Source organism: Actinospineispora eucalypti (assembly GCF_039543365.1).
Lineage (GTDB): Bacteria > Actinomycetota > Actinomycetes > Mycobacteriales > Pseudonocardiaceae > Pseudonocardia > Pseudonocardia eucalypti.
In genome coordinates, this window is record NZ_BAABJP010000008.1 from 54,769 (window position 1) to 110,873 (window position 56,105).

51 protein-coding genes (2 of these 51 only partly in view) are annotated in these 56,105 nt (G+C 71.1%); 25 read left to right on the forward strand and 26 right to left on the reverse strand.

Annotated features, from left to right (window positions below; all coding sequences use genetic code 11):
- Positions 1-86, forward strand: the final stretch of a protein-coding gene (locus tag ABEB12_RS11205) for a hypothetical protein (protein ID WP_185061975.1). It extends 124 nt beyond the left edge of the window; the window shows 86 of its 210 coding nt (coding positions 125-210); its start codon lies off the left edge, out of view; its stop codon occupies positions 84-86.
- A 123-nt stretch (positions 87-209) separates the two neighbouring features.
- Here the strand turns inward: ABEB12_RS11205 and ABEB12_RS11210 are convergent, their stop codons facing one another.
- The 5 genes from ABEB12_RS11210 to ald form a co-directional block, all read right to left on the reverse strand.
- On the reverse strand, positions 210-2,606 hold the full coding sequence (locus tag ABEB12_RS11210) for an ATP-binding cassette domain-containing protein (RefSeq protein ID WP_185061974.1): 2,397 nt from the start codon (positions 2,604-2,606) through the stop codon (positions 210-212).
- 33 nt (positions 2,607-2,639) lie between these two features.
- On the reverse strand, positions 2,640-3,047 hold the full coding sequence (locus ABEB12_RS11215; protein WP_185061972.1) for a VOC family protein: 408 nt from the start codon (positions 3,045-3,047) through the stop codon (positions 2,640-2,642).
- A 5-nt stretch (positions 3,048-3,052) separates the two neighbouring features.
- The gene (locus ABEB12_RS11220) at positions 3,053-3,502 is read right to left on the reverse strand and encodes a helix-turn-helix domain-containing protein (protein ID WP_185061970.1); all 450 of its coding nucleotides are present in this window, start codon (positions 3,500-3,502) and stop codon (positions 3,053-3,055) included.
- Between the two features lie 132 nt (positions 3,503-3,634).
- Complete coding sequence (locus ABEB12_RS11225) at positions 3,635-4,444, reverse strand: hypothetical protein (RefSeq protein WP_185061969.1); 810 nt, start codon at positions 4,442-4,444, stop codon at positions 3,635-3,637.
- Between the two features lie 223 nt (positions 4,445-4,667).
- Entirely contained in the window at positions 4,668-5,783 is a 1,116-nt protein-coding gene (gene ald / locus ABEB12_RS11230; RefSeq protein ID WP_185061967.1) for an alanine dehydrogenase, read from the reverse strand.
- 125 nt (positions 5,784-5,908) lie between these two features.
- On the opposite strand from ald, the gene ABEB12_RS11235 reads away from it, so the two are divergent.
- The 3 genes from ABEB12_RS11235 (at position 5,909) to ABEB12_RS11245 (ending at position 8,916) form a co-directional block, all read left to right on the forward strand.
- Positions 5,909-6,388, forward strand: a complete 480-nt coding sequence (locus ABEB12_RS11235; RefSeq protein ID WP_345702744.1) for an Lrp/AsnC family transcriptional regulator — start codon at positions 5,909-5,911, stop codon at positions 6,386-6,388.
- Between the two features lie 150 nt (positions 6,389-6,538).
- The gene (locus tag ABEB12_RS11240; protein WP_345702745.1) at positions 6,539-7,819 is read left to right on the forward strand and encodes a cytochrome P450; all 1,281 of its coding nucleotides are present in this window, start codon (positions 6,539-6,541) and stop codon (positions 7,817-7,819) included.
- 530 nt (positions 7,820-8,349) lie between these two features.
- Positions 8,350-8,916: a dihydrofolate reductase family protein gene (locus ABEB12_RS11245; RefSeq protein WP_185061963.1), complete on the forward strand. Its 567-nt coding sequence runs from the start codon at positions 8,350-8,352 to the stop codon at positions 8,914-8,916.
- 6 nt (positions 8,917-8,922) lie between these two features.
- On the opposite strand, the gene ABEB12_RS11250 is transcribed toward ABEB12_RS11245, so the two are convergent.
- Entirely contained in the window at positions 8,923-9,876 is a 954-nt protein-coding gene (locus ABEB12_RS11250) for a LysR substrate-binding domain-containing protein (protein ID WP_221498171.1), read from the reverse strand.
- Between the two features lie 67 nt (positions 9,877-9,943).
- Between ABEB12_RS11250 and ABEB12_RS11255 the strand changes: the two genes are divergently transcribed.
- Positions 9,944-11,197: an MFS transporter gene (locus tag ABEB12_RS11255; protein ID WP_345702746.1), complete on the forward strand. Its 1,254-nt coding sequence runs from the start codon at positions 9,944-9,946 to the stop codon at positions 11,195-11,197.
- Here the strand turns inward: ABEB12_RS11255 and ABEB12_RS11260 are convergent.
- Positions 11,121-12,650: an NAD(P)-binding protein gene (locus ABEB12_RS11260; RefSeq protein ID WP_185061958.1), complete on the reverse strand. Its 1,530-nt coding sequence runs from the start codon at positions 12,648-12,650 to the stop codon at positions 11,121-11,123. The two genes, ABEB12_RS11255 and ABEB12_RS11260, sit on opposite strands and share 77 nt — an antisense overlap.
- Positions 12,651-13,085: 435 nt before the next feature.
- Here ABEB12_RS11260 and ABEB12_RS11265 point away from each other — a divergent pair, with 435 nt between their 5' ends.
- Positions 13,086-13,886, forward strand: coding sequence for an alpha/beta fold hydrolase (locus ABEB12_RS11265; RefSeq protein ID WP_185061956.1), 801 nt, complete (start codon positions 13,086-13,088; stop codon positions 13,884-13,886).
- Here ABEB12_RS11265 and ABEB12_RS11270 read toward each other — a convergent pair.
- Positions 13,873-14,697, reverse strand: coding sequence for a mycofactocin-coupled SDR family oxidoreductase (locus ABEB12_RS11270; RefSeq protein ID WP_185061954.1), 825 nt, complete (start codon positions 14,695-14,697; stop codon positions 13,873-13,875). The genes ABEB12_RS11265 and ABEB12_RS11270 overlap by 14 nt on opposite strands.
- 154 nt (positions 14,698-14,851) lie before the next feature.
- Here ABEB12_RS11270 and ABEB12_RS11275 point away from each other — a divergent pair, with 154 nt between their 5' ends.
- Genes ABEB12_RS11275 through ABEB12_RS11285 form a run of 3 tightly spaced genes read left to right on the forward strand, consistent with a single transcriptional unit; the run spans position 14,852 to position 16,812 of the window.
- A complete protein-coding gene (locus ABEB12_RS11275) occupies positions 14,852-15,253 on the forward strand; it encodes a PAS domain-containing protein (RefSeq protein WP_185061952.1) in 402 nt (133 codons plus the stop codon).
- 2 nt (positions 15,254-15,255) lie between these two features.
- Positions 15,256-15,990: a winged helix-turn-helix transcriptional regulator gene (locus ABEB12_RS11280; protein ID WP_185061951.1), complete on the forward strand. Its 735-nt coding sequence runs from the start codon at positions 15,256-15,258 to the stop codon at positions 15,988-15,990.
- Between the two features lie 39 nt (positions 15,991-16,029).
- A complete protein-coding gene (locus ABEB12_RS11285) occupies positions 16,030-16,812 on the forward strand; it encodes an MBL fold metallo-hydrolase (protein ID WP_185061949.1) in 783 nt (260 codons plus the stop codon).
- 3 nt (positions 16,813-16,815) lie between these two features.
- On the opposite strand, the gene ABEB12_RS11290 is transcribed toward ABEB12_RS11285, so the two are convergent.
- The gene (locus ABEB12_RS11290) at positions 16,816-18,501 is read right to left on the reverse strand and encodes an NAD-binding protein (protein WP_185061948.1); all 1,686 of its coding nucleotides are present in this window, start codon (positions 18,499-18,501) and stop codon (positions 16,816-16,818) included.
- Positions 18,502-18,559: 58 nt separating this feature from the next.
- On the opposite strand from ABEB12_RS11290, the gene ABEB12_RS11295 reads away from it, so the two are divergent.
- A complete protein-coding gene (locus tag ABEB12_RS11295; protein ID WP_185061946.1) occupies positions 18,560-19,450 on the forward strand; it encodes a TIGR01777 family oxidoreductase in 891 nt (296 codons plus the stop codon).
- A gap of 7 nt (positions 19,451-19,457) precedes the next feature.
- On the opposite strand, the gene ABEB12_RS11300 is transcribed toward ABEB12_RS11295, so the two are convergent.
- The 3 genes from ABEB12_RS11300 to ABEB12_RS11310 all read right to left on the reverse strand — a co-directional run bounded on the left by ABEB12_RS11300 (position 19,458) and on the right by ABEB12_RS11310 (position 22,253).
- A complete protein-coding gene (locus ABEB12_RS11300) occupies positions 19,458-20,828 on the reverse strand; it encodes an amino acid permease (protein WP_185061945.1) in 1,371 nt (456 codons plus the stop codon).
- A 32-nt stretch (positions 20,829-20,860) separates the two neighbouring features.
- On the reverse strand, positions 20,861-21,838 hold the full coding sequence (locus ABEB12_RS11305; protein WP_185061943.1) for an MOSC N-terminal beta barrel domain-containing protein: 978 nt from the start codon (positions 21,836-21,838) through the stop codon (positions 20,861-20,863).
- A gap of 103 nt (positions 21,839-21,941) precedes the next feature.
- Complete coding sequence (locus tag ABEB12_RS11310; protein WP_185061941.1) at positions 21,942-22,253, reverse strand: hypothetical protein; 312 nt, start codon at positions 22,251-22,253, stop codon at positions 21,942-21,944.
- Between the two features lie 352 nt (positions 22,254-22,605).
- On the opposite strand from ABEB12_RS11310, the gene ABEB12_RS11315 reads away from it, so the two are divergent.
- Positions 22,606-23,364 (forward strand): hypothetical protein, encoded by a 759-nt coding sequence (locus ABEB12_RS11315; protein ID WP_185061940.1) that lies wholly within the window; start codon positions 22,606-22,608, stop codon positions 23,362-23,364.
- Here ABEB12_RS11315 and ABEB12_RS11320 read toward each other — a convergent pair.
- The 7 genes from ABEB12_RS11320 to ABEB12_RS11350 are packed head-to-tail and all read right to left on the reverse strand — an operon-like array spanning position 23,255 to position 32,075.
- Positions 23,255-24,445: an anhydro-N-acetylmuramic acid kinase gene (locus ABEB12_RS11320; protein WP_185061937.1), complete on the reverse strand. Its 1,191-nt coding sequence runs from the start codon at positions 24,443-24,445 to the stop codon at positions 23,255-23,257. The genes ABEB12_RS11315 and ABEB12_RS11320 overlap by 110 nt on opposite strands.
- Entirely contained in the window at positions 24,442-25,962 is a 1,521-nt protein-coding gene (locus ABEB12_RS11325) for an NCS1 family nucleobase:cation symporter (RefSeq protein ID WP_185061935.1), read from the reverse strand. Before ABEB12_RS11325 ends, ABEB12_RS11320 begins: the two co-directional genes overlap by 4 nt.
- A gap of 28 nt (positions 25,963-25,990) precedes the next feature.
- Entirely contained in the window at positions 25,991-26,989 is a 999-nt protein-coding gene (locus tag ABEB12_RS11330) for a TIGR03842 family LLM class F420-dependent oxidoreductase (protein WP_185061933.1), read from the reverse strand.
- 32 nt (positions 26,990-27,021) lie between these two features.
- A complete protein-coding gene (locus tag ABEB12_RS11335) occupies positions 27,022-28,527 on the reverse strand; it encodes a CoA-acylating methylmalonate-semialdehyde dehydrogenase (protein WP_185061932.1) in 1,506 nt (501 codons plus the stop codon).
- A gap of 2 nt (positions 28,528-28,529) precedes the next feature.
- A complete protein-coding gene (gene hydA, locus ABEB12_RS11340; RefSeq protein ID WP_185061929.1) occupies positions 28,530-29,924 on the reverse strand; it encodes a dihydropyrimidinase in 1,395 nt (464 codons plus the stop codon).
- The gene (locus ABEB12_RS11345; protein ID WP_185061927.1) at positions 29,921-31,216 is read right to left on the reverse strand and encodes an aminotransferase class III-fold pyridoxal phosphate-dependent enzyme; all 1,296 of its coding nucleotides are present in this window, start codon (positions 31,214-31,216) and stop codon (positions 29,921-29,923) included. The genes hydA and ABEB12_RS11345 overlap by 4 nt, the downstream gene beginning before the upstream one ends.
- Positions 31,217-31,232: 16 nt before the next feature.
- Positions 31,233-32,075 carry a nitrilase-related carbon-nitrogen hydrolase gene (locus ABEB12_RS11350; protein ID WP_185061924.1) on the reverse strand — a complete coding sequence of 281 codons (843 nt, stop codon included), beginning with the start codon at positions 32,073-32,075 and terminating at the stop codon, positions 31,233-31,235.
- Positions 32,076-32,189: 114 nt separating this feature from the next.
- Here ABEB12_RS11350 and ABEB12_RS11355 point away from each other — a divergent pair, with 114 nt between their 5' ends.
- From ABEB12_RS11355 to ABEB12_RS11365, 3 genes are read left to right on the forward strand one after another with little or no spacing between them, the layout of a single operon-like run.
- Positions 32,190-33,560 carry an aminotransferase class I/II-fold pyridoxal phosphate-dependent enzyme gene (locus ABEB12_RS11355; protein WP_185061922.1) on the forward strand — a complete coding sequence of 457 codons (1,371 nt, stop codon included), beginning with the start codon at positions 32,190-32,192 and terminating at the stop codon, positions 33,558-33,560.
- Positions 33,557-34,453: an SAM-dependent chlorinase/fluorinase gene (locus tag ABEB12_RS11360; RefSeq protein ID WP_185061920.1), complete on the forward strand. Its 897-nt coding sequence runs from the start codon at positions 33,557-33,559 to the stop codon at positions 34,451-34,453. The genes ABEB12_RS11355 and ABEB12_RS11360 overlap by 4 nt, the downstream gene beginning before the upstream one ends.
- Positions 34,454-34,496: 43 nt before the next feature.
- Complete coding sequence (locus ABEB12_RS11365) at positions 34,497-35,090, forward strand: dihydrofolate reductase family protein (RefSeq protein WP_185061919.1); 594 nt, start codon at positions 34,497-34,499, stop codon at positions 35,088-35,090.
- Here ABEB12_RS11365 and ABEB12_RS11370 read toward each other — a convergent pair.
- From ABEB12_RS11370 to ABEB12_RS11380, 3 genes are read right to left on the reverse strand one after another with little or no spacing between them, the layout of a single operon-like run.
- On the reverse strand, positions 35,084-35,770 hold the full coding sequence (locus tag ABEB12_RS11370; protein WP_185061918.1) for a hypothetical protein: 687 nt from the start codon (positions 35,768-35,770) through the stop codon (positions 35,084-35,086). The two genes, ABEB12_RS11365 and ABEB12_RS11370, sit on opposite strands and share 7 nt — an antisense overlap.
- 34 nt (positions 35,771-35,804) lie before the next feature.
- Complete coding sequence (locus ABEB12_RS11375; protein WP_345702747.1) at positions 35,805-36,509, reverse strand: FadR/GntR family transcriptional regulator; 705 nt, start codon at positions 36,507-36,509, stop codon at positions 35,805-35,807.
- Between the two features lie 11 nt (positions 36,510-36,520).
- The gene (locus ABEB12_RS11380) at positions 36,521-37,471 is read right to left on the reverse strand and encodes a dihydrodipicolinate synthase family protein (protein WP_185061914.1); all 951 of its coding nucleotides are present in this window, start codon (positions 37,469-37,471) and stop codon (positions 36,521-36,523) included.
- Positions 37,472-37,547: 76 nt separating this feature from the next.
- On the opposite strand from ABEB12_RS11380, the gene ABEB12_RS11385 reads away from it, so the two are divergent.
- Genes ABEB12_RS11385 through ABEB12_RS11400 form a run of 4 tightly spaced genes read left to right on the forward strand, consistent with a single transcriptional unit; the run spans position 37,548 to position 41,755 of the window.
- Positions 37,548-38,975 carry a sialate:H+ symport family MFS transporter gene (locus ABEB12_RS11385; protein WP_185061912.1) on the forward strand — a complete coding sequence of 476 codons (1,428 nt, stop codon included), beginning with the start codon at positions 37,548-37,550 and terminating at the stop codon, positions 38,973-38,975.
- Positions 38,968-39,906, forward strand: coding sequence for a dihydrodipicolinate synthase family protein (locus ABEB12_RS11390; RefSeq protein ID WP_185061909.1), 939 nt, complete (start codon positions 38,968-38,970; stop codon positions 39,904-39,906). Before ABEB12_RS11385 ends, ABEB12_RS11390 begins: the two co-directional genes overlap by 8 nt.
- On the forward strand, positions 39,903-40,517 hold the full coding sequence (locus tag ABEB12_RS11395; protein WP_185061906.1) for a TetR family transcriptional regulator: 615 nt from the start codon (positions 39,903-39,905) through the stop codon (positions 40,515-40,517). Before ABEB12_RS11390 ends, ABEB12_RS11395 begins: the two co-directional genes overlap by 4 nt.
- A 41-nt stretch (positions 40,518-40,558) precedes the next feature.
- Positions 40,559-41,755, forward strand: coding sequence for an FAD-dependent monooxygenase (locus ABEB12_RS11400; protein ID WP_185061905.1), 1,197 nt, complete (start codon positions 40,559-40,561; stop codon positions 41,753-41,755).
- Here the strand turns inward: ABEB12_RS11400 and ABEB12_RS11405 are convergent.
- Together ABEB12_RS11405 and ABEB12_RS11410 are read right to left on the reverse strand one after the other, a co-directional pair.
- Positions 41,752-42,546 carry a mechanosensitive ion channel family protein gene (locus ABEB12_RS11405; protein WP_185061904.1) on the reverse strand — a complete coding sequence of 265 codons (795 nt, stop codon included), beginning with the start codon at positions 42,544-42,546 and terminating at the stop codon, positions 41,752-41,754. The genes ABEB12_RS11400 and ABEB12_RS11405 overlap by 4 nt on opposite strands.
- 200 nt (positions 42,547-42,746) lie before the next feature.
- Positions 42,747-43,958: a cytochrome P450 gene (locus tag ABEB12_RS11410; RefSeq protein ID WP_185061902.1), complete on the reverse strand. Its 1,212-nt coding sequence runs from the start codon at positions 43,956-43,958 to the stop codon at positions 42,747-42,749.
- A 58-nt stretch (positions 43,959-44,016) separates the two neighbouring features.
- Here ABEB12_RS11410 and ABEB12_RS11415 point away from each other — a divergent pair, with 58 nt between their 5' ends.
- Both ABEB12_RS11415 and ABEB12_RS11420 read left to right on the forward strand, forming a co-directional pair.
- Positions 44,017-44,679, forward strand: coding sequence for a TetR/AcrR family transcriptional regulator (locus tag ABEB12_RS11415; protein WP_345702748.1), 663 nt, complete (start codon positions 44,017-44,019; stop codon positions 44,677-44,679).
- Positions 44,680-44,688: 9 nt separating this feature from the next.
- A complete protein-coding gene (locus ABEB12_RS11420) occupies positions 44,689-45,609 on the forward strand; it encodes an alpha/beta hydrolase fold domain-containing protein (RefSeq protein ID WP_185061900.1) in 921 nt (306 codons plus the stop codon).
- Position 45,610: 1 nt separating this feature from the next.
- Here the strand turns inward: ABEB12_RS11420 and ABEB12_RS11425 are convergent, their stop codons facing one another.
- Complete coding sequence (locus ABEB12_RS11425) at positions 45,611-46,588, reverse strand: GlxA family transcriptional regulator (RefSeq protein WP_345702749.1); 978 nt, start codon at positions 46,586-46,588, stop codon at positions 45,611-45,613.
- 71 nt (positions 46,589-46,659) lie between these two features.
- Here ABEB12_RS11425 and ABEB12_RS11430 point away from each other — a divergent pair, with 71 nt between their 5' ends.
- A complete protein-coding gene (locus ABEB12_RS11430; RefSeq protein WP_425572238.1) occupies positions 46,660-47,958 on the forward strand; it encodes an MFS transporter in 1,299 nt (432 codons plus the stop codon).
- An 18-nt stretch (positions 47,959-47,976) separates the two neighbouring features.
- On the forward strand, positions 47,977-48,393 hold the full coding sequence (locus ABEB12_RS11435; protein ID WP_185061896.1) for a MerR family transcriptional regulator: 417 nt from the start codon (positions 47,977-47,979) through the stop codon (positions 48,391-48,393).
- Here the strand turns inward: ABEB12_RS11435 and ABEB12_RS11440 are convergent.
- Complete coding sequence (locus tag ABEB12_RS11440; RefSeq protein ID WP_185061894.1) at positions 48,340-49,200, reverse strand: SCO6745 family protein; 861 nt, start codon at positions 49,198-49,200, stop codon at positions 48,340-48,342. The genes ABEB12_RS11435 and ABEB12_RS11440 overlap by 54 nt on opposite strands.
- A gap of 104 nt (positions 49,201-49,304) precedes the next feature.
- Between ABEB12_RS11440 and ABEB12_RS11445 the strand changes: the two genes are divergently transcribed.
- From ABEB12_RS11445 to ABEB12_RS11455, 3 genes are all read left to right on the forward strand, one after another.
- Positions 49,305-49,709, forward strand: a complete 405-nt coding sequence (locus ABEB12_RS11445; RefSeq protein WP_185061892.1) for a nuclear transport factor 2 family protein — start codon at positions 49,305-49,307, stop codon at positions 49,707-49,709.
- A 429-nt stretch (positions 49,710-50,138) separates the two neighbouring features.
- Positions 50,139-54,698 carry a glutamate synthase large subunit gene (gene gltB, locus ABEB12_RS11450; RefSeq protein ID WP_345702750.1) on the forward strand — a complete coding sequence of 1,520 codons (4,560 nt, stop codon included), beginning with the start codon at positions 50,139-50,141 and terminating at the stop codon, positions 54,696-54,698.
- A protein-coding gene (locus ABEB12_RS11455; RefSeq protein ID WP_185061890.1) for a glutamate synthase small subunit crosses the window boundary here: on the forward strand, positions 54,691-56,105 show its 5' portion. It continues 37 nt past the right edge of the window; 1,415 of the gene's 1,452 nt are visible here — the first part of the coding sequence; it begins with the start codon at positions 54,691-54,693; the stop codon falls past the right edge of the window. The genes gltB and ABEB12_RS11455 overlap by 8 nt, the downstream gene beginning before the upstream one ends.

Here is a 56,105-nt window from a genome sequence, read left to right on the forward strand (position 1 = left end):
GTGTCGCGGAGCAGCTCGAAGAACTCGTCGACCACGACTCACCCTCGGCGATCAATGCGTTGGTGCCGGGACAGGGCACCAAGTAGGTCCACTACCGGGCTACTTGACATAATGTAGATTATCGGGCCGAACGTCAATCCCGCGAGTCGGCGGTTCTGGCACATCGTTGGTTGTGCTCAGACTGTCGACTCGCGGGTGGGGTCGGGCGGTCAGGCGCCTGGGTGTACGTAGTCGGCCAGGTGTTGGGCGGTCAGGGTTTCGCGCGCCGTGACCAATGCGGCGGGTGTGCCCTGGAAGATGATCTGACCGCCGTCGTGGCCGGCGCCCGGTCCCAGGTCGATAATCCAGTCGGCGTGCGCCATCACCGCCTGGTGGTGCTCCACGACGATCACCGACTTGCCGGCGTCCACCAGGCGGTCCAGCAGACCGAGCAGTTGTTCGACATCGGCCAGGTGTAGACCGGTGGTCGGTTCGTCCAGGACATATATGCCACCCTTTTCCGCCATGTGGGTGGCCAGCTTGAGCCGTTGCCGCTCGCCGCCGGACAGCGTGGTCAGCGGCTGACCGATGGTCAGATAGCCCAGCCCGACCGAGACCAGGCGCTCCAGGACGGCGTGGGCGGCCGGTGTGCGGGTCTCCCCCGCGCCGAAGAACGCCTCGGCCTCGGTCACCGACATGGCCAGCACCTCGCTGATGTCCCGGCCGCCGAACTTGTACTCCAGCACCGAGGCCTCGAACCGCCGCCCCTCGCACTCCTCGCAAGTGGTGGCGACGCCGGCCATCATGGCCAGGTCGGTGTAGATCACGCCGGCGCCGTTGCAGGTCGGGCAGGCACCCTCGGAGTTGGCGCTGAACAGCGCCGGCTTCACTCCGTTGGCCTTGGCGAACGCCTTGCGGATCGGTTCCAGCAGGCCGGTGTAGGTCGCCGGATTGCTCCTCCGCGAGCCTCGGATCGGGGTCTGGTCGATGGACACCACGCCCGCACCGCCCGGGATGGACCCGTGCACCAGCGAGCTCTTGCCCGACCCGGCCACCCCGGTGACCACGACCAGCACGCCGAGCGGGATGTCCACGTCCACGTCGCGCAGGTTGTGCGCCGTCGCGCCCCGGATCTCCAGCGCACCGGTCGCGGTGCGCACCTTCTCCTTCAAGCTGGCCCGGTCGTCGAAGTGCCGGCCGGTGACGGTGCCGCTGGCCCGCAGCGCATCCACGGTTCCCTCGAAGCAGACCGTGCCGCCCGCCACGCCCGCGCCCGGGCCGAGGTCGACGACGTGGTCAGCGATGGCGATCGTCTCCGGCTCGTGCTCCACGACCAGCACGGTGTTGCCCTTGTCCCGCAGGCGCAGCAGCAGGTTGTTCATCCGCTGGATGTCGTGCGGGTGCAGGCCGGTGGTGGGCTCGTCGAAGACGTAGGTGGCGTCGGTCAGCGAGGAACCGAGATGTCGGACCATCTTGGTGCGCTGCGCCTCGCCGCCGGACAGCGTGCCGGCCGGCCGGTCCAGCGAGAGGTAGCCGAGCCCGATCTCCACGAACGAGTCGAGGGTGTGCCCGAGCTTGGCCAGCAGCGGCGCGACGGAGGGTTCGGTCAGGTCGCGGAGCCACTCGGCCAGGTCGCTGATCTGCATCGCGCACGCGTCGGCGATGCTCAGTCCGTTGATCTTGGAGGACCGGGCCAGCTCGGACAGCCGGGTACCGCCGCAGTCGGGACAGGCGGTGAACGTGGCGACCCGCTCCACGAAGGCGCGGATGTGCGGCTGCATCGCCTCGATGTCCTTGGACAGGTACGACTTCTGGATCTGCGGCACCAGCCCGAGGTAGGTCAGGTTGACCCCGTCCACCTTGATCTTGGTGGCCTCCTTGTGCAGGAGGTCGTGCAGTTCCGTCTCGCTGAACTCGCGGACCGGCTTGTCCGGGTCGAACCAGCCGCAGCCCCGGTAGATTCGGCCGTACCAGCCCTCCATGCTGTAGCCGGGGATGGTGATCGCTCCCCCGTTGATCGACTTGTTCTCGTCGTAGATCTGGGTCAGGTCGAGGTCGTTGACCGAGCCCCGGCCCTCGCACCGCACGCACATGCCACCGGTGACGCTGAAGCTGCGCCGCTCCTTGACGGTCTTCCCGCCCTTCTCGAACTTGACCGCCCCGGCGCCGCTGATGGAGGCGACGTTGAAGGAGTAGGCCTGGGGCGAGCCGATGTGGGGCTGCCCCAGGCGGCTGAACAGGATCCGCAGCATCGCGTTGGCGTCGGTCGCGGTGCCGACCGTGGACCGGGGGTCGGCGCCCATCCGCTGCTGGTCCACGGTGATCGCGGTGGTCAGGCCCTCGAGCACATCGACGTCGGGCCGGGCCAGGTTCGGCATGAAACCCTGGATGAACGCGCTGTAGGTCTCATTGATCAGCCGCTGCGACTCGGCGGCGATCGTGCCGAACACCAGCGAGCTCTTGCCCGAGCCGGACACCCCGGTGAACACCGTCAGCCGTCGCTTCGGGAGCTCGACGCTGACATCCTTCAGGTTGTTCTCCCGTGCGCCGTGCACCCGGATCAGGTCGTGCGTGTCGGCGATGTGGGGCGCCGGCGACCGGGTGTCCGTGCTCGTGGCGATGCTCAAGAGTTCTCCATCCAGGAACGGGTCAGGCAGGGTTCAGCGCAGGTGCTCGATGCGGATGTGGTTGCCGAAGGGGTCGCGGAAGGCGCAGTCGCGGGCGCCGTACGGCTGCTCGGTCGGCTCCTGGACGACCTCGGCGCCGGCGGCCTGCAGCCGGTCGAAGACGCTGTCGAGGTCCTTGGTGGCCAGGCTGATGCTGCCGAAGGTGCCCTTGGCCATCATCTCGGAGATGGTCTTCCGCTCGTCGTCGGTGAGCCCCGGAGTCGCCTCCGGCGGGAACAGCACGATGGCGGTGTCCTGGCCGGCCGGGCCGACCGTGATCCAGTGCATGCCGTTGTAACCGACGTTGTTGCGCACCTCGAAGCCGAGAATGTCCCGGTAGAAGTTGAGGGCGGAGTCCGGGTCGGTGTGCGGCAGGAAGCTCGCGTGAATCGTGATATCCATGGCGGTCACGCTATCGACGGCCCGGTGACGGGTGCTTCTCGATTCCTGATCGGTCTGGTGACCTGTTTCGCCACGCACGCCGGCATCCCGGCCGTGGCGCGAGCCTGCTGCTCCCGGTAGACGCTGGGCGGCACGCCGACCAGCTCGGTGAACCGGGTGCTGAAGGTGCCCAGGGAGGAACAACCGACGGCGAAGCACACCTCGGTGACGCTGAGGCCGCCCCGGCGCAGCAATGCCATGGCCCGTTCGATGCGCCGGGTCATCAGGTAGCTGTAGGGGGACTCGCCGTAGGCCAGCCGGAACTGCCGGCTGAGGTGCCCGGCCGACATGTGCGCGCCCCGGGCCAGCGCCTCCACGTCGAGCGGCTGGGCGTACTCGCGGTCGATCCGGTCGCGGACGCGGCGCAGCCGCGCGAGGTCACGCAGGTGCTGCTCCCGATCCGATCCGTTGGCCACCCGGGAAATCGTGCCATGCGGCGATACTGATGTCGCGCACCAGCCACTCCCCTTCCTCGGCATCTCCCTCACGCGAAACGGCCGGCTCCCCCGGTTGTGCGGGGGAACCGGCCGTTGGCCGTGCCTGGTCGATCAGGTGTGGACGATGTCCGTGTCGTGGCTGTCGTAGTCGCGCACCTCGTTGTGCGAGCCGACGTCGTCGTGGCTGTCGCTGCGCGAGTTGTCCTCGTAGTTCGAGTAGTCGCTGTTGTCGGTGTGGCTCTGGTCCACGCCCTGGTCGGCGTAGCCGTGGTCGCCGGCAACGTTCACCGCGGTGTCCCCGTCGCCGGAGTTGTGCACCGAGGTGTTGGTGTCGTTGTCGCTGTTGTAGCCGTGCGAGTCGCCACCGACCGACATCGAGCCGCCGTCGCCGAAGCTGGCGTGGCCGATGTTGGAGCTGGTCGCGTCGCCGGAGCCGAACGAGCTGGTGTTGTCGTCGCCGGTGACGGCCTGGTTGTTGTCGCCGACCACGTTGCCGTTGCCGGTGGTCACCGTGCTGTCCCGGATGTCGCCGCCGGCGGCCACCGCACCGTCGCCCGAGGCCACCACCGGGTCGTTGTCGATGACCTGGTTGAAGTCGCCACCGTCGGTGTCGATGTTCTGGTGGATCGAGTTGTCGATGTTGGTGCTGTGGTCCTCGATGGTGGTGTAGTTGTTGTTGACGTAGCTCTTCAGGTACGTCGCACCATCGTGGTCGTCGCCGTCGTGGTCGTAGTGCCTCGGCGCCGGGTAGTGCCCGTGGTCGTTATCCGCGATCAGGCACAGGGCGTCGTACACGTCGGCGCCGCTGAGGTTGTGGAACCCGTGGTCGGCGGCGTAGCCGTTCGGGTCGTCCAGGAACGCGTCACGGGCGTCCGGGTCGTCCAGCAGGTCGCGGATCCATTCGAGGAGGCTCTGGGCCATCTCAGTCAACTCCTAAGTCTTGGTTGGGGAGCGATGTACGTCCTTGACGTTGATGCAAAGACTATGGCAGGCATCGGGACAGGTAATCGGGGAACCCACCTGGTTCCCCTAATGGCCGATCCAGGAGCCGGGCGCTGCTCCGATTAGGGGCATAGGGGACTCGCGAAAGGGCCGCAAGGCGCCGGAAAGGCAGCTTGCGGCCCTGTGGGTCGGGGTGGGTGGCTCAGCCGAGCACCTCGGCCAGCGGCGTGAACGGCAGCTCGTGTGCGGTGGCCACGGCCTCGGTGATGAGCTGGCCCCGGTGGGTGCTCAGGCCCTCGGCCAGCGCGGCGTCGGCCCGCAGCGCCTCCCGCCAGCCCTGCTGGGCGAGCTTGCGCACGTAGGGCAGCGTGGCGTTGGTCAGCGCGTGGGTGGAGGTGTGCGGCACGGCGCCGGGCATGTTGGCCACGCAGTAGAACACCGTGTCGTGCACCGGGTAGGTCGGGTTGGCGTGCGTGGTCGGGCGGGAGTCGGCGAAGCAACCGCCCTGGTCGATCGCGATGTCCACCAGCACGGCGCCCTTCTTCATCCGGGCGACCAGTTCGTTGGACACCAGCCGGGGAGCCCGGGCGCCGGGCACCAGGACCGCGCCGATGACCAGGTCGGCCTGGAGTACCTCCTGCTCGAGCGCGTACGCGGTGGAGTACACGGTGCGGATCCGGCCGTGGTACTGGGCGTCGATGTCGCGCAGCTTGTCCAGATCCAGGTCCAGCACGGTCACCTGGGCACCCATGCCGACCGCGATGGCGGCCGCGTTCTGCCCGGACACGCCACCGCCAATGATCACCACGCGAGCCCCGGGAGCGCCGGGGACGCCGCCGGGCAACATGCCGCGCCCGCCGGCGGAGCGCATCAGGTGATACGCGCCGACCTGCGGGGCCAGCCGGCCGGCGACCTCGCTCATCGGGGCGAGCAGCGGCAGCCGGCCGTCGGCGGTGCGCACGGTCTCGTAGGCGATGGACGTGGTGCCGGCGGACAGCAGCGCGTCGGTGCACGGCCGGGACGCGGCCAGGTGCAGGTAGGTGAACAGGGTCAGGTCCGACCGGAGGTGGTGGTACTCGGACTCGATCGGCTCCTTGACCTTGAGCAGCAGCTCCGCGCTGGCCCACACCGAGGCGGCGTCGCCGAGGATCTGCGCACCCGCGGCCTTGTACTCCTCGTCGAGGATCGCGGAACCCGCGCCGGCATCCTGCTCGACGATCACCTCATGCCCGCGGCTGACCAACTCGTGCACCCCGGCGGGGGTGAGGGCAACCCGGAACTCGTTGTCCTTGACCTCGCGGGGAACGGCGATCCTCATGACATCTCCTTGTCGCAAGCCGGATGCGACTATGATGAAGATATAGCGGGATTCTGCCAATGAATCTGCAGATAATTCTGTGAGGTAGGGCGATGAGTGCAGATAGCGCGCGAAAGGGTCCTCACGTGGGGTCCCGGCCGCAGGATCCGCGGCCCGTCACACTGGACCCGGTCGACCGGGAGCTGCTGCACCACCTGGAGCGTGACGCCCGGATCACCAACAACGCACTGGCCGAGCTGGTCGGCATCGCCCCGTCCACCTGCCTCGGGCGAGTACGCGCGTTGCGCGCGCGCGGGGTGATCCGGGGGTACCACGCCGACATCGACCCGGCGTCCACCGGTCATCCGCTGCAGGCGATGATCTCGGTCCGCCTGCACAGCGACGCGCGCAACCATCTCAACCAGTTCGTGAGCCGGGTCTCCGGGCGGCCCGAGGTGCGGGACATCTACTTCCTGGCCGGCGTGGACGACTACCTGCTGCACGTCGCCACGGCGGGCACGGCCGCGCTGCGCGACCTGGTGCTCAACCTGAACGGCGACTCGGACGTCGCGGGCACCCAGACCAGCCTCATATTCGACCACGTCCGGGTACCGCTGACGTACTGAATAAAATCACCCGACCGGCCCAGTCGAATTTCGGATTAGTCCGAGCGACTGGGCCGATCTTGCTATCGCGTTGACACAAACATTTACCCGTGCTTACGATCGATTGCGGATCCGGACGGAATAGTCCTCGCGAGCATTGTCGTCTCCGACTTGGGGAAGCAAATGGATCATAACGTCGTGCGGGATAAGTCTGCCACTTATCAGGATTTCGATCATAATGATCAGGGGATACCCGCGGAAGTCTGGTTTGAACGGTATGCCGAACTCCGCCGGGAGTGCCCGGTCGGAAAGAGTGCGCGATATGGCGGGTACTGGCTGGTCACCGGCTATCCGGAGGCCGCCGCGGTCATTCAGGACACCGATACCTTTTCCTCCCGCGTGGTGACCATCCCGCCACACCCACAGGCCGCGCCGATGATCCCGGAGGAGATCGACCCGCCGGAGCACCGTCGCTACCGGGACGTGGTGAACCGGGTCTTCTCGGCCCAGGTCGCCCAGGAGCGGCACGCCGAGCCGATCCGGGCCGCGGTGACCGGGCTGATCGACGATTTCATCGAGGCCGGACACTGTGACGCGTTCCGCTCCGTGGCGGTGCCATTACCGGCGTTTGTGCTGACCAGGCTGCTGGGCCTGCCGGCGGGCGATACCCGGACGCTGTGCGACTGGGTGGAACGGATCGTGCACGGCTCGGCGACCAACCCCGAGTCGGCCTTCGCCGCCGCCATGGAGCAGTACGGATATTTCACCGAGCGGCTGGCCGAGCGGCGGCGGGCCGGCGCCGGGGGCGACGACGTGCTGTCCGTGCTGCTGCGCGCCGAACCCGACGGCGTACCGCTCAGCCAGGAGGAGCTGCTGGGGTACTGTCTGACCCTGTTGGTGGCCGGTGTGGACACTACGCAGAAGATCATTGGTTCGATTATTCACCATCTCGCCGAGGACGCCGACCTACGCCGGAAGCTGGCGGCGGATTCCCGTCTGTTGCCCCGGGCGGTGGAGGAGTTCGTGCGGCTCTGGACGCCTGTGCAGCTCGGCCGGCAGATCACCCGGGACACCGAAATAGCCGGCTGTCCGATGAAGGCCGGTGATTCCTTGTTGGTACTCACCGGCGCGACAAATCGGGATGAGCGCGAATTCTCCGACGCAACGACATTTCGACTGGATCGGTCGCCCAATCGACACTTCGGTTTCGGTGCACATGTGCACCGGTGCCTGGGTGCGCATATCGCCCGGCTGGAACTGCGGATCCTGCTGGAGGAACTGCTGCGCCGCATCCCGGAGTTCGGGATCGACCGGGAGATCGGTTCGACCTGGCTGGCCAGCCAGGTGCAGGGCATGGTCCGGGTGCCCATCAGGTTCCCGCCGGGGAAGCGCCTCGGACCGCCGATGCCCGAGCTGGTCGGGCTGCCCAGGCCGAGGGCGCCTCAGGCCTAGTTGCCCAGCCGGCGAGGGCCGAGCGGGCACTGCGCGACCTGGCCGAGCAGCAGCGCCTTCTCCCCCTTCTCCGGGTGGACCCGACCACCGCGTGCTCGGTGCGGTAGACGGTGGAGATGAACTCGCCCCGGTTCTTCCGCTGCTGGTCGGTAAGTTCGGTCACGTCGTGGCTGGTGCGTAGTCGTAGTCGTTGGTGTGCTCGGATCCCGGTGACGCTGATTCAGTCACCTGGGCAGGGTGGTTCAGTCACTTCGGGATGCCAGATCGGCCGTATGTGGCGGGCAAGCTGGCGTTCAGATGTTGCGGGTGATCGACATCAACCTCAGGTACCTCTGAGTCCGGCGAAACGTGCGTCAGGTTGATGTCGATCTTCAGGCTGAAGTTGCGCGGGTTGGCTCCACCGAGCTTGTCCGCGGAGCAATGATCAAAACCTGTGGACCGCCTCCGGGAAGGGCGAACCCCCGGGGATGAACAGATAACTGCTTCTCGCCGTGGCGATGAGGCTTGCCCTCCGGTGCAGTCTGAACTACATGGGCAGACTCATCTATGGCTTCAACGTGTCGGTGGACGGGTACATCGCCGATGCACAGGGCAACATCGACTGGAGCGATCCGAGCGAAGAACTGCACCAGTACTGGAACGACTTCGAGCGGGAGACCGCCCTGTCGTTCTACGGGCGGCGGCTCTACGAACTGATGTCCGCGTACTGGCCGACCGCCGACAAGGCCCCGGACGCCACCCCGATGATCGTCGACTTCGCCCGCATCTGGTGCGACATGCCCAAGGTGGTGTTCTCGCGCACCCTGGAGTCGGTCGCCTGGAACTCTCGCCTGGAACGCGGCGACCCGGTCGAGGTGGTGACAAAGCTGAAAGCCGAAACCGACGGCCGGCTGGAGGTGGCGGGCGCGACGCTGGCCGCGCCGATCGTGCGGGCCGGACTGGTGGACGAGTACCGGATCGTGGTCGCGCCAACCGCCGTGGGCGGCGGCACCCCGTTCTTCCCGACACTGCCGTCATGGATCTCGCTGCGGCTGTTGGAGAACCGCACCTTCCCGGGCGGCACCGTCCTGCTGCGCTACGAGGCGAAACACGACTGAGACGCGCTAGCGGGGGGCGTCGGTGGTCAGCAGGGCGGGGCCGGCGCGCTGGACGAACTCGCGCAGCGCGCGCACTGGAGGGCTCAGCGCCCGGCCGCGCATCCACAGCAGGCCGACCACCCGGGTGGCGCGGGGCGAGGTGACCGCCAGCTCGACCACGCCGGCCGGCAGCGGGTGCGGCGAGGAGGGCAGCAGGGACACCCCGAGTCCGGCGCTGACCAGGCCGCGCAGGGTCTCCACGTCGCCGCCCTCGAAGGCCAGCCGGGGCAGGAACCCGGCCGCCCGGCAGAAGTCGTCCACGGTGGTGCGCAGCCCGAACCCGGGCAGGAAGCCGACGAACGGCTCCTCGGCGATCTCGGCCAGCGGCACCCCAGTGGAAACACCGTCGGGGTGCCGGGCGAGGCGGTGTCCGGCGGGGACGGTGAGCCGGAGCTCCTGCTCGCCCAGGGGTTGCCCGACGATGCCCGGCTCCGGGCGGACGGGTGAGGTGAGCGCCAGGTCGGCGGCGCCGTCCCGCAGCCGGTCCAGCACCTCGGTGTGACCGCCCTGGACCAGGTCGAACCGGATGTTCGGGTGCTCGGCGTGGAAGTCCCGCAGCAACCTGGGTACCACCTCGGCCCCGAGCGTGGTGAGGAATCCCAGGGCCACCCGCCCGTGCATGCCGTGGGTGTCACCGGCCAGCTCCCGGGCGGCCACGGCCAGCTCGGTGAGTGCCCGGTCCGCGTGCTGCAACAGCGCCCGGCCTTCCCGGGTGAGGCGCAGCGACCGGCCGGTGCGCAGGAACAGGGTGATGCCCAGCTCGGCCTCCAGTCGGGCGATGGCCCGGCTCAGCGTGGGCTGCGGCACGCCGATCTGGTCGGCCGCGCGGGTCAGGTGCTCCGCACGGGCGACCGCCACGAACTGGCGCAACCTGGGGGCCAGCGCGGCGAGCGCCTCGGCCTCGCCCAGTCGCTCATGCACAAGTGCATCGTAGGAGATGCAAACATGCATTGGACGCATGGAAATCCGCGACCTAGCGTGGACCTACGTGACCTCCACGGCATCCCCCGAGGCCAGTCCGATCGCCGGCCACGAGCGCGGTGCCCGTGCGTACCGGCGGCTCGGCGCCGCGCTGTGGTGTGCCGGCCTGGCCACGTTCGTGCTGGTCTACTGCGCCCAGGCGCTGCTGCCGACACTCGCGGAGGAGTTCCGGCTGTCCGCGTCCACGGCCAGCCTGGCGCTGTCCGCGACCACCGGGGCACTGGCGCTGGCGATCGTCCCGCTGTCCGTCGTGGCCGAGTCGTGGGGGCGGGCCCGGGTGATGACCTGGGCACTCGCCCTTTCGGCAATCCTCGGCCTGCTCGCCCCGCTGGCGCCGTCGTTCGGCGCGCTGGTCGCGGTGCGCGCCGCGCAGGGGGTGGCGCTCGCGGCGCTGCCCGCGATGGCCATGGCCCACGTGACCCGCGAGGTGGCGCCCCGCTGGCTGGGCGGCGCGATGGGCCTGCTGATCGCCGGGAACACGCTGGGCGGCTTGTCCGGGCGGCTGGTCACCGGGGTGGTCGCCGACCTGGGCGGCTGGCGGCTCGCGCTGGCGGTGATCGGTGTGGTGTCGCTGCTGTGCACCGTGGCGTTCCGGCTGCTGCTGCCCCCGCCGGTGGCCCCGGACCCGCCGCGCACCCGGTTGCGCGACATCGCCGGTCCGCTGCGCACGCACCTGGCCGACCCGGCGCTGCGCTGCCTGTTCGGCATCGGCTTCCTGCTGATGGGCTCGTTCGTGACCGTCTACAACTACCTGGGCTTCCGGCTCCTCGCCCCGCCGTTCCGGCTGCCCGGCACGTTGGTCGGGCTGATCTTCCTCGGCTACCTGGCCGGGACCTGGGCCTCCACCGGGGGCGGCCGGATGGGTGACCGGTTCGGCCGCCGCCGGGTGCTCTGGGCCGCCGTGCTGGTGGCCATCGCCGGGGTGTGGGTGGGCGCGCCGGCCTGGCTGCCCGCCGTGCTGGCCGGCCTGCTGCTCACCACCCTCGGCTTCTTCGCCGCCCACTCGGTGGCCAGCGGTTTCGTCGGCCGCCGCGCGTCACTGCTGCCCGGTGGCGCGCCGGCCCAGGCGGCGGCGCTCTACCTGTTCGCCTACTACGCGGGCAGCAGCGTCGGCGGATCACTCGGCGGCGTGGCCTACGACCACCTGGGCTGGCCGGGCGTCACCGGTTACCTGACCGTGCTGCTCAGCGGCGCGCTGGTGCTGGCTCTGCGGCTCCGGACGGTGCCGCCGGTGCCGGTGCCCCCGGCGCGGGCGAGCTGAACCGGATGCCCGCGTCCTGGATCGAACCCCGGCGCATCAGCAGCACGTCGCGCGTGTAGTTCTGGTGCAGCCGCCACGGGGCCACCGCGCCCTGCTGGGGCATGCTCCCCACGCTGCGCAGCACGTACCCGGACTGGAGGTCGATCAGCGGCCGCAGCGGCTGGCCCTCGGGCGGCGGCAGCGGCGTGACCACCCGCTTGCCGGTGGCGTCCAGGTGGTTGAGCAGCCGGCACACGTACTCGGCAACCAGGTCGGCCTTGAGCGTCCAGGAGGCGTTGGTGTAGCCGATGGTGAGCGCGAAGTTGGGCACCCCGGAGAGCATCATGCCCTTGTAGGCCACGGTCTTGCCGGGCTCCAGATCCTCGCCGTCCACGGTCAGGTTCATCCCGCCCATGGCCTGTACGTTCAGCCCGGTGGCGGTGATCACGATGTCCGCCTCCAGCTCGCGGCCGGAGCGCAGCCGCAGGCCGGTGGGGGTGAACGTGTCGATGTGGTCGGTGACCACGTCCGCCCGGCCGTCCCGGATGGTGCGGAACAGGTCGCCGTCGGGGATCAGGCAGAGCCGCTGGTCCCACGGGTCGTAGCTGGGCTTGAAGTGGGCGTCGACGTCGTAGCCGGCCGGCAGCGCGTCCTTCACGCCCTTGCGCAGGATCGCCTTCATCAGCCCGGGGAACTTGCGGCTGAGCTGGTAGCTCAGCGTCATCAGGCCGACGTTCTTCCAGCGCAGCAGCGGGTAGGCCAGGCGGGTCGGGAGCCGGTCGCGCAGCAGGTCGGCCAGCGGGTCGCGGGCCGGCATGGACACGATGTAGGTGGGCGAGCGCTGCAGCATGGTGACGTGCGCGGCCTTCTCGGCCATCGCCGGCACCAGGGTCACCGCCGTCGCGCCGCTGCCGATGACCACCACCCGCTTGCCGGCGTAGTCCAGGTCCTCCGGCCAGTGCTGGGGGTGGATGAGCGTGCCGGTGTAGTCGGCGACGCCGGGGAATTCCGGCGTGTAGCCCTGGTCGTAGCGGTAGTAGCCCGCGTTCACGAACAGGAACGAGCAGGTGAAGGTGACCGGCTCGGAGTTCCCGTCCGGGTCCTCGCGCTCCGCGCGTACCGTCCAGGTGGCGTCCGCGCTGGACCAGTCGGCGCCGAGCACCCGGTGCCGGAAGCGGATGTGCTGGTCCACGCCGTAGCGGGCGGCGGTGTCCCGCACGTAGTCGCGGATGGAGTCCCCGTCGGCGATGGCCTTGGGCTCGGTCCACGGCGAGAACGAGTAGCCGAGCGTGTACATGTCGGAGTCCGAACGGATCCCCGGGTAGCGGAACAGGTCCCAGGTGCCGCCGATCGCGTCCCTCGCCTCGAGGATCGCGAACGTCTTGCCCGGGCACTGCCGACGCAGGTGGCAGGCGGCGCCGATGCCGGACAGCCCGGCCCCGACGATCAGTACATCGACGTGTTCTTCGGCCATGCCGCGAGCTTATTGACAAATTGTCTACTAAGTCAACACCCTGTCGAGCGGGTCGACACCAAAGCTACGTACGGTAGGTCACACTCGGCGCCGCCGACTGCGGAGAGCCGGAACAGTCGCTTCGGGGCACTTGAGGCGGCCGCATTGGCATGTTGCCCATGGCATCGGTGATCAGACCAGCGCAACAGGCGCCACCCAGGTCCGCTCGGGTGCGGGGTGGGGCGTTCAGTGATGGATACGCACGGTGACGACTGCCAGGAACGGCGATCACCCCACGGTTCTCGCCAAGGCGGAACGACCGGGGCCCGCCACTCGACCCACAGCTAGCAACGCTCCGTGACTAATAACCAGACGGTAAGCAGCGATGCCCTACCGGTGCCCCGACACGAGACGTTCGGCGGGCGGCTTCGTGCCGGGCTTGGGATCATCCACGGCATGCGCTCGAAACCTGCCGTGCACGAGCTGGGTGGCGCCGGCTCCTTGGTGTTGTTCGGCCACGCGGCCGGGATGCACGGGCGGGTCTGGGCGCCGATCGCGGCCCGGCTGGCCGACAGGGTGCGGGCGGTGGCGGTGGACCTGCGCGGACACGGCGACACCCCGGCCGGGCAGGGGCCGCTGAGCTGGCAGTGGTTCGGCGACGACATGCGGGTGGCCGCCACGGACCTGGGCGGCCCGCTGATCGGCGTCGGCCACTCGTTCGGCGCCACCTCGATGCTGATCGCCGAGCACGACCGGCCGGGCACGTTCGCAGGTCTGGTGCTGTACGAGCCGGCGCTGGTCGAGCGGGTGGAGGAGGCGGACGAGCAGCGCCGCGCGCTGATGGTGCGCAGCACCCGGCGACGGCGGGTCCGGTTCGCCGACCTGGCCGAGGCGCGGGAGCACGCCACCGCCAAGCCGCCGACCAACGTGCTGCACCCGGAGGTGCTGGACGCCTACCTCGCGCACGGGTTCACCGCCCAGCCGGACGGCTCGGTGGTCAGCAAGTGCGCACCGGAGCTGGAGGCCGACGTGTACGCGACGGCCAACCCGGAGTGGTGGCCGTACGTGCGGCCGGTGGGCTGCCCGGTCACCGTGGTGGTCGGCGGCGAGTCCGAACCGAGGCACCGGCGGACCACCCGGCGGGCGGCGGAGCGGATCGGCGCCTCGTTGCACGTGATGCCCGACGTCGGCCACTTCGGCCCGCTGCAGGAGCCGGACCGGTTCGCCGAACTGGTGCGCGGGGCTATCGGACGCTGAACCCGGCGTCCACCGGCAGGGTCACGCCGGTGACGTAGCGGGCCGCGTCGGACACCAGCCAGGCCACCGCGTTGCTGATGTCCACCGGCTCCACGATCTCCACGGGCAGCAGGTTGGTCATCGCGGCGATCATGCTGGGGTGCTCCTCCGCGTGCCGGCGCATCGCGTCGTTGTGCACCATCGGGGTGTTCACGCCGGTGGGGTGCACGGTGTTGACCCGGATCCGGTGCGGCGCCAGCCAGTTCGCCCAGCTGCGCATCAGGCCGACCACCGCGTGCTTGCTGGCGCAGTAGGCCTCCAGCGCGGGCGACCCGTCGCCGCCCCGGCCGCTGAGCCCCTGGGTGGAACTGGTCAGCACGATCGCCCCTCCCCTGCCCTGCTCGATCATGAATGGCGCGGCGGCGTGCACGGTGTGCCACACCCCGGTCAGGTTCACGTCGAGCGTGGCCTGGAAGATCCGCGAGGCGTCGTCCGAGTTGTTGCCCAGCGAGGCGATGGCGGCGTTGGCCAGCACGATGTCCACCCCGCCCAGCTCGGCGACGCCCTCGTCGACCGCCGCGCGCAGCGCCTCGCCGTCTCGCACGTCCACCTCGGCCGCCACGATCCGCCGGTCCAAGGCCTCCACCTCGGCGACGGTCTGGGCCAGGTCCTCCTTGGTCGCCATCGGGTAAGCGACGGTGTCGATCTGCGCGCAGATGTCCACCGCGATCACGTCGGCGCCCAGCCCGGCCAGGGTGACCGCATGGCTGCGGCCCTGACCCCGGGCCGCCCCGGTGATCAGTGCAACCTTGCCGTCCAACCGTTCGGTCATCCGGTTCCCCTCCTCGTTCGATAAGGCTTCCCGGTCGAAAACTAGCGGCCGTTGATGTTGGCCGCTCGCCAATGGTTCAGGTTTTGGACTGGTCGGGCACCCGTGCGCGGGGCGAGACTGCGGGCGGGCCAGTTCACGAATCTCTGGAGGGCCGGTGGAAGCGGCGGACCTGGAGCGGATCTTCAACGCCATTCCCGGGCAGTACGCGGCGTACGACCTCGACTGGAACATCGTCGCGATCACCGACGGGCTTCTCGCGGCGGTCGGCCGATCCCGCGACGAGGTGCTGGGAAAGAACCAGTTCGAAGCGTTCCCGGACAACCCCGACGACCCGGATGCCTCGGGCAACGCGGTCATGCTCGCCGGCTTCGAGCGCGTCCTGTCCGAGAAGAAGGGCCATCGCCTGCCGATCGTGCGATACGACATCGCGGACGCGGACGGCGTCTTCCGGGAGCGTTACTGGAGGCCGCTGAACGAGCCGGTGTTCGACGCCGAGGGGAACGTGCGGTACATCATTCATGGAGTGGAGGACGTGACCGCCTCAGCAGTGGAGTAGCCGTGACCTTCGAAGCGCGATCCCCGTCCGAGATCCTCGAGCCCGGTTTGCCGCCGAACGCGGACTACTGCGAGGTCTCGACCGCCATCCGCCTGCTCGGGGACCGTTGGTCACTGCTCATCGTCCGTGAGCTCGGCGTGGGCAACACGCGATTCGGGGAGATCCGGGACGCTCTGCCCGGTCTCTCGCGGAGCCTGCTCGCGTCCCGTCTGCGGTATCTCGAGCGGCTCGGCATCGTGGACCGGAAAGGTATCGCCGACACCGACGGCCGGGCGAAGCACGCGTACGCACTGACCGACGCCGGCCGGGGCCTGGAACCGGTGCTCCGGGCGCTGGGTGACTGGGCGCTGACGTGGCGGCTCTCGTCCGACCCGGACGACCGGAGCAGCGCGTTCTCGTTTCTGCGGAGCGCACAGGGCAGCATCGAGCGTTCGCTGCTCCCCGACGGGAAGATTAGCATCCAGTTCTTCTCCGACTCCGAGGAGCGCTCGGCCTGGCTGCGGGTCGACCGGACCGGTGTCCGGGCCTGCCTCGGCAGCGAGCTGGGCTGCTCGGACCTGGTCGTGCGGTCGTCGCCGGCGATCCTCAGCGACCTGCACTGGGGCCGGCGCACCTGCCGTGACGCCATCGCCCGCCGCGACATCACCTTCGAAGGACCCGTGGAGTACGCCCGGCGGTTCCCGACCTGGTTCCCCAACCGCCCGGCGGTCCGCGGTCCGGGACCGGTTCAAAGCTAGAACTTTCCCGGTGCCCCGCGCCGAGGTTGTATCGGAGGCATGACCTCGACCGTTCCCATCACCTTGATCGGCGGGCCTACCGCGTTGATCGAGTACGCCGGGCTGCGCATCCTCACCGATCCCACGTTCGACGGGCCGACGTCCTACGGCCCGGACCGGACCGGCCACGAGGGTGTGACGCTGGTCAAGACCACATCGCCGGCCATCGAGCCCGCACAGCTCGGTGAGGTCCACGTGGTGCTCGCCTCCCACGAGCACTGGGACAACCTGGACGCGGCCGGCCGGGAGTTCGCCGCGCGGGTCCCGCACGTCTTCACCACCGACGTCGTGGCGGCGATCATCCCCGGGGCCCAGGCGCTGGCGGAGTGGGAGTCCCGCACCGTGACCTCGCCCGACGGCCGGGTCGTCACGGTCACCGCGGTTCCGGCGCACCACGGTCCCGAGGGGGTCTGGCAGGCCATCGGCCCGGTCATCGGCTTCGTGATCGAGTCCCCCGGCGAGAAGACGATCTACGTGTCCGGTGACAACTCCGACGTGGAGATCGTCCGAGAGGTCGCCGGGCGGTTCCCGCACATCGAGATCGCGCTGTTGTTCGCCGGCGGGCCGAGCTTCCCCGTGCTCGGTCCCGACTACGTCACCTTCAGCGACGAGACGGCCACCGAGGCCGCCGAGGTCCTGGCCGGGGCGACGATCGTGCCGGTCCATGCGGACTCATGGGCCCACTTCTCCCAGACCACGAAGAGCATGAAGGCTTTCGCCGAGGGCCGGGGCGTCGGTGACCGGGTCATCGCGCTCACCCCGGGCCAGTCCGCCGCGGTGTGAACGTCAGGTCGGCTCGGGGGCGCGGCGGCCGGTGCCGGCGTCGGCGAGGAACCGGGTGAGGCCGCCGCGGGTGGCGACCACCAGCAGCCGGTCGCCGCCGGCCACCTCGTAGCCCGCCGGCGGGGGCAGCTCGAGCGGCATGTCCCCGCCGCGTTGCAGGCCCAGCACGCGCACCACGGTGGGTTCGCTCAGCTCGCCCAGCGGCTTGCCGACCATCGTGGCGCCGGGCAGCACCGGCAGGTCTGACAACAGCAGCACCCGCCGGCCGATCGGGATGGTGGCCAGCACCTCCCGCTGCATCATGGCCGCCGCGAACGCCGGCGCGGCGAGGAAGGACACGCTGTGTGATGCGGCGATGCCGAAGTCCCGCACCCGCTCCGCCAGGTCGTCGTCGAACAGCCGCAGCACCACGCGCAGGTCCTTGCGCATGGCCAGGCCGTGCAGCGCCGCCTCCAGGTTGATCACGTCGTCGTTGGTCACCGCGACCAGCGCGCGGCTGGTCTGCACCTGGGCCTCGCGCAGGATCTCCCACTGGCTGGCGTTGCCCAGCACCACCGGTATGTCGAGTGCGCGGGCGGCGCGCACGCCCACCGCCTCCTCCCGCAGCTCCACGCCCACCACGGGCACGCCGAGGTCGTGCAGCGCGCCGGTGATCCGGGAGCCCACGTTGCCCAGCCCGACCACGACGACGTGACCGGCCATCGGACCCGGCCGCCCGGACGCCAGTGAGAGCCGGGCCCGCACCACGCTGTCCACCACGGCGGCGGTGGCCACCGGGACCACCGCGATGCCGATCACCGTGATGGCCGCCTGGATGATCTTCTCCACCGCGCTCAGCCGCAGCTCCGGATCAGCCGCGCCGGCCACGTCCAGCACGGTCAGGTACACCGAGTTGGCCCAGGAGTGCCCGGCCAGCCCGGCGAACAGGGCGGTGCCGACCACCAGCAGGCCGATCATCAGCAGGGTGGCCATCACCAGGCTGCGGTTGAGCACCACCTTCAGCCAGGCCCAGGTGGTGGTCAGCAGGTCGCGGGCTCGCCGCCGGACCCGCCACCGGCGCGAAGGGTCCGCGCCCTCGCCCAGGGCCAGGACCAGGTCGGCGGCGCCTTCGTCGGCGGGCAGCCGGACCGGGTCGGCCTCGCCGTCGGTGATGGCCAGGCCGCAGATCACCCGCTTGGCCGGCACCTCGGCCCGGCGGGCCACGTACGCCGTGCGCACCGGCCGGCCGGGCAGCCGGGCGTGGCTGGGGGCCACCTCGCCCAGCGCGGCGGCGACCAGGAACGGCGCCGCGGTGGCCGAGTCGGACAGCACCACGCTGCCCTTGAACAGCGCGCGGATCCGGTAGCCCAGGCCCATGTTGAAGAACCGGATGACCAGGCGCAGGTTCGGGTTCAGCTCCTGGGCCTGCAGCGCGGCGTGGATGTTGCCGACGTCGTCCTGGTCCACCAGGGCCAGCGCGTCGGCGTGCTCTACCCCGGCGGCCCGCAGCGCGTTGGCCGAGAGCTTGGGCTGCTCGATCAGCCTGACCGGCAGCTCGGCGATCCGGGTGCTCACCTCGGTGCCCCGGTTGCGCACGACCACGGTCACCTCGGCGCCCCGTTGCTCCGCCAACGCGGCGGCCAGCCGGAACGCCAACGGGTTCTCCCCGCACACCACGAAACGCGAGCGTTGCCGGTCACTCTCAGCCATCACCCGATCACCTTAGTGAGCCGGCGGGCGCCTATGCTCCGGAACGGGAGGCGGCGTGATGAAGATCGTGATCACCGGGGCCAGCGGCATGATCGGGCGGGCGCTGTGCGCGGACTTCCGGCGGGACGGCCACACGGTCACCCGGCTGGTCCGGCGGGCCCCGGCCGCCCCCGACGAGCGCCGCTGGGACCCGACCGGCGGTGCCGACCCCGATCTGGTCAGCGGCGCGGACCTGGTGATCAACCTGGCCGGGGCCGGCCTCGCCGACCGCCGCTGGACCGCGGGCTACAAGCGCCAGGTGATGGACAGCCGGGTCGGCTCGGCGCGCACCCTGGCCGAGATGATCACCGCCGCCGAACGCCCGCCGGGTCGCCTGCTGGCCATGTCCGGCATCCGCTACTACGGGGTGGACCGGGGTGACACCGAGCTGGACGAGGACGCCGAGCCCGGTCACGACGGGTTCCTGCCCGAGGTGACGCACGCCTGGGACCGGGAGACCGAGGGCCTGCCCATCCCGGTCGGCCGGCTGAGGGTCGGCCTGGTGTTGTCCCGCCAGGGCGGGTTGCTCCCGCCGTTGTTGTCCCAGTTCCGGTTCGGCCTCGGTGGGCCGCTCGGCAGCGGGCGGGAGTTCTGGAGCTGTGTGACGCTCACCGACGTGGTCCGGGCCGTCCGGTTCCTGGCCGAGCTGCCCGATGCGGGCGGCCCGTACAACGTGGTCGCCCCGGCTCCGGCGCGCAGCGGCGACTTCGCCCGGGAGCTGGCCGCCGCACTGCACCGCCCGGCCGCCCTGCGCTATCCGACTCCGTTGTTGCGGCTGCTCATGGGCCAGATGGCGGCGGAGGTGCTGGCCAGCCTGCGCGTGGTGCCGAGGCGCCTGCTGGACGCGGGTTTCCGGTTCGAGCACCCGGACCTGCCCACCTCGGTGCGCCACGCCCTCAACGACGGGTGACCGCCGCTCAGGAGGCGACGCGCGCCGTCCGGCGGCGGAAGAACAGCGCGTAGACCGCGCCGACCAGCAGCAGGAACGGCACCCCGACCAGACAGGCGATCCGCATGTCGGACACGTACAGCCCGGTGGCGTACACCGACAGCAGCGCCAGGATGGCCAGCACCGGGGTGACCGGGCCGCCCCGCAGCCGGGTGCTGGACTTGCCCCGGTCCGGGTCGCGCCGGAACACCAGCAGCGTGGCCAGGCTGATCAGCCACACCGCGATCACGGTGAACCCGGCCAGCGAGATGAGCACCCCGAACACCCCGGACGGCGAGTACGCGGCGAACCCCGCCGCGACCAGCAGCCCGGCCGCCGAGGCGAGCGCCGCCCGGCGCGGCTGGCCGGCCGCCGTCACCGCGCTCAACCCACTCGGCGCCAGCCGGTCGTGGCCGAGCGAGTGCAGCATCCGGGTCGCCGCGTACAGGTTGGCGTTGGCGGCCGACAGTGCGGTGAGCAGCACGACGAAGTTGGTGATCGTGGCGGCGGCCGGGATGCCGGCGGCGGCGAACATGGCGACGAACGGGCTGGCCCGCACGCCGTGCGCCTGGCTCAGCTCGGTCCACGGCCGCACCGCCAGCATGACCGCGACGGCCAGCAGGTAGAACAGGCCCAGCCGGATCATCATGGACCGCATCGCCGCGCGGACCGCCGGCCCGGGCTCGCGGGCCTCGGCGGCACTGATCGCGACCAGCTCGATGCCCGCGTAGCTGAACAGCACCACCGCCATGACCAGCCAGATGGCCGAGGCGCCGAACGGCAGGAAGCCGCCGTGCGCGGTCCAGTTGGCCACCCCGGTCGGGGCCTGGCCCGGCAGCCCGAACACGATCAGCAGCAGGCCGATCACGATGAACACCAGCACCGCCAGGACCTTGACCCCGGCCAGCACCGCCTCGGTGGTGCCGAAGGTGCGCACGTTGGTCAGGTTCACCGCCACGATCAGCGCGGAGAAGACCAGGACACCCAGCCACACCGGCACCGCCGGCCACCAGAACCGCAGGTAGATGGCGGCCGCGACGACCTCACTGCCGATGGCCACCACGGTGGCGAACCAGTAGATCCAGCGCACCGAGAAGCCGGCGAACGGCCCGAGGTAACGCGCCGCGACGGTGCCGAACGTGCCGCGCACCGGCTGGGCGCTGACCATCTCGGCCAGCGCGAACGCGACCGCCGAGGCGAGCAGCCCGCCGACCAGGTAGCTCAGGATCACCGCGGGCCCGGCGATGGCGATGGACGAGCCGGCGCCCAGGAACAGCCCGGTGCCCAGCGCCGAGCCCAGCCCGAGCATCACCATCTGCCGCCTGCTCAGCGATCTGTGCAGGTCGGAATCCCCACTCATGCGTCCCCCTCCAACCACGCCCCGTGGGCGTGTCACTTCCCCTTCGGCATCGCCAGGTTGCCCGCCTTGACCAGCAGCCGCCGGGCGCGGGCACCGGCGCCCTCGGCCACCGGCCGGTGCCGGGGCGGGCGCAGCTCCAGCCGGTCGCCCTCGGCGATCCGGCCGGGTTTGCCGACCGTGCCGTACACGCCGAGACAACGCCGGGCATGTCGGGACACGGACCGGGTCACCTCGGGGTCGCGGGGCAGCCCGGGCTGCTCGAGGGTCGGCATCACGCAGCGGATGGTGGGGACGTCGGCGGTCAGCTCGGCGTGGGGCGAAACCAGCGTGCCGCCGCACCATTCCCACTCCGGGAACTCGCCGTCGCCGACCGCCTCCACGACCACCGTCGGGCGGAACCGCCGCACGTCGAAGTCGGTGCCCGGGCTTCGGCGCGCCATGGTGCGCAGGCTGGCGAAGGTCATCAGGTGCACCGGGTACACGTCGGCGTAGCTGCCCACCGGCGTCACGTACCGGGACAGTTCGGCGAGCTTGCGCACCGGGAACATGGAGATGTCGGGCAGCGGCTCGCCGGGGTCGACGCCCATCATGCGACGAGCGTCCGCCCTGGTCAGCATCGGGCCTCGGTACTGCTTGCGGTCGCTCACCGGGGGCAGCGGGCACAGCCGCACTTCTCGCTGGACGAACTCGGACAGCCGCGCGTGCACGGACGGGTCGGAGCTGGAGACCTCTTCGCCGCACGGCAGCGCGATGACCACTTCGGGCGCGTTGGCGGGGCCGGCGCCGCGGGGCGGCTCGGCGGTGAACCGCGCAGTGCAGCGGAGCAGCGCGGGCAGGCGCTTCGCGCCGGTGGTGGCGCCCAACTCCAGATCGCGCACGGCCCACATGCGGTCGGCGTGCAGGCCCAGCGGGCCGACGTCGGAGGCGGTGATGCGCTCGCCGGTCATGGACTTGACCGGGTAGCGCCAGATCTGCGCTATTCGCCCAACCGCTGGTTCCACCTCGGCCATGCCGGAGACGCTACGCGGTCGGCGCCGAACCGTCCCGGCGGTTCAGCCGCCCGGGCCGGGAGGTTCAGCCACCCCGGCGGTCGGACCGGGTGTGGTCGAACGGTCAGTAGCGGGGGCCGTGGTCGGCGCGCACGGCCCGGGGGGCTCCGTCGGCCAGCCGGCGGCGGTTCGGGTCGGGTACGTAGCCGGGGTTCGCCTGGCGGGCTCCGGGGGGCGGAACCGAACGCATCGGCCGCTGCTGGCGGGGACGGTCCATACCCAGCGGGTCGCGACCCGGGCGGTGGCCACCGAGCCGCTCGGCGTCCGAGGCGATCTGGAAGACCTCGCACGGCCACCGGGCGTCGCGGCACTCACGGCAGTAGCCGTCACGGTCCGCGGTGTGGTCGTACTGCACTCGGGACAGCAGGTCTGGCATCTGAGCCAGCATGGTGGCCATCAGCATGGCGCGGGTGCCTCCGTGAAGTAGGCGGACGTACGTGATCGATGGTGCGCATGGTGTTCAACACTCGACCGATGGGTTAGGTAACGGGGAATCCGAAAGAAAATCGCGTATCAGTGAGTGGTCCACCCGTTCGAGTGAGCTGGCTGCCCTTCACTCGAATGTCGCAATGGCATCAGAAATTACCGTGTGCAATCACGAACCTATTAAATGACAACCTTTGCTCGACCGGCGCAATCTTGTCAGACGTGGGGTGCCAATGACAAATTGAACCCCGTTCGGTTAGAGTGTGTACTCACTCTCCTGCTTGGCGAAGGGTGCGGTGCCGATGTACCAGGTCTCGGATGTGCTGCGCACCGTCGACGAGCACCTCGCGGTGGTCCTGGTGCTGGTCATGTTCGGCTGGATCGGCGGGTTCGTGCAGATCATCGAGGCGCTGCGGTTGGGCTTCCGGAAGCGGGTCGCCGGGCAGCCGATCGCCACCACGGTCATCATGCTGGCCCACGACCTGACGTTCTCGTTCAGCTATCACCACTATTTCCACGAAATAGACCACTCTTTCTTCAAGTGGTTCTGGGTCGGGATGGTGGTCTCGAATTTCATCGAGTTCGTGCTGCTCTACCACTGGGTCAAATACCGGAGCGCGTCGTTCGGCGGCGGGTTGTCCACCCCGGCGGTGGTGGGGCTGCTGCTGGTATTCCAGGTGGCCGCGTTCGCGCTCTGGTGGTGGGTGCGGTCGATGGTGTCCGACCCGTTGGATCTGGTCGGGCTGACCGTGGTCCAGGTCGGTGCGGTGGTCTTCGGTGTGCCGATGCTGCTGGGCCGGGGCACCGCGCGCGGGCAGTCCCGGATCTTCGTGTGGGCCACCCTGCTCGGCCCCGGCTCGCTGGGCTTCCTGTTCATCCCGTACCTGTCGCCGGAGTTCGCCAACCGCTGGCAGTGGTGGGCGGTGGTCGGCGCCGCGACGGCCTGCGCGGTCAGCTTCCTGCTGCTGTACGAGCACCTGCGGCGGCGGGACGCAGCAGCAGCCGGGCCGGTGGCGCCGAAGCCGGCGGTGGCAACCGGAGCGGCCGCGCCCCCGGCGTGATCCGGCCGGCCACGGTCGGGTGCCGTGCGCCGGTCGCGGCCCACGCGGTGGCCGCGACGCCGTGCCAGGACAGGAAGCCGAGCAGCGCGAACAGGTAGGCCTCTTTCGCCTCGGCCGGAACACCCAGCGCGTCGCTGGTGGTCAGCACCGCCGGCGCCAGGTGCCGGCGCAGCGCGGCGAGCAGGGCCGGGTTGCGCACCCCGCCACCGGAGGCGATCACCTCGGTCACCCGGTACGCGGCGCAGGCGTCGGCGACGGTCCGGGCGGTCAACTCGGTGAGCGTGGCGACCAGGTCGTCGGGGCCCAGCCGGTCGGCCGGGGGCAGGTAGCCGGGGTGGAACAGCTCCTTGCCGGTGCTCTTCGGCGGGGCGGCCGAGTAGTACGGCTCGGCGAGCAGCTCGGTCAGGAGGGCGGGGGCGACGGTGCCGCGCAGCGCCCGCTGGCCGCCGGCGTCGTAGCTCTCCGCTCCCCCGGTGGCGCGGCGCACCGCGGCGTCGATCAGCGCGTTCCCCGGGCCGGTGTCGAAGGCGACCGGGGGTTCGCCCGGGCGGACCACGGTGACGTTGGCGATGCCGCCGATGTTCAGCGCGGCACTCACCCCGGGTCGCCCACCGAGCAGCAGGACGTCCAGCACGCTGGCCAGCGGGGCGCCCTGGCCACCGGCGGCGATGTCGTTGGACCGCACGTCGGACACCACGGGCAGGCCGGTGGCCTCGGCGATCCACGCCGGCTGGCCCAGCTGCAGGCCGCCCAGCGCCCGGCCGTCGGAGACCCAGTGGAACACCGTCTGGCCGTGGCTGACCACCAGCTCGGCCGCTCCCCCGGCCAGCTCGCTGTTGGCCCGGGCGGCCGCCGAGGCGAACTCCCGGCCGATGCCGGTGTCGATCCGGGTGATCGCCTCGACCGTGGTCGCGGCCGGGGGCAGCGCGGCCAGGATCTCGCCGCGCAGCCCCGCCGAGTACGCCACCTCCCGGTGACCGAGCGGCCGCAGCCACACCTGCTTGCCGTCCAGCTCCAGGTCGGCGGCGGCCACGTCGATGCCATCCACCGAGGTGCCGGAGCTGAGCCCCAGGACGATCACCGCGCGGCGCGCACTCCCCGGCGGACCAGTGCCAGGTAGACCACCGCGCCGACCACCAGCCCGGTCAACCAGCTGTAGTCGTAGAACGGCTGGAACAGCGGGATCAGCCCGTCCGCCGGGAACGGCCCCTCACCGGGTTTGGAGTAGGCACCGCCGACCGCGACCAGCGCGCCCAGCAGGGTGGCCACCACCGCCTGCCAGTTCCACCCGGCGTTGAACCAGTACCGCCCCTCCGGCCGGTAGAGGTCGGCCAGGTCGATCTGGGTTCGCCCGACCAGCCAGTAACCGGCGATGAGCACGCCGGCCACCGAGGCGAGCACTCCGCCGTAGAAGCCCAGCCAGGTGAAGATGTAGGTGTGCGGGTCGGACACCAGCCGCCACGGCTGGATGACGACGCCGATGACCCCGGTGGTCAGCCCGGCGGTGCGGAAGTTCAGCCACCGGGGCAGGGCGTTGGAGAAGTCGTAGGACGGGCTGACCACGTTCGCCGCCACGTTGCAGGACATGGTGGCCAGCACCGCCATGACCAGGCCGATCACCACGGCGACCGGGCTCTCGAACCGGCTGGCCACCTCCACCGGGTCCCAGATGGCCTCGCCGTAGAGCACGATGGTGCCCGAGGTGACCACGATGGAGATCATCGAGATGAATGCCATGGTGGTCGGCAGGCCGTAGATCTGGCCGAGCAGCTGCTTGCGCTGGCTGCCGCCGAACCGGGTGAAGTCCGGCATGTTGAGCGACAGCGTCGCCCAGAACGCGATCATGCCCATCAGGGAGGGCGCGAACACCGCCCAGAACTCCGCGCCCCAGCCCAGCTTGGACGGCTGGGTGAAGATCGGCCCCAGGCCGCCGACCTGCATCACGATCCACGCCATCAACCCCAGGAAGGCCACGCTGACCAGCGGCGCCGCCCAGTTCTCGAACCGCCGCAGCGCCTCGATGCCCCGCCAGATGAGCAGCATCTGGAAGGCCCAGAACACCGCGAACGACAGCCACATGGTCCACGGATGGCCGCCGTACTCGCCCGCCCGCAGCCATGGGTCGCCGGCCAGCTTGCCCATGATCACGAAGATCGCCTGGCCGCCCACCCAGGTCTGGATGCCGAACCAGCCGCAGGCGATGAACGCCCGCAGCAGGGCGGCCAGGTTGGCCCCGCGCAGCCCGTAGTAGGCCCGCGCGAACACCGGGAACGGAATGCCGTACTTGGTGCCCGCGTGGCTGTTGAGCAACATGGGAACCAGCACGATGACGTTGGCCAGCGTGATGGTGATAAACCCCTGCAGCCAGTCCATGCCGAGTGCGATCAACCCGGACGCGAGCAGATAGCTGGGAATGTTGTGCGCCATTCCCATCCACAGCGCGAAATAGTTGTAGGTCGTCCACTTGCGCTCGGCCAGCGGTGTGGGTAGCAGTTCCTCGTTGGCGTACGGGCTGCCGGTGACCGAGGACCGGTCGACCAGGTCGACCCGGCCTTCCGCGTCGGTGGTCTGCGAACTGCGCTCGGGGGTTGTGGTCATGTCTAGAGAACCCTCACGTGAACCGGCGTTAGCCGATGGCTGGAATGATCTGCTCTCCGTAGGCGTCGATTGTTCCGTCTATCGCGTCGTGCATGTTGTACACCGCGAATTGGTTTACACCGAGTTCGCGAAGCCGCTGGAGCTTCTCGATGTGCGCCTGGGCCGGGCCGACCAGACAGAACCGGTCCACGATCGCGTCCGGCACGAAGTCGGTGCTCGGGTTGCCGGCCCGGCCGTGGTGGCTGTAGTCGTAGCTGGCCCGCTCCTTGATGTACGTGGTGAGCTCCTTCGGCACCAGGTCGGAGCTCTCCCCGTAGCGGGTGACCAGGTCGGCCACGTGGTTGCCCACCATGCCGCCGAACCAGCGGCACTGGTCGCGGGCGTGCGCCACGTCGTCCGAGACGTAGGCCGGCGCGGCCACGCAGATGATCACGTCGTCCGGGTTGCGGCCCGCCTCGGCGGCGGCGTCCCGCACGTGCTTGACCATCCACTCGGTCAGGTACTCGTCGGCCAGCTGCAGGATGAACCCGTCCGCCTGGGCGCCGGCCATGGCCAGCGCCTTCGGCCCGTAGGCGCCCATCCACACCGGCAGCTGGCCGTCCACCACCCAGGGCAGCCGCACCGGGGTGCCGTTCAGAGAGACCTCGCGGCCCTCGGCCAGCTCCTTGATCGCGTGCATGGCCTGGCCCAGGGTGGCCAGCGTGGTGGGTTTGCCGCCGGTCACCCGGACCGCCGAGTCACCGCGCCCGATGCCGCACACCGTGCGGTTGCCGAACATCTCGTTCAGCGTGGCGAACCCGGAGGCGGTGACCGTCCAGTCCCGGGTGGCCGGGTTGGTCACCATCGAGCCCACCCGCAGCGACTCGGTGTGCTCCAGGATCTGGGAGAAGATGGTGAACGGTTCCTGCCAGAGCACGCAGGAGTCGAAGGTCCAGCCGTAGCCGAAGCCGGCCTGCTCGGAAACGCCCATCCGGCGCACCAGCTCCTTGGCCGGCGGGTCGGTCTGCAACACCATGCCGAAGTCCATCGGGTACTCCTAACCGGTTTCGGTTACAGCCGTCATTCAGAGGTGGGGAAGGCCAGGTCCAGGCCGCGCGGCCGGCCCCACCGGCTGGTGACGACCTTGCCCCGGGTGTAGAAGTGCACGCCGTCGGTGCCGTAGATGTGGCTGTCGCCGAACAGCGACGCCTTCCAGCCGCCGAACGAGTGGTAGGCCACCGGCACCGGGATCGGCACGTTCACCCCGACCATTCCGGCCCGCACCTCCCGCTCGAACCGCCGCGCCGCCGCCCCGTCCGAGGTGAACACCGCCGCGCCGTTGCCCCAGGGGCTGCCGTTGACCAGCTCCATCGCGTCGGCGTAGGTCTCCGCGCGAACCACGGACAGCACCGGCCCGAAGATCTCGTCGGCGTAGGCGGCCATCTCCGGGGTGACCCGGTCCAGCAGGCTCACCCCGAGGAAATATCCATTGGCGGCACCGCCGCCGTGGCCGTCGCCACCCGGGCCGTTCTCGGAACCGTCGAGCACCACCTCGGCACCCTGCTCGCGGGCCTGCGGCAGATAGCCGGCCACCCGGTCCCGGTGCTCGGCGGTGATCAGCGGCCCCATGTCGGAGGCCGGGTCGCCGCCCGGGCCGATGCGCAGCGCGCGGGCCCGTTCGGCGATCTTGGCGACCAGCTCGTCACCGACCCCGCCGACCGCGACCACCACGGAGATCGCCATGCACCGCTCGCCGGCCGAGCCGTAGCCGGCGGACACGGCGGCGTCGGCCGCGCCGTCCAGGTCGGCGTCCGGCAGCACCACCATGTGGTTCTTCGCCCCGGCCAGCGCCTGAACCCGCTTGCCGGCCCGGGTGCCCGTCTCGTAGACGTACCTGGCGATCGGGGTGGAGCCGACGAAGGAAACGGCCGCCACGTCCGGGTGCTCGAGCAGCCGGTCCACCGCCACCTTGTCGCCGTTCACCACGTTCAGCACGCCCGGCGGCAACCCCGCCTCGGCCATCAGCTCGGCCACCCGCATCGCCGCGCTGGGGTCCTTCTCGCTGGGCTTGAGCACGAACGAGTTTCCGCAGGCGATGGCGATCGGGAACATCCACAGCGGCACCATGGCCGGGAAGTTGAACGGCGTGACGCCGGCGACCACGCCCAGGGGCTGGCGCAGCTCCCGCACGTCCACCCCGGTGGACACGTCGTGCGAGGCGGCGCCCTTGAGCAGCTGCGGGATGCCGCAGGCGAACTCCACCACCTCGATGCCCCGGGCCACCTCGCCCAGCGCGTCGGAGTGCACCTTGCCGTGCTCGGCGGTGATCAGCTTCGCCAGCTCGTCGCGGGAGCGGTCCAGCAGCTCCCGGTAGCGGAACATCACCTGGGTGCGGGTGGCCAGCGAGGAGCGTTCCCACTCCGCGCCGGCCTCCGCGGCCGCCGCCACCGCCTGGTCGACCTCTTCCCGCGAGGCCAGGGCCAGCTCGGCGGTGCGCTCCCCGGTGGCCGGGTCGGTGACCGGAGAGGTCCGACCCGAGGCGCCGTCCGTGTGCTTGCCGCCGATCCAATGTCCGAGAGACTTCATCCTCACCCCAAGTAGTCGCAGGTCGCGCGGCGCAGGTACTGCCCCCGGCCGGGCCGGCCGGAGTACTCGCCGCCGGACACGATCACCTCGCCCCGGGACAGCACGGTGTGCACCCGCCCGGTGATCTTCTTGCCCTCGTAGGCCGAGTAGTCCACGTTCATGTGATGGGTGGCCGCCGAGATGACCTGCTCGGCGGCCGGGTCGTAGACCACGATGTCGGCGTCCGAACCGGGCGCGATGGCGCCCTTGCGCGGGTGCAGCCCGAACATCCGGGCCGGCGCCGTCGCGGCCAGCTCCACCCAGCGGCGGCGGGAGATCCGTCCCTCCACCACGGCCTGGTGCAGCAGGTCCATCCGGTTCTCCACCCCGGGCATGCCGTTGGGGATCTTGGAGAAATCGCCCCGGCCCAGCTCCTTCTGCCCCTTGAAGCAGAACGGGCAGTGGTCGGTGGACACCACGTTCAGGTCGTCGGTGCGCAGGGCCTGCCACAGTGCGTCCTGGTGCTCCTGGGGCCGCAGTGGCGTGGAGCAGACGTACTTGGCGCCCTCGAAGTCCGGCTCGGCCAGTTTGTCCACGGTGAGGAACAGGTACTGCGGGCAGGTCTCGGCGAACACCGGCAGCCCGTCGTTGCGCGCCGCCGCCAGCTGCTGGACCGCCTGCTGGGCGGACACGTGCACCACGTACAGCGGTGACCCGGCGACCTTGGCCAGCTGGATGGCCCGGTGGGTGGCCTCGGCCTCGAGCAGGGCGTGCCGGACGTCGCCGTGGTAACGCGGGTCGGTCTGCCCGCGCTCCAGCGCCTGCTGCACCAGCAGGTCGATGGCGATGCCGTTCTCCGCGTGCATCATGGTCAGCGCGCCGTTGGCCGCGCCCTGCTGCATGGCCCGCAGGATCTTCGCGTCGTCGGAGTAGAACACCCCGGGGTAGGCCATGAACATCTTGAAGCTGGTCACGCCCTCGCCCACCAGCACGTCCATCTCCTTCATGGACTGCTCGTGCACGTCGGCGATGATCATGTGGAAGCCGTAGTCGATGGCGCAGTTGCCCTCGGCCTTGGCGTGCCAGGCGTCCAGGCCTTCCCGCAGGCTCTTGCCCATGGACTGGATGGCGAAGTCGATGATCGTGGTGGTGCCGCCCCAGGCGGCGGCCGCCGTGCCGGTCTCGAAGGTGTCGCTGGCGTAGGTGCCGCCGAACGGCATCTCCATGTGGGTGTGCGCGTCCACCCCACCCGGGATCACGTACTTGCCGGTGGCATCGATCACTCGGTCGGCGGAGTCGGCGAGGCCGGAGCCGGGGGCGAGCAGGCCGGCCACCCGCTCGCCGTCCACCAGCACGTCGGCGGTGACCTCGGCGGTCGCCGAGATCACCAGCCCGCCCTTGATCAGCGTGGTACTCACGACGCGACCGCCGCGAACGCCGCTGCCAGCACCGCGGCCCCGTGCTCGGCCTCGTCCTCGGTCAGGCTCAGTGGCGGCGCGATCCGCAGCACGTTGCCGTGCAGGCCGCCCTTGCCGATCAGCACGCCGTGCGCCTTGGTGTGCTCCAGCACCTGGCTGGCGGCGGCCGCCGACGGGTTGCCCTGACCGTCGACCAGCTCGACGCCCAGCATCAGGCCCTTGCCGCGCACCTCGCCGACCACCGGGAACCGGGCGGCGGCCTCGTCCAGCCGCTGGCGCAGCAGCGCGCCGACCCGCTTGGCGTTGCCCTGCAGGTCGTGTTCGAGGGCGTAGCGCAGGTTGGCCAGCGCGCCGGCGGTGGTGATCGGGCTGCCGCCGAAGGTGGAGATCGAGTTGGCCGCGACGCTGTCCATGATCTCCGCGCGGGCCACCACGCCGCCGATGGAAAGGCCGTTGCCAAGGCCCTTGGCGAACGTGATCATGTCCGGCTTGGCGCCGTCCTGGCCGTGCGCCTGCCAGCCCCAGTAGTGCTCGCCGGTGCGGCCCCAGCCGGTCTGCACCTCGTCGGAGATCCACAGGATGCCGTGCCGGTCCAGCACCTTCTTGAACTCGGCGAACAGCCCGTCCGGCGGCATGGCGAACCCGCCGACGCCCTGGATCGGCTCGGCGATGAAGCAGGCCACGTTGTCCTTCACCTGGGACAGCACGTCCTCCAGGTCGGAGACGCAGGCGTCGATGAACGCGGTGTCGGACAGGTCGGCGAACGGGGTGCCCCGCCGGCGGCTGCCGTGCACGTAGTACGTCTGCACCGGGGAGAGGCTGGTCGGCGCCCAGCCCGAGTTGCCGGTGATGGCGATCGAGGAGAACGACCGCCCGTGGTAGGCGTTGCGCAGCGCCAGCACCTGGTTGGAGGACCGGAAGCCGGTGGCCAGCAGCAGCGCGGTGTCGTTGGCCTCGGTGCCGCTGGAGGTGAAGAACACCCGCGGGTCGTCCAGCCCGGACAGCTCGGCCACCCGCTCGGCCAGCTCGATCATCGGCCGGTTCAGGTACAGCGTGGAGCTGTGCAGGATCTTGCCCGCCTGCTCGGTGATCGCGGCGGTCACCTCGGGCACCGCGTGCCCGGTCATGGTTGTCAGAATGCCGCCGAAGAAGTCCAGGTAGCTGGTGCCCTCGGCGTCGAAGACGTGCCGGTCCTTGCCGTACTCGATCTCGATCGGCTCGTCGTAGTAGAGCGACAGCCAGGACGGCATGACCGCCTGGCGGCGCTTCAGCAGATCCGCGTGCGTACCCATGTTGGTGACTCCCCCTTTACGGCTGGACCAGCGAGCCGTAGGCGTCCGGCCGGCGGTCGCGGTAGAACTGCCACTGCTGGCGCACCTGGTCGATCAGGTCGAAGTCCAGGTCGCGCACCACCAGCTCCTCGGAGTCGCCGCTGGCCACGTCGCCGACGAACTGGCCGCGCGGGTCCACGAAGTAGCTGGTGCCGTAGAAGTCGTTGTCGCCGTACTCCTCGACGCCGACCCGGTTGATCGCGGCCACGAAGTACTCGTTGGCCACGGCGGCCGCCGGCTGCTCCAGCTTCCACAGGTAGGACGACAGCCCCCGGCTGGTCGCCGACGGGTTGTAGACCAGCTGCGCGCCGGCCAGCCCGAGCGCCCGCCAGCCCTCCGGGAAGTGCCGGTCGTAGCAGATGTAGACGCCGACCTTGCCGACGGCGGTGTCGAAGATCGGCCAGCCCAGGTTGCCCGGGCGGAAGTAGAACTTCTCCCAGAAGCCGGGCAGCTGCGGCAGGTGGTGCTTTCGGTACTTGCCCAGGTAACGGCCGTCCGCGTCGATCACGGCAGCGGTGTTGTAGTAGAAGCCGGAGCCCTCGATCTCGTAGATCGGCACGACGATGACCATGCCGAGCTCCTTGGCCAGCGAGCACATCCGCTGCACGGTGGGCCCGTCCGGCACCTCCTCGGCCCAGCGGTAGTGCTCCGCCTCCTGCACCTGGCAGAAGTACGGGGCGTTGAACACCTCCTGGAACCCGATGACCTTGGCGCCCTGTGCGGCGGCCGCCCGAGCGTGCTGCTCATGGGCGTCGACCATGGATCCGGTGTCGCCGGTCCACTTGGCTTGCACCAGAGCGGCGCGGACGATGTTCGGCATGCCAACTCTCCCGATCGAGACTTTGCGATTGTGAGCTGGACGATATTGTTCAGGTCATACTGTGGCAATAGACCTTTTGTTACAGGACAAAGTCACCTTGATCGGAGCAGTCGGATGGAGCCGGAGATCGCCCGAATAGCGGAGGCGGTACAGGACCGTTCGGCCGCCGGCATCGCGGCGGCGGTGAACCGGTTGATCAAGGCCGGTGAGCTGCCGGCCGGGTGCCGGCTGCCCACGGTGCGGGCACTGGCCAGGGCGCTGGGCACCAGCCCGACCACGGTGAACGAGGCATGGCGCTCGCTGGTGCGGGTCGGCACGGTGCGCACGCACGGGCGGGGCGGGTCGTTCGTGGCGGAGAACCACCGGGCCGGGTGGCCCAGCCGGTTCTGGCGGATCGCCAGCGCGGCCGGCGAGTTCGCCATGGACCTGTCCGCCGGGGTGCCCGACCCGACCCTGCTGCCCCCCATCCACGACGTGCTGAGCAGCATCGGCCGGGGCCCGCAGCCGACCGGCTACCTGGACCCGCCGGTGCTGCCCGAGCTGGAGCGGGCCATCCGGGGCGCGTGGCGGGACCTGCACGACCCCGAGTGCCTGACCGTGGTGGACGGGTCCCTGGACGCGGTGGACCGGGTGCTCACCAGTCTCCTGCGGCTCGGCGACCGGGTGCTGGTGGAGAACCCGACCTTCCCGCCGTTCCTGGACCTGCTGGAGCTGATCGGTGCGCAGCCGGTCGCCGTCGGCATCGACGCCGACGGGATGCTGCCCGACGAGCTGGCGGCGGCGCTCGCGTCCGGCGACGAACCGGCCGTGCTGCTGGTGCAGCCCCGCGCGCACAACCCGACCGGGGCCAGCATGACCCCGGAACGGGCCCGCGAGCTGGCGTCGGTGCTGCGTTCGCGCACCGAGTCGTGCGTGGTCGTGGAGGACGACCACGTCGGGGAGATCGCGGTGGCCGAGCCGGTGAGCCTGGCCGCGCACCTTCCCACGCGCACGGTGAGCATCCGCAGTTTCTCCAAGTCCCACGGCCCCGACCTGCGGCTGGCCGCCGTGGCCGGCCCGAGCGAGCTGATCGAGCCGGTCATCGCCCGGCGGAACCTGGGGCCGGCCTGGTCCTCCCGGCTGCTGCAGCAGCTGCTCGCCGGCATGCTCACCGACCGGGCCTGCGCGGACGCGGTGGCGCTGGCCCGGAGCACCTACGTGCTGCGCCGGGAGGCGCTGACCCACTCGCTGGCCCACCGCGGCATCGAGGTGATCGCCCGGGACGGCTTCAACGTGTGGGTGCCGGTGGCCAACGAGCGGGACGCGCTGGTGCTGCTGGCCGCGCAGGGCATCGGCGCGGCGCCGGGCCGGCCGTTCGTGGCCGCCCAACGCAGCGGCGACCACCTGCGGCTGACCACCGCCCTGCTGCCCACCCGGGAGGCCGACCGGGTGGCCGGCGCACTGGCCAACGCGGCCACCCCGCGCGGATCCGGGATGCACCGGTGAACGCGCCGCCCTGGGTCACCGTGACCACCGACTACGGCACCCGCGACGGGTTCGTTGCCGCCGTGCACGGGGTGATCGCGCGGATCGCGGCGGCCGCGCGGGTGCTGGACGTGACGCACGAGATCCCGCCCGGCGACGTGCGCTGGGCCTCGGTGGTGCTCGCCGACACGGCTCCCTACCTGCCGGTGGGTGTGCACGTCGCGGTGGTCGATCCAGGAGTCGGAACGTCCCGCCGCGCCGTGGCGGTGGTCGCCCCGGCTGGGGTACTGATCGGGCCGGACAACGGGCTGTTGATCGAGCCGGCCGAGGCGCTGGGCGGAGTGGTCGCGGCCTATGAACTGGCCGATCCGGCCTACCGGCTGCCGACGGTGAGCCGCACCTTCCACGGCCGGGACATCTTCGCGCCGGCCGCCGCGCACCTGGCGAACGGTGTCGACCCGCGCCGGCTGGGGCCCGAGCTGGACCCGGTGGGGCTGGTCCGGCTGCCCGAGCCGGTGTCAGCTGTCTCGGCGGGCCGGGTGCGCGCAGAGGTGCTCGGCGCCGACCGGTTCGGCAACCTCACTCTGTCGGCACGCGCCCGCGACCTGGCCGCGGCCGGGCTGGCGACGGGCGCATCGGCAACGCTGAGCTGGCTCTCGGGCGAGGGTGACCAGACGGCCGAAGCGGTCGTCGCGGCGACGTTCGCGGATGCCGGAGCGGGCGGGCTGGTCGTGCTTCCCGACTCCGCCGGGCGGGTGGCTGTCGCGCGACGCGACGGCTCGGCGGTGGAGCTACTCGGCGTCGGCCGTGGGGTCGAGCTGACCATCGCGGCCGGCGGTCGCGGCCATAAAAGATCTTCAAGAAGTTCCGAGGGACCTGTCGAACAACGTGGAGCCGGTTCGACGCCAGGGTGAGAGACCGGCAGCGGGCCGGTCGGCCATCCACCGGAGGCACCCCATGACCGCCAGCTACACCTTTGACATCTTCTCCAGCCTCGACGGCTATGGCTCCTGTGGGGCCGACGGCGACTGGGGCGGCTACTGGGGCAAGCAAGGCCCCGAGCTGCTCGAACACCGCCTCGCCTCGTTCGACACGGAGCAGCGGATGGTCTTCGGGGCCACCACGTTCCGGCAGTTCGTGCAAATGCTGGCCTCGAGCACCGAGGAGTCCGAGGTGCGTGACCCGTGGGTTACCCGGATGCGGAGCATGCCGGCCACGGTGGTGTCGTCCACGCTGGAAGGGCCCCTGGACTGGCCGGACGCGACAGTCGTGAGCGGTGATGCCGTCGAGGTCGTCGCCCGGCTCAAGGAGGAGTCCGGGGTGCCGTTGCGCTCGCACGGCAGCCTGTCGCTGAACTGGGCGCTGATGGCCGCCGGCCTGGTCGACCGCGTCCAGATCACGATCTTTCCCGTGATCACCGGTAGGACCGGAACGGACCCGGTCCTCGGGGGTGCGGCCGACTTCGACCTAGAGCTGCTCGAGCACCGGACACTCGACGGCGATATCCAGGAGCTCGTCTACCGGCCCACCCTGCACGCCGGCCGTCACTGACCCGAACGATCGATCGTGCCCACGTCGGCGGGGGTGATCAGTCGGGTTACCACGGCGACCATGGCGGCGCCGCAGAGCAGGCTGGCGGTGACCTCCACCAGGTCGTGCTTCAGGTAGAGCTGGCTGGTCGCCACCGCGAGGATCATGGTCAGCGCGAACAACCACACGGCCACCCGGGTAGCGCCGGTGAACTCGCCGCCGAGCAGGAGGCCGGTGAGCAGCCCGACGGCCGCCACCGTGGTGGCCGGGCCGGAGAGCACCGAGGAGCTCCACTCCAGCCGCTCGATGTTCAGCGCGTCGCCGATCTTGCCCTTCCCCACCACGATGACCACGAACACCAGGCCCAGGGTGGCGCCGGCCCGCAGCAACGGCAGCCAGTTCCACCGGCGGGCGGACAGCCAGACCGCCACCGTGAGCAGGCCGAGCACGGCCACGGTGTTGCCGGAGCGGGACACCACGTGCACCAGCGGCTGGTTCACCACCAGGTGCAGCCAGGTGGGCATGTCGGCCGGGAACAGCCGGCGCGCCTTGGCCCCACCGGCCAGCGCGTCGACCCGGGCCAGCTGAACCAGCAGCGCGGTGGAGAAGAGCACGAAGAACACCGACCAGGCCCAGGCCAGTCGGCGGATCAGGGCTTCCACGCGGGGGCTGACGGTGTCCGGAACAGACGCGGTGAGCACCCGGACATTGTGGCTTGCCCGCCCGGCGGACCGGTCAGCCGACCCGCGCTCGGATGCCTTCGAAGTGCTCGTTGACGGCGGCGCGCAGCGCCGGCTCGTCCCGGGAGCGCAGCGCGTCCAGGATCCGCCGGTGCCAGCCGGCCGTGGTCTCGGGGCCGTGCCGGGCCTCCGGCAGCTGGCCGTCCAGCGTGTTGAACACCCGCCAGAACACCTCCAGCAGCTCCAGCACCAGCTCGTTGCCCAGCGGCCGATAGAGCGTCTCGTGGAACGCCCAGTCCCGCTCCGGGGCCCACTGCCCCCGAGCCGCTTCGGACTCCATGGCGGTGACGATCTCCTCCAGCGCGCCGAAGTCGATCTCGTCGTGCGCCGCGAGCACCCGGCCGACCAGGCCGGTCTCCAACACCTCGCGGACCTCGAGCAGGTTGCGGATGTCGGCGAAGTCGCCGCGCACGGACAGGGCGCCCCGGAACGCCAGCCCGGCCTCCAGCCCGGACAGCGGTACCGAGCCGACGTAGGTGCCGTAGCCGTGCCGGATGTCCACGATCCCGATCGCCTGCAGCGCCTTCATCGCCTCGCGCAGCGGGTGTCGGCTGACCCCCAGCTCCTCGGCCAGCTCCGGTTCGGTGGGCAACGGCGCGCCGGGCTCGAGGCCGCGCTGCACGATCAGCCGCTTGATCGCGTCCTGCAGCGCCCGTTGGTTCGCCCTGGCGCCGCCCGCCCTGCTCACCGGGGTGCTCACGGGCGGGGAGTCTATGCGCCGCATGCCGGGGGCTCCTCGAACAGCTCGGGTACCACGCGCCGGGCCACGCGGCGCAGCCCCGGTACCTCCGACTCGTCCAACCAGCGGTACGGCCAGCGCAGCCGGGTGCCGATCGGGGCCCAGCCGCCCACCGCGGCCAGGGTCTTGTCCAGCGCCGGGTCGCTGTAGCCGGCCGCCGCCAGCGGCGCGATGTGCCGGTCCAGGAACCGGCGCAGCCGCGACTCGAGGTCCAGCGCGGCCTCCGGGTCGTCGTCCATCAGCCGGTACCAGCGCACCGCGCCGGCCGGGTTGAGGCAGGCGACGTTGGAGTACGACCCGGCGGCGCCCAGCCGGCGGCCGCTGGCCAGCGTGTGCCCGGCGACGAACACCGCCAGGCGGTCGCCGAGGGCCGCCGCCATCCGGGCGTACCAGTGCTGGTCGCCGCCCGGCACCTTGATCCCGGTCAGCCCCGGCACCCGCTCGGCCAGCCGGGCGAACAGCTCCGGTCCGACCTGGGTCTTCGCGTACGGCGGGTTGTAGAGCACCAGCGGGACGTCCCCGGCCACCTCGGCCATCCGGGCCAGCGCGTCCACCGCCTCGTCGTCGCGCAGGGGCAGCCAGTCCGGCAGCACCACCTGGATGGCACCCGGCCGCAGCGCCGCCGCGCGGCGGATCCGGGACAGCGAGAGCTGGCCGCTGGGGTGGCCGGCGCCGAGCTGGTACGCCATCCCGGCGTCGGTGCACCGGCCGGCGACCAGCTCGTGCAGCGCGTCGTACTCGGCGTCGGAGAGCGTGTGGAACTCGCCGGCCGTGCCGTTGGTGTAGATGCCGTGGAGGCCGGAGCCGAGCATCTGGTCCAGGGCGCGCTCCAGCCGGGCCATGTCGATGGCGTCGTCGGTACCGATGGGCAGCAGCACGCTGGCCCAGGTCCCGCGCAGCTGGGCCACGGTCAAGGGTTGCATTCGCCGGCTTCGTTTCCTATCTTGCGTATCTGGACATAGGACATCCTATGTCTGATCGAAGCGAAAGGCCACGGCCATGGCAGCGAGCGCCGAACCCGCCCCCCGGTCCTTCCGGCAGCTGTCCGGCCAGCAGCGCAAGGCGTTCTTCGCGGCCTGGCTGGGGTACCTGCTGGACGGGTTCGACTTCGTCCTGATCACCCTGGTGCTCACCCAGATCGCCGCCGAGTTCGGCCTCACCCGGACGCATGCCGCCACCCTGGTCTCGGCGGCCTTCGTGACCCGCTGGCTGGGCGGCCTGGTGCTCGGGGCGATCGCCGACCGGTTCGGGCGCAAGCCGGCGATGATCCTGGCCATCGCGTGTTTCGCGGTGGGCAGCGCGCTGTGCGGGTTCGCCTGGGACTACTGGTCGATGTTCGTGTTCCGGGCGGTGGTGGGCATCGGCATGGCCGGCGAGTACGGCTCCAGTGCCACCTACGTGATGGAGTCCTGGCCGAAGAACATGCGCAACCGGGCCACCGGCTTCCTGCTCTCCGCCTACCCGATCGGCACGGTGGTCGCCGCGCTGGCCTACCTGGCCATCGTGCCGAACGCCGGCTGGCGCTGGCTGTTCTACGCCGGCATCCTGCCCATCGCCCTGACCCTGTACCTGCGCCGGACGCTGCCCGAGGCGGAGGAGTGGCAGGCCGAGGTCGGCTCGCGCAAGGACGTCAGCACGTCGTCGACGCTGTTCGGGCCGCGTCGGCGGATACCCAACGCGCTGCTCGCGGCCGCCCTCTCCGCGGTGCTGGTGCTGATCTTCAGCCAGAGCGGCGGCGGGTTCACGCCGTTGCTGATCGTGCTCGCGCTGGCCGGGTTCGTGGTGTTCGCCGTGCAGGTGGCCGAGCGGCTGTGGCCGGTGATGTTGGCCATCATGGTCACCGTCTTCTGCGCGTTCCTGTACTCCTGGCCCATCCAGTCGCTGCTGCCCACCTACCTGAAGACCGAGGTCGGCTACCAGGACGTGCAGGTGACCACCGCGCTCACCTGGGCCGGGCTCGGCTATGCGGCGGGCAGCTGCCTCGCCGGCGTGGTCGCCGACCGGTGGGGAACCCGGCGCACCTACGTCATCGGGCTGTTCGTGTCGCTGGGGTTCGTCTACCCGGTGTTCGCGCTGCCCGAGGGCAACGTGGTGCTGCTCTGGGTGCTGCTGTTCGGCATGCTGGCCACCAGCCAGGGCATCTCGGGACTGCTGCCCAAGTACATCGGCGAGCACTTCCCCACCCGGCTGCGCGCGGCCGGGCTCGGCTTCAGCTACAACGTGGGCGCGCTGGGCGGCGCGGTGGCGCCGCTGGCCGGTTCGGCGATCGCCGACCGGATCGGCAGCCTCGGCGCCTCGCTGGCGCTGCTCGCCATCACCCTCACCGTGGTCGTCGCCCTGATCATCGGCTTCGACCTGCCGGCGCGGATCGGGCGCGCCCTCGGCGCCGACCCCGAACCCCTGGAGAATCGGAGCACCCATGCCTGACCTGTCCGCCCGCCTGCGCGGGGTCATCCCGCCGCTGGTCACGCCCCTGGACGAGACCGGGGAGGTGGACCGCGACTCGCTGCGCCGCCTGATCGGCTACCAGCTGGAAGCCGGGGTGCACGGGGTGTTCCTCGGCGGGTCCAGCGGGGAGATCGCCCTGCTGGACGACGGGCAGCGGCGGACCGTGGTGGAGATCGCGGTGGCCGAGGTGGCCGGGGCGGTCCCGGTGCTGGTGGGCGCCATCGACACCGGCACCCGGCGGGTGGTCGAGCAGGCCAGGCGGGCGGCGGCGCTCGGCGCCGACGCGGCGGTGGTGACCGCGCCGTTCTACGTGCGGCCGCACGCCGACGAGATCGTCGAGCACTTCCGGCTGGTGCACGCCGCGGTCGACCTGCCCCTGGTCGCCTACGACATCCCGCCGGCGGTGTCCGTGCGGCTCACCCCGGACGTGGTCGAGGCGATCGCCGAGGCCGGTTTCGTGGTCGGCCTGAAGGACTCCAGCGGGGACCTGAGCAACTTCCGGGAGAACCTGCGCCGGCTGCCGGAGTTTCCCATCCTCACCGGCTCCGAGCTGTTCGCCGACCTGGCCGTGCGGCTGGGCGCGGCCGGCATCGTGCCCGGGCTGGGCAACGTCGACCCGCACGGCTACCTGCGCCTCTACCAGGCCGCCTCGGCGGGCCGGCTGGCCGAGGCCACGGCCGAGCAGGACCGGTTGGCTCAGCTGTTCACCATCACCGAGGTCGCCGACCGGGGCCGGATCGGGTCCACCGCCGGGGCGCTCGGTGCGTTCAAGGCGGCGATGGCGGCGCGGGGAATGATCGCGCACGGCCGCACCAACCAGCCGCTGCTGCCGCTGGACGAGGCCGAGATCAAGACCATCGCGGAGATCCTCCGCGAGGTCGGGCTGGACGCCGCTATCGTCGCCGGGTGACCCGACCCGCCGCGCTGCCCGCCGAGCGCCTCCGGCCGTTGCTGGACACCGCCGCTCGCGAGTTCGCGGAATTCGGTTATGCGGCCGCCTCGTTGAATCGCGTCATCGGCGCGTGCGGAATGAGCAAGAGCTCGTTCTACTACTACTTCGCCTCGAAAGAAGCGCTGTTCGAGGCGGTGGTCGCGGACCTGGGTGGCGCGCTGGTCGACCGGGCGGGTGTGCCGGAACCCGAAGGCCTGGCCGGGGCCGCCTTCTGGCCGGAGGTGGAGCAGCTGTTCGGCCGCCTGCTGGGACTGGCCGAACGGGACCCCCGGTTCGCGGACATCGGCCGGATCTTCTACCTTCCGGACCTGCCGACCAGCGATGACTCCCCCGTCCGCCGGGCGGTGGCGCGGATCAACCGGTGGTTGGAGGCCCTGCTGGCCGCCGGGCGGTCGTGTGGCGAGGTACGCACCGACCTGCCCGCGTCGTTGCAGGCGGAGATCACTCTCGGCGCCCTGTGGGCGATGGACAAATGGGCCGTGCGGCACCTCGACGAACTGCCCCCGGAAAGCCTGGCCGAATTGGCCGAAGCACAGTTCAAGACCCTCCGGAGAATTCTCGCCACATAGGTGTGGACCAGGTGGTCCACACGCGTGTTACCCTCGCCGACATGCTGACCGAACAGCTCGACGCGGTACGCGCCGACTCGTTGCGGGTGCTGGTGGTGGGCGCCGGCGTGGCCGGCCGGACGCTGGCCGGGCTGCTGCGGCGCGCCGGCTTGCACCCGGTGGTGGTGGACCGCTCCGCGCCGGACGCGGGCACCGGCTACATGCTGGCCATGATGCCGCTGGTGGACCCGGTGCTCGCCGACCTCGGAGTCACCGACACCTACGTCGAGCGCAGTGTTCCGCTGCGCCGCTACCGGATCCGGGACCGCGCGGGCCGGCCGGCGCGGGAGTACCCGATGGGCGAGCTGCTGGACCGTTTCGGCGACTACCGAGGTCTGAGCCGAGGCGCACTGCTGGACGTGCTCGGCGCGGCCGGCGGGCCGGTCGGCCACCGGATCGTGCCCCGCGTGATCGACCAGGACGGGGCGGTCGTGCGGGCGGCGCTGGCCGACCACGGGGAGGCGGTCGAGTTCGACCTGGTCGTCGCGGCGGACGGAATGCACTCGGCTACCCGGGCCATGGTGTTGCCGGAAGAGCGCGTACAGGAGTTCGACACCGGCTGGAGCTCCTGGGTGAACTGGCTGGACCCGGACCCGGAGTTCGCCGATCTCGGCGAAGAGCTGTGGGGAGACGGGTTCTTCATCGGCACCTACCCGGTGCGGGACGCGCTGGGCGTGATCGTCTGCGCGCCCCGCGCGCGGATCGACCAGGGACCGGAGCGGCTGACCGGCTGGATCCGGTCCCGGCTGCGCCGGCCCGGCGGGCACCTGGAGCGGGTGCTGGCGGAGACCACCCTCGGTGCGGGCTACCGGTGGGACCTGGTGGACCGCCGGGCGGCGGACTGGTCGGTGGGGCGGGTGGCGCTGCTCGGCGACGCCGCCGCCGGCTTCCTGCCCACGGCGGGCATCGGCGCCTGCATGGCGATGGAGTCGGCGTGGATGCTGGCCGGACACCTGCGCGGGATACCCCGCGAGCGGGTGCCGGAGGCGTTGCGGGCCTACGAGCGGGCGCAGCGCCCCCGCGTGGAGGCGGCGCAGCGCAACTCCCGCCAGCTGGCCCGGCTGGTGTTCGGTGAAGGGTGGTGGTTGCCGGTGGTGCGGGACACGGCGACCAGGGTGTTGCCCGTGCGGGCGGCGCTGGGGCCGATCCGCAAGCTGCTCAACACCCGGCCGCCGGTTCCCGTCCCTCTCTCTGGTTAGTAGGTCGCCGGCGAGTGGCTGGTCGTCTCGTTGGTGACCCCGGTCGGCTCCTCCGCGCGCTGCGACGGCGGAGCGGGCGGAGGCGCGGCCTGCTGGGCCGGCACCGGGCCGGTGTCCGGGTCCTTCTGGTGCGCCCGGGCCCGCGCGGCCTCCTGCTCGGCGGCCACCAGCCAGCGATCCCAACGCTGCCGCATCGGCACGATCAGACCGCCGCCGATGCCCACGATGGCGATGCCGCCGACCGTGGCCAGCACGGTGATCAGCACCGGCAGGGTCACGGTGACCGCGATGCCCATCTGGTTCAGCGCGGCGATCACGGCCAGCCCGATGATGGCCACCTGGGCCACCACGGCCATGACCCGGCCGCTGCTCAGGCCGCCCATGGCGCCGCGGATCAGGTCGGCCACCGCGCCGGCGATGGCCGCGCCGATCACCACGATGAGCAGGGCGATGAACAGCTTGGGCAGGAAGGCGATGATGCCGGTGATCAGCTCCGACACCGCGTTCGGCCCGAACACGCCGAACGCCAGCTGCAGCGTGAACAGCAGCACCGCGTAGTAGACGAGCAACGCCGCGAGGTCACTCGGGTCGTACTTGCTTCCGCTCATGGCCCGTCCGATACCGCCGCGCTCCACCGCGCGGTCGAAACCGACCCGCTCGAGGATCTTGTCGACGACCTTCCGGAGCACCTTCGCGACCAGCCATCCCACCACCAGGATGACCAGGAAGAGCGCTAGTTGTGGGACGAACTTGACCACTGAGGCCACGCCGTCTTGCAGCCACTGGGGCATCGCTACTCTCTCCTCCCGCTACCCGTCCGCCGCCGTCCGACGTGCGGAGATCGTGCACTGCAATTCGAGTACCCGATGATCACCTGGCGGAACCGGATTCCCCCAAAGGAACTACGCTGAATCACGCAGAGTGCTCGAGTAATTTCACTGTGCAATCATCGCGCTGACCAGCGAACATTGTTGTTCACCGAGCCCTCTCTTTAAGCCCCGGCCCTCGACCGAGCGGTGCGGGCCGGGCGGACCCCGGTCGCCGGCAGCGTCCGCCAACCCCGAGTGAACGGCGAGGGCAGCCGGGCGCCTCGCGCCGCGTCCACGCCGATCTCCGGCTGGGCGGCGAGCAGCTCCTCGAACGCCACGCGGGCCTGCAGCCGGGCCAGGTGGGAACCGACGCAGAAGTGCGGACCGCTGGAGAAGGCCAACTGGCGGCGGATCTCCCGGGTGACGTCCAGCCGGTCGGCGGTGGGACCGAACTCCCGCTCGTCCCGGTTGGCCGCGCCGTAGACCATCAGCACCTTCTCCCCCGCAGGGATCCGCTCGCCGTGCAGGGTGACCGGGCGGGTCGTGGTGCGGGCCAGCGCCTGCACCGAGCTCTCCAGGCGGAGGAACTCGATCAGTGCCCCGGGGATCAGCTCCGGCCGGGCGCAAAGTACCTCGCGCTGCGCATGGTCGCCGTCCAGCAGTTGCACGCCGTGCGAGACCAGGTTCCCCGTGGTGTCGTTCCCGCCGGCGACCATCACGAAGCAGAAGCCCAGGATGTCCCAGTCGGAGAGTCCATCGACGCCGGTCAACGCGCTGATCAGGTCGTCCTCCGGTTCCCGGCGCCGGGCGGCGATGACGTCGGAGAAGTAGCCGAACATCTCCGCGACGGCGTCGACGGCGGCTCCCTCGGCGAACCGGAACCCGTTGTCCTGCAGCCCGACCAGGGCGGCCACCCACGGGTCGAACCGGGCCCGTTCGGCCTCCGGAACGCCCAGCAGATGGGCCAGCACGAAGGTCGGCAGCGGCGAGGAGAAGTCCCGGTGCAGGTCCACCGGCTCGCAGTCGGCCGCCTTGCGGGCCATCTGGTCCAGCCGGTGCCGGGCGAACCGGCGGATCAACCCCTCCAGGTCGGCCACCCGCCGCGCGGTGAGCCCCTTGCTGATCAGCGCACGGAGCTGGCCGTGCCGGGGCGGGTCGAGCATCACGATCGTCGGCGCCAGGCCCAGCGTGCCGATCTCGTCCGGGTAGAACGTGAGGCCGCGCGCCGAGGAGAACGTCTCGTGGTCGCGCACCGCCTGCCATACGTCGTCGAACCTGGTCAGCGCCCAGAACGGCGGGTCGGTGTGGCGGTGTGCCGGGTCGTGGTCCCGCATGGCCCGGTAGACCGGGTAGGGATCCCGCTGGAACTCCGGGTCGAACGGGTCGTAGGTCATCGGGCCGCCCCTCGATTTAACGGCTGGCGTTAGTAACGGGCTCCGTTAGTATTACCCGATGCCGAGGGACGGGACAAGCACCAGGGAGCGGCTGCTCCGCGCCGGGGCGCGCCTGCTCGCCCGCGACGGCGTGCACGGGGCGTTGACCAGGGACATCGTCCGGGCCGCCGGTCAGAGCAACGACTCCGCCGTGCAGTACCACTTCGGGTCCCGGCAGGGGCTGCTGGTGGAGATCCTGGACCGGCACGTGCGGGCCATGGAGGAGCAGCGCAAGCCGGCCCTGGACGCGCTGGGTCCCTCACCCGGGCTGCCCGAGGCGCTGGCCGCCGTGGTGGAGCCGGTGGCGGAGGAGCTGGTCACCGAGGAGGGCCGCGACTTCCTGCGGATCATCGCCCAGCTGGCCGGCCAGGCCGGTACGCGGACCGGGTCGGTGCCCGACCCGCTGGTCGGCACCGCACTGGCCGCCCAGCTCGAGCTGTTGGAGCGGGCGGTGCGCGCCCGGCTGCCCGAGCCCCTCGCGGTGGAGCGGGTCGCGCTGGTGATCACCATGCTCACCGCCGCGCTCGCCGACCGGGCCAGGCGGATCGACGACGAACTGCCGGTCCTGCTGGAACACCGCGAGTTCGTGGCCAACCTGGTCGCCATGCTGACCGCGGCAGTTGGCGCCCCGGAGGGTCGAGGTCCCGATTTCCAGCCGACGGGCCGGGCGGTGTCGGGGTAGCGTCAGCGGGTGCCCCTAGATCCCCAGTTCCGCGCCATGCTGGACCAACTGATCGCGGCGGGGGCCATCCCGCTCGCCAAGGGAACCGCCCAGGAGAGCCGGGCGCACTACCGGCAGCTGTCCATGGCCCGGCGCGGCGGCGAAGGCTACCGCCCGGAGCCGATCGGCTCGGTCGAGGACCGGACCATCCCCGGGCCCGGCGGGCCGCTGCCCGTCCGGATCTTCACCCCGACCGAGGACCTCGGCCGGGTGGTCACCTACCTGCACGGCGGCGGCTGGGTGCTCGGGGACCTGGACACGCACGACCCGGTCACCCGCCGGGTGGCCAACGGGCTGGGTGCCACCGTGGTCTCGGTGGACTACCGGCTGGCCCCGGAGCACCCGTTCCCGGCGGCACTCGAGGACACCCTGGCCGCACTGGCCTGGACCGCCGACGTGTTCCCCGGCCGGCCGCACGTGGTGGCCGGGGACAGCGCGGGCGCCAGCCTGGCCGCCGGGGCGGCACTGCGGGCGCGGGACGCCGGCGGCCCGGAGCTGGCCGCCCAGCTGCTCATCTACCCGGCCACCGACCCCACGATGAGCCGGCCCTCGGTCCGGGAGAACGGCGAGGGCTACTTCCTCACCGGCCGGGACATGGGCTGGTTCTTCGATCTCTACCTGCCGGAGGAGCACCGGGCCGACCCGGCCGTCGACCTGCTCAACGCCAAGCTGGCCGGGCTGCCGCCCACGGTGGTCACCACCGCCGAGTTCGACCCGCTGCGCGACGACGGCGACGAGTACGCGGGGCGGCTGGCCGAGGCCGGTGTGCGGGTGACGCACCTGCCGGCCGCCGGCCTGATCCACGGGTACTTCGGCTTCTTCGGCGTGGTGGACGCGGCCGGGCGCCAGGTTACCCAGGTGCTGGATGCGGTGGCCGAGCTGCTCCCCTGAGTCAGCCTCTGAAGGTCCGGCGATAGGCCAGCGGCGCGACCCCGATGGCGGCATGCAGATGCTGGCGCATCGACGCGGTGGTGCCGAACCCGGCGGCCGTGGCCACCCGCTCCACCGGCAGGTCGGTGGACTCCAGCATGGCCCGCGCCCGGGACAGCCGTTGCCGCAGCAACCACTGCGCGGGGCTCTGGCCGGTCTCCGCGCGGAACCGCCGGGTGAACGTGCGCACGCTCATCCGGGCGTGTTCGGCCAGCTCGGTCAGGGACAGCGGCTCGTCCAGCCGGCCGAGCGCCCAAGCCCGGGTCGGGCCGGTGCCCGACTCGGCCACCTCGGGCAGCGGCTGCTCCACGAACTGGGACTGGCCGCCCTCGCGGAACGGGGACACCACGCTGCGCCGGGCCACCCGGGCCGCCACCTCGGCGCCGTGGTCGCGCCGCACCAGGTGCAGGCACAGGTCGATGCCGGCGGCGTTGCCGGCCGAGGTGAGGACGTCACCGTTGTCCACGAACAGCACGTCCGGGTCGAACACCACCCGGGGGAACAACCGCCGGAACGCCCCGCTGTGCAGCCAGTGCGTGGTGGCCCGCTGGCCGTCCAGCAGCCCGGCGGCGGCCAGCACGAACGCGCTGGTGCAGATGGACACCAGCCGGGCCCGCCCGGCCAGCTCGCCGATCGCCGCGGCCAGGTCCGGTTCCAGCTCCCCCGCCGCCAGCGCGCGGCCGGCCTGGATGCCCGGCAGCACCACGGTGTCCGCCCGCCACAGGATGGACGCGTCGTGCTCCGGCGCGGCGTGGTAGCCGGCCGAGGTGGGCACCGGGCGGCCGTCCAGCGTGCAGGTCTCCACCTGGTACAGGCGCCGGCCCTGGGCGTCCGTGGCACCGCCGATGAACTTGTGCGGCAGGCCCAGCTCGAAGGACACCACGCTGGGCAGCGCCAGTACCGCCACCCGGTGCGGTTCGGGTGCTTCCGGGACAGCCATGGCCGAATTCTTGCACATATTGTCCTTTCGGCCACTACCGAAGTGGCCGGCCGGGACGCAAGCTGGATGCCGTGACCGAACTCGACGTCGCCCGCTCCCCCGTGCCCGAACCATCCCGCCCGGCCCGTCGCATACACCCGGCCTGGTGGGTCGCTGTCGTCACCTTCCTCGCACTGGTCGGCGCGGCCGCGTTCCGTGCGGTGCCCGGCCTGCTCATCGACCCGCTGCACGCCGAGTTCGGCTGGTCGGTCGGCACGATCTCCTCGGCGGTCGCGGTGAACATGGCGCTGTACGGCCTCACCTCGCCGTTCGCGGCGGCGCTGATGGAGCGGTTCGGGGTGCGGCGAGTGGTGGTCGTCGCGCTCACCGTGGTGGCCGCCGGCAGCGGGCTGACCGTGTTCATGACCGCCTCCTGGCAGCTGGTGTTCTGCTGGGGCCTGCTGGTCGGGCTGGGCACCGGCTCGATGGCCATGTCTCTGGTCGCCACGGTGACCGGCCGGTGGTTCGTGGCCCGCCGGGGCCTGGTTTCCGGGGTGCTCACCGCCGGTGGCGCGGCCGGCCAGCTGGTGTTCCTCCCGCTGGTCGCCGTGGTTTCCGGGCAGTACGGCTGGCGGGCGGCCGCACTGGGCGTTGCCGGGGCGGCGCTGGCGGTGGTGCCGCTGGTCGCCTGGCTGCTCCGGGACCGCCCCAGCGACGTCGGTGCCGCCCCTTACGGCGGCACCGAGGCCGACGAGCCCGCGGTGGTCCGCCGGGGGGCGGCCCGGCTGGCCCTGCGCGCGCTGCGGGACGCGGCCCGGGTGCGCTCGTTCTGGTTCCTGGCCGGCGGCTTCATGATCTGTGGGGCGACCACGGCCGGGTTGATCCAGCCGCACTTCGTGCCGGCGGCCCACGACCACGGAATGCCGCACACGGTGGCGGCCGGCCTGCTCGCCGTGGTGGGCATCTTCGACATCGTCGGAACGGTGGCCTCGGGCTGGCTCACCGACCGCTTCGACTCCCGCTACCTGCTGCTGGTCTACTACGTGCTGCGCGGGGTCTCCCTGCTGATGCTGCCGCCGCTGTTCGGCCCCGAGCTCAAGCCCAACATGCTGGCCTTCGTGATCTTCTACGGGCTGGACTGGGTGGCCACCGTGCCCCCGACCCTGGCGCTGTGCCGGATGATCTTCGGTGACGTGGCGCCGGTGGTGTTCGGCTGGGTCTTCGCCTCGCACCAGGTCGGTGCGGCCCTGGCCGCGTTCGTGGCCGGTGTGGTCCGGGACCGGCTGGGCAGCTACGACCTGGCGTGGTACGGCGGCGGCGTGCTGTCCATCCTGGCCGGCGGGCTGTCCATGCTGGTGGTCGCCTCGGCCACTCGGCGGCGCGCCCCCTGACGCCCTAGCCTCGGCCACATGCGAATCGGCGAACTGGCCGAGCGCACCGACACGTCCCGCCGCCTGCTGCGCTACTACGAGGAGCAGGGGCTGATCGTCTCGGTGCGCTGCGCCAACGGCTACCGCGACTACGCGCCGTCCGACGTGGACCGGGTCATGCAGATCCGGGGGCTGCTCGACTCGGGCCTGCCCACCCGGATCATCAAGCAGATCCTGCCCTGCCTGGACCAGCCCCGGGCCATACACATCGCCGACGCCACGCCGGAGATGCTGGAAACCCTGGAACAGGAGCGGGACCGGATGACCAGGCGCATCCGGTTCCTCACCCGCAACCGGGACGCCATTGCCGAGTACCTGGGCGCGGTGCGGGCGAGGATCGGCTCAGCGCCGGGGGGCGAAGACCCCCTCGGCCGGGAAGCAGCCGGCGGCCACTAGCGCCCGGGACAGGCCGGTGGCGAGCTCGGCCAGGCGCGCGGAGTCCGCCTCGCCGAGGGCCTTCCAGGGCTGGGTGGCGGACCGGTCGGTGTCGGCCTCCAGCCGCTCCCGCAGCTCGTTGCCCCGCTCGGTGAGCGTGCCGGCGTGGTCCAGTAGGCCGAGGTCGCGCAGCTCGGCCGAGGCGTCGTCCCACTGCCGCTCGCTCCACCCCCGGCTGGCCAGCGCGAACGCCACCAGGAAGCCCCGGCCGCTCGCGGTGTGGGTGATCAGCGCCTGCAGGCCGGTGAGGCCGGCGCCGACCAGCGCGGACACGTGCCCGTCGCCCCGGTACTCGCGCAGGATGGACGCCGCGTGCCAGAGCATTAGGTGCGGCTCGGCCGGCCAGTCCTGCTCCAGGTGGCCGGCGGCCAGCGGGCGCCCCTCGGGCCGGCAGGCCAGGGCCGCCCGCCTGGCCAGCTCGGCGGCCTCGGCCAGCTCCGGGGACGCCAGCGCCTCGTCGCCGAGCAGTCGCCGCAGCGCGGTGTCGGCGGCCGCCATCCGGGCCGACAACAGGCTCGCCGGTTCGGCCAGCGACCAAGCGGCCGGCACGTGCCGGGCGACCTGCTCCGGGTTGAAGTTGTAGAACGTCGCCGCGACCACCCCGGCGGACACCGCCCCCATCGGCGCGGAGCGGCTGGCGAAGTAGCCCATCCGGCCCGGTTTCAGCCCGGCCCGGGTGTACTCCCGTTCGGCCTCCGGCGCGAAGTAGACCATCGCGTGGATCGGTTCGAGGCCGCGCGCGAGGCGGCGGATCAGCGTGGCGTCCACGCAGCGGACGCTACCGCGCGATCACCGATCGCGCGCGGCGCACGGGCGTTCGTGGTATGCACTCCATTACTGGAGTGAGCGACGACTTCATCAGGAGGAACGCCATGACCAGCGCCACCGACCTCACCGAACGCAACCGCGCCGTCGTGCGGGGCCTGTACGACGCGGCCATCTCCGGCGACCTGCCGGGCGCCCTGGAGGTGCTGGCCGACGACATCGTGGTCCACGAGCCGGAGTTCCTGCCCTACGGCGGGGTCTACCGGGGCAAGCAGGAGTTCGCGGAGCTGTTCGGCAAGATCGCCCAGTTCCTGGACCTGAGCAGGGTCACCGTGCACTACTACGTCGCGGACGGCGAGCGGGTCATCGCGGTGCTCGGCATTCCCGACCTCGGCACGGGCGAGCTGACCCATTTCGCCGAGCAGTCCACGGTGCGCGACGGCCGGATCGCCGAGATGCGGCTGTTCTACTACGACCCGCAGTCCATGATCGACGCCCCCAAGCTGGACTGAGCGGCGGGCATCACCCGAACGGGCCACCCGCAAGCCCCTCAACCGAGACTTGACAGTTTCTTTGGACGGGCAACGCCGCTGAGTGAACCGGGTCCCCTAACAGCTCCCCAGCCGTCTTCCCGAGGGCCACAGTTAGTGATTGTTCTAACTGGTTTGAACTCGCAATAGGATGATTGACCTGGGGAAATGCTCCCTCTTCTAGGTTAGGGGGCACCCAGCACCCAGTGCTGTCGGTTCTCTCACCACACATTCGGCGCGTCAAAAGGTTACGCTATCGGCCGCTGCGTGGCCCGGGGAATTCGGCTGGTCAACCGGACTTTCCAGGCCTTTGCGTACCGCCGCCGCCTACGAGGTCGCGCCTGTCTCGCCCCGGCTCCACATGCCGAGCGAGCAGCGACCCGGCCTGGTTCAAGACGACGAGAGGTGCCCGTGACTGCTACCGACCTGCCCAAGGGGGCGAACCGTCGACACGCTGGACATCCGGCAGAGGGCCTGTACGACCCGGCCTACGAGCATGACGCATGTGGCGTCGCGTTCGTCGCCGACCTGGCCGGCCGGCGTGATCACGACATCGTGCAAAAGGCACTCACCGCGCTGCGGAACCTGGAGCATCGAGGCGCCCGGGGCGCCGAGCCGGACGTCGGTGACGGCGCCGGGATCCTGATCCAGCTGCCGGACGAGTTCTTCCGCGGGGTCGTGGAGTTCGAGCTTCCCGAGGCGGGCAGCTACGCGGCGGGTACCGCGTTCCTGCCGGACGACGACGAGGCCGAGGCCGGCGCGATCGCCCGCATCGACGAGATCGTCGCCGACGAGGGCATGCGGCTGCTCGGCTGGCGCGAGGTGCCGGTGAACCCGGAGGGCGTCGGCGAGACGGCGCGCGCGGTGATGCCCCGGTTCCGGCAGCTGTTCATCGCCGGCCCCGGCGGCGAGTCCGGCCTCGAGCTGGAGCGGCTGGTCTACTGCGTGCGCCGGCGCGCCGAGCGCGAGGCCGGCGTCTACTTCCCCAGCCTTTCCGGGCGCACCATCGTCTACAAGGGCATGCTCACCGAGGAGCAGCTGGCCACGCTCTACCCGGACCTCTCCGACGAGCGGGTGACCAGCTCGCTGGGCCTGGTGCACTCCCGGTTCTCCACGAACACCTTCCCGGCCTGGCCGCTGGCCCACCCGTACCGGATGGTGGCGCACAACGGCGAGATCAACACCGTGCGGGGCAACCGCAACTGGATGCGCGCGCGGGAGAGCCAGCTGGCCACCGACCTCATTCCCGGTGACCTGAACCGGCTGTTCCCCATCGTCACCGAGGACGCCAGCGACTCCGCCTCGTTCGACGAGGTGCTCGAGCTGCTGCACCTGGGCGGGCGGTCCATGCCGCACGCGGTGCTGATGATGATCCCGGAGGCCTGGGAGAACCACGCCGAGATGGACCCGGCCCGCCGGGCCTTCTACCAGTTCCACTCCACGCTGATGGAGCCGTGGGACGGGCCGGCGCTGGTCGCGTTCACCGACGGTTCGGTGATCGGCGCGGTGCTGGACCGCAACGGCCTGCGCCCGGCCCGCTACTGGGTGACCGAGGACGGCCTGGTCGTGCTGGCCAGCGAGGTCGGCGTGCTGGACATCGACCCGACCACCGTGGTGCGCAAGGGCCGGCTGGAGCCGGGCCGGATGTTCCTGGCCGACCTGAACGCCGGCCGGATCGTGGACGACGACGAGATCAAGGGCCAGCTGGCCGCCGAGCACCCCTACGCCGAGTGGGTCGACCGGGCCGTCATCAAGCTGGGCGACCTGCCCGAGCGGGAGCGCGAGGTGTTCTCGCACGCCTCGCTGGTGCGCCGGCAGCAGGCCATCGGGTACACCCAGGAAGAGCTGGAGGTGCTGCTCGCACCGATGGCGGTCACCGGCGCCGAGCCGATCGGCTCGATGGGCAACGACGCCCCGCTGGCCCCGTTCTCCGAGGGCCCCCGGCCGATGTTCGACTACTTCACCCAGCTGTTCGCGCAGGTCACCAACCCGCCGCTGGACGCGATCCGGGAGGAGCTGGTCACCTCGCTGCAGGCGCAGGTCGGCGCGGAGCCGAACCTGCTGGAGGCGCACGCGGACTCCTGTCACCGGATCATCCTGCCGTTCCCGGTGCTGGACAACGACGAGCTGGCCAAGATCGTGCACATCGACGACGACGGCTCGCAGCCCGACTACCAGTCGGTCACCGTGCGCGGCGTCTACAAGGTGCACGGCGGCGGCGCGGAGCTGCGCCGGCGGCTGAACCAGATCTGCGTAGAGATCGCCGAGGCGGTCGAGGACGGCGCGCGGCTGGTCGTGCTGTCCAACCGGGGGGTGGACGCGGAGCACGCGCCGATCCCGTCGCTGCTGCTCACCGGCGCGGTGCACCACCACCTGGTGCGGCAGAAGACGCGCACCCAGGTTGGCCTGGTGGTGGAGGCCGCCGACGCCCGCGAGGTGCACCACATCGCGCTGCTGATCGGGTACGGCGCGGCCGCGGTCAACCCGTACCTGGCCATGGCCACCGTGGAGGACATGGCCGAGCGGGGCATCCTCGGCGACGTCGACGCCAAGACGGCCACCCGGAACCTGATCAAGGCGCTGGGCAAGGGCGTGCGCAAGACCATGTCCAAGATGGGCGTGTCCACCGTCGCCTCCTACACCGGTGCGCAGATCTTCGAGGCCATCGGCCTGGGCGCCGAGGTCATCGACACCTGCTTCACCGGGACCACCTCCCGGCTGGGCGGGGTCGGCTTCGACACCCTGGCCGACGAGGTCGCCGTCAGCCACCGCAAGGCCTTCCCCGCCGACGGCGTGCACGCCGCGCACCGGGACCTGGCCACCGGCGGCGACTACCAGTGGCGCCGCGACGGCGAGCCGCACCTGTTCAACCCGGCCACGGTGTTCAAGCTGCAGCACTCCACCCGCTCCGGGCGGTACGAGGTGTTCAAGGAGTACACCAAGCTGGTCGACGACCAGACCAAGCGGCTGCTCACCCTGCGCGGGTTGTTCGCCTTCAAGGAGGGCGTGCGGGAGCCGGTGCCGATCGACGAGGTCGAGCCGGTTTCGGAGATCGTGAAGCGGTTCGCCACCGGCGCCATCTCCTACGGGTCGATCTCCCAGGAGATGCACCAGACCCTGGCCATCGCCATGAACCGGTTGGGCGGCAAGTCCAACACCGGTGAGGGCGGCGAGGACTCCGACCGGTTCACCCCGGACCCGAACGGCGACTCCCGCCGCTCGTCGATCAAGCAGGTGGCCTCCGGGCGGTTCGGCGTGACCAGCGAGTACCTGGTCAACGCCGACGACCTGCAGATCAAGATCTCGCAGGGCGCGAAGCCCGGTGAGGGCGGCCAGCTGCCGGGCACCAAGGTGTACCCGTGGATCGCGGCCACCCGGCACTCCACGCCGGGCGTCGGGCTGATCTCCCCGCCGCCGCACCACGACATCTACTCCATCGAGGACATCAAGCAGCTCATCCACGACCTGAAGAACGCCAACCCCCGGGCGCGGGTGCACGTGAAGCTGGTGTCCGAGGTGGGCGTCGGCACGGTCGCGGCCGGCGTGGCGAAGGCCTACTCCGACGTGGTGCTGATCTCCGGGCACGACGGCGGCACGGGCGCGTCCCCGCTGTCCTCGATCAAGCACGCCGGTACCCCGTGGGAGCTGGGCCTGGCCGAGACCCAGCAGACGCTGATCGCCAACAAGCTGCGCGACCGGATCGTGGTGCAGGCCGACGGCCAGCTGAAGACCGGCCGCGACGTGGTGATCGCGGCGCTGCTCGGGGCCGAGGAGTTCGGCTTCGCCACCGCCCCGCTGGTGGTCTCGGGCTGCATCATGATGCGGGTCTGCCACCTGGATACCTGTCCGGTCGGCGTGGCCACGCAAAACCCCAGGCTGCGGGCCAAGTTCAGCGGCAAGGCCGACTACGTGGTGAACTTCATGGAGTTCGTCGCGCAGGAGGTGCGGGAGTACCTGGCCGAGCTCGGATTCCGCAGCATCGCCGAGGCGGTCGGGCGTACCGAGGTGCTGGACACCCGGCCGGCCATCGCGCACTGGAAGGCCTCCGGGCTGGACCTGACGCCGATCCTGCACGTGCCCGCTGAGGCCGAGGAAACCGCCCGGCACTGCATCCGGGAGCAGGACCACGGGTTGGACAAGGCGCTCGACAACACGCTGATCCAGCTGGCCGAGGGCGCACTGGCCGATGGTCAGCCGGTGCGGCTGGACCTGCCGGTGCGCAACGTGAACCGGACCGTGGGCACCATGCTGGGCCACCACCTGACCAAGCGGTGGGGTGGCAAGGGCTTGCCCGACGACACCATCGACATCACCCTGAACGGCACCGCCGGGCAGTCGTTCGGCGCGTTCCTGCCGAGCGGCATCACCCTGCGGCTGGTCGGCGACGCCAACGACTACGTGGGCAAGGGCCTGTCCGGCGGGCGGATCACCGTGCGCCCGCACCCGGGTTCCCAGTTCGTCGCCGAGCAGAACATCATCGCCGGGAACGTGATCCTCTACGGGGCCACCTCGGGCGAGCTGTTCATCCGGGGCAAGGTGGGCGAGCGGTTCTGCGTGCGCAACTCCGGCGCGCTGGCCGTCGTCGAGGGCGTCGGTGACCACGGCTGCGAGTACATGACCGGTGGCCGGGTCGTGGTGCTCGGGCCGACCGGGCGCAACTTCGCGGCCGGCATGTCCGGTGGCATCGCGTACGTGCTCGACCTCAACGTGGGCCGGGTCAACCACGAGATGGTGGACCTGGACCCGCTGTCCGAGCAGGACCAGGCCTTCCTCGCCGACGTGGTCAACCGGCACCACGCGGAGACCGGGTCCGCGGTGGCCCACGCCCTGCTCACCGACTGGGACACGTCGCTCGGGCGGTTCAGCAAGATCATGCCCAAGGACTACAAGCGGGTCCTCGCCGCGCAGGCCGCCGCCGAGCGGGACGGCCGCGACATCAACGAAGCGATCATGGAGGCCGCTCATGGCTGACCCCAAGGGCTTCATGAACGTCCGTCGCGAAGGTCCCACGCGGCGGCCGGTGGACCTGCGCCTGATGGACTGGCGCGAGGTCTACGAGGACTTCGGCAAGGAGAAGCTGGAGTCGCAGGCCAGCCGGTGTATGGACTGCGGCATCCCGTTCTGCCACCAGGGCTGCCCGCTGGGCAACCTGATCCCGGAGTGGAACACCCTGGTCTGGCGCAAGGACTGGGTGGACGCCATCGAGCGGCTGCACGCCACGAACAACTTCCCGGAGTTCACCGGCACGCTCTGCCCCGCGCCCTGCGAGGCGGCCTGTGTGCTGGGGATCAACGACGACCCGGTCACCATCAAGCAGGTGGAGATCGAGATCATCGACCGGGCCTGGGACGAGGGCTGGGTGCGGCCGAGGCCGCCGGAGATCCGGACCGGCAAGCGGGTCGCGGTGGTGGGCTCCGGCCCGGCCGGGCTGGCCGCCGCCCAGCAGCTCACCCGGGTCGGCCACGACGTGGTGGTGTTCGAGCGGGCGGACCGGATCGGCGGCCTGCTCCGCTACGGCATCCCCGAGTTCAAGATGGCCAAGCACCGGCTGGACCGGCGGCTGGAGCAGATGCGGGCCGAGGGCACCGTGTTCCGGCCGAACGTGGAGGTCGGCGTGGACCTCAGCACCGAGGACCTGCGCGCGGAGTACGACGCGGTGGTCCTGGCGGGCGGGGCGACCGCCTGGCGGGACCTGCCGGTGCCCGGGCGCGAGCTGACCGGCATCTACCAGGCCATGGAGTACCTGCCGCCGGCCAACCGGGTGCAGGAGGGCGACCTGGAGCGGTCCCCGATCCACGCCGAGGACAAGCACGTGGTGATCATCGGCGGCGGTGACACCGGGGCCGACTGCCTGGGCACCGCGCACCGTCAGGGCGCGGCCTCGGTGACCCAGCTGGAGATCATGCCGATGCCGCCCGAGCACCGCTCGGCGGCGCACCCCTGGCCCACCTACCCGATGATCTACCGGGTGTCCTCGGCGCACGAGGAGGGCGGCGACCGGATCTACGCCGTGAGCACCACCGAGTTCGTCGGCAACGACGAAGGCCAGGTGCGGGCGCTGCGGCTGTCCGAGGTGGCCATGGAGGGCGGCAAGTTCGTGCCGGTGCCGGGCACCGAGCGGGAGCTGCCCTGCGACCTGGCCTTCCTGGCCATGGGCTTCGTCGGCCCGGAGAAGGGCAAGCTGCTCGAGGGCCTCGGCGTGGAGTACGACGCCCGGGGCAACGTGGCCCGCGACGAGTCCTTCATGACCAACGTCCCCGGCGTGTTCAGCGCCGGCGACATGGGCCGGGGCCAGTCGCTGATCGTCTGGGCCATCGCCGAAGGCCGCGCCGCCGCCGCCGGGGTGGACAAGTTCCTCACCGGGCGGGATGTGCTGCC

What these genes read in the sequence shown, in the direction of transcription:
- ABEB12_RS11215 (WP_185061972.1), bottom strand. Translation starts at nt 3,047, where the DNA reads ATGGATATCACGATTCACGCGAGCTTCCTGCCGCACACCGACCCGGAC.
- ABEB12_RS11225 (WP_185061969.1), bottom strand. Translation starts at nt 4,444, where the DNA reads ATGGCCCAGAGCCTCCTCGAATGGATCCGCGACCTGCTGGACGACCCG.
- ald (WP_185061967.1), bottom strand. Translation starts at nt 5,783, where the DNA reads ATGAGGATCGCCGTTCCCCGCGAGGTCAAGGACAACGAGTTCCGGGTT.
- ABEB12_RS11245 (WP_185061963.1), top strand. Translation starts at nt 8,350, where the DNA reads ATGGGCAGACTCATCTATGGCTTCAACGTGTCGGTGGACGGGTACATC.
- ABEB12_RS11260 (WP_185061958.1), bottom strand. Translation starts at nt 12,650, where the DNA reads ATGGCCGAAGAACACGTCGATGTACTGATCGTCGGGGCCGGGCTGTCC.
- ABEB12_RS11265 (WP_185061956.1), top strand. Translation starts at nt 13,086, where the DNA reads ATGCGCTCGAAACCTGCCGTGCACGAGCTGGGTGGCGCCGGCTCCTTG.
- ABEB12_RS11270 (WP_185061954.1), bottom strand. Translation starts at nt 14,697, where the DNA reads ATGACCGAACGGTTGGACGGCAAGGTTGCACTGATCACCGGGGCGGCC.
- ABEB12_RS11285 (WP_185061949.1), top strand. Translation starts at nt 16,030, where the DNA reads ATGACCTCGACCGTTCCCATCACCTTGATCGGCGGGCCTACCGCGTTG.
- ABEB12_RS11290 (WP_185061948.1), bottom strand. Translation starts at nt 18,501, where the DNA reads ATGGCTGAGAGTGACCGGCAACGCTCGCGTTTCGTGGTGTGCGGGGAG.
- ABEB12_RS11295 (WP_185061946.1), top strand. Translation starts at nt 18,560, where the DNA reads ATGAAGATCGTGATCACCGGGGCCAGCGGCATGATCGGGCGGGCGCTG.
- ABEB12_RS11300 (WP_185061945.1), bottom strand. Translation starts at nt 20,828, where the DNA reads ATGAGTGGGGATTCCGACCTGCACAGATCGCTGAGCAGGCGGCAGATG.
- ABEB12_RS11305 (WP_185061943.1), bottom strand. Translation starts at nt 21,838, where the DNA reads ATGGCCGAGGTGGAACCAGCGGTTGGGCGAATAGCGCAGATCTGGCGC.
- ABEB12_RS11310 (WP_185061941.1), bottom strand. Translation starts at nt 22,253, where the DNA reads ATGCCAGACCTGCTGTCCCGAGTGCAGTACGACCACACCGCGGACCGT.
- ABEB12_RS11315 (WP_185061940.1), top strand. Translation starts at nt 22,606, where the DNA reads ATGTACCAGGTCTCGGATGTGCTGCGCACCGTCGACGAGCACCTCGCG.
- ABEB12_RS11325 (WP_185061935.1), bottom strand. Translation starts at nt 25,962, where the DNA reads ATGACCACAACCCCCGAGCGCAGTTCGCAGACCACCGACGCGGAAGGC.
- ABEB12_RS11330 (WP_185061933.1), bottom strand. Translation starts at nt 26,989, where the DNA reads ATGGACTTCGGCATGGTGTTGCAGACCGACCCGCCGGCCAAGGAGCTG.
- ABEB12_RS11335 (WP_185061932.1), bottom strand. Translation starts at nt 28,527, where the DNA reads ATGAAGTCTCTCGGACATTGGATCGGCGGCAAGCACACGGACGGCGCC.
- ABEB12_RS11345 (WP_185061927.1), bottom strand. Translation starts at nt 31,216, where the DNA reads ATGGGTACGCACGCGGATCTGCTGAAGCGCCGCCAGGCGGTCATGCCG.
- ABEB12_RS11350 (WP_185061924.1), bottom strand. Translation starts at nt 32,075, where the DNA reads ATGCCGAACATCGTCCGCGCCGCTCTGGTGCAAGCCAAGTGGACCGGC.
- ABEB12_RS11355 (WP_185061922.1), top strand. Translation starts at nt 32,190, where the DNA reads ATGGAGCCGGAGATCGCCCGAATAGCGGAGGCGGTACAGGACCGTTCG.
- ABEB12_RS11365 (WP_185061919.1), top strand. Translation starts at nt 34,497, where the DNA reads ATGACCGCCAGCTACACCTTTGACATCTTCTCCAGCCTCGACGGCTAT.
- ABEB12_RS11380 (WP_185061914.1), bottom strand. Translation starts at nt 37,471, where the DNA reads ATGCAACCCTTGACCGTGGCCCAGCTGCGCGGGACCTGGGCCAGCGTG.
- ABEB12_RS11385 (WP_185061912.1), top strand. Translation starts at nt 37,548, where the DNA reads ATGGCAGCGAGCGCCGAACCCGCCCCCCGGTCCTTCCGGCAGCTGTCC.
- ABEB12_RS11390 (WP_185061909.1), top strand. Translation starts at nt 38,968, where the DNA reads ATGCCTGACCTGTCCGCCCGCCTGCGCGGGGTCATCCCGCCGCTGGTC.
- ABEB12_RS11400 (WP_185061905.1), top strand. Translation starts at nt 40,559, where the DNA reads ATGCTGACCGAACAGCTCGACGCGGTACGCGCCGACTCGTTGCGGGTG.
- ABEB12_RS11405 (WP_185061904.1), bottom strand. Translation starts at nt 42,546, where the DNA reads ATGCCCCAGTGGCTGCAAGACGGCGTGGCCTCAGTGGTCAAGTTCGTC.
- ABEB12_RS11410 (WP_185061902.1), bottom strand. Translation starts at nt 43,958, where the DNA reads ATGACCTACGACCCGTTCGACCCGGAGTTCCAGCGGGATCCCTACCCG.
- ABEB12_RS11415 (WP_345702748.1), top strand. Translation starts at nt 44,017, where the DNA reads ATGCCGAGGGACGGGACAAGCACCAGGGAGCGGCTGCTCCGCGCCGGG.
- ABEB12_RS11425 (WP_345702749.1), bottom strand. Translation starts at nt 46,588, where the DNA reads ATGGCTGTCCCGGAAGCACCCGAACCGCACCGGGTGGCGGTACTGGCG.
- ABEB12_RS11435 (WP_185061896.1), top strand. Translation starts at nt 47,977, where the DNA reads ATGCGAATCGGCGAACTGGCCGAGCGCACCGACACGTCCCGCCGCCTG.
- ABEB12_RS11445 (WP_185061892.1), top strand. Translation starts at nt 49,305, where the DNA reads ATGACCAGCGCCACCGACCTCACCGAACGCAACCGCGCCGTCGTGCGG.